The following is a 57,671-nucleotide window of genomic DNA, read 5'->3' as shown; positions in this document are numbered from 1 at the left end:
TCCGACCCTACGTTAATCATTTTGGCGGCCGGATGTAACCCGTGCCCCGACGCCCGTCGAGGGGTGAGCCACCGGCTTCAGTCCGGCGCGCCGTCAGGCCGTCGCTCGTCCGGATCCCCGATGTCCTCGGCCATGAGCTCCTCCAGCGAAACAACCCGCGATCGCGCCTTCTCCATGTAGGCCTCATTGTCGAACACGTCGGTATCGGCGTCCCAGACCTCGAACAATTGCTGCAGGCTTTCTTCGTCATGACGGGCGAAGGCTTCGCTTTTGCGACGGGCCCGATCCGGGCTTTCACCCAAGACTTCCAGCGACCGGCGTGCTGCATCGAGCGAGGACCCGAACATTTCGCGGATCGCGAGGTCGGCGCCGGCGGCGCGCAACTGGTAGACATGCTCCCGACTGGCTGCCCGGGCGATCACATAGACCTGGCTGTAGCGTTGCTTGACGTGATGGACCAGCTCGACCGCCCGCTCACGATTGTCGGTACAGACAACGAGGAGTTTGGCGCGGGCGATCCCTGCCGCCTCGAGCAGGCCGGGCCGCATCGCATTGCCGTAATAGACCTGGATGCCGAACTTGCGCAGGCCATCGATATGTTCGGCGGAATTGTCCAGGACCACCGGTTTGTAGCCATCCATGACCAGCATGCGCTGGATGATCTGTCCGAACCGCCCCATCCCGGCGATAATCACCGGAGCCTCCTCCTCGATCATGTCCTCCTCGCGCTCGGGCGAGGCCGAGCGACGCACGCGCGGCGAGACCCAGCGTTCAAAGACGATCATGATCAGCGGCGTCGCCATCATCGACAGGGCGACGACCAGCCCGGCAATGCCGGCGATCTCCGGCGGTATCACATCAACCCCGCTGGCGAAGGCCAGGAGGACAAATCCGAACTCGCCGCTCTGCGCCAGCGAGAAGGTGAACAGCCATCGCGCCCGCCCCTCCATCCGGAAGGCAAAGGCCAGCCCCAGCAAGATCAGCCCCTTTACCCCGATCAAGGCCAGGGTCAGTCCGATGATCAGGCCGGGGTGAGCGCCCAGCAGCTCGAACTCCATGCCGGCGCCGACGGTTATGAAGAACACGCCCAGCAGGAGCCCCTTGAACGGGTCCAGATCGCTGACCAGCTCGTGCCGGTATTCGCTCTCGGCCAGCAGCACGCCGGCGAGGAATGTGCCCAGGGCCGGAGACAGGCCGACGGCGCTCATCAGGACCGCGATGCCGATCACGAGAAACAGGGCGGCTGACAGGAACAGCTCGTGCTGTCCGGTACGCGCGATGATGCGGAAGGCCGGGCGGGTCAGGTATCGTCCACCCAGGACGATCCCGCCAACCACACCCAGCGTGACCAGACCCTGCCCCCAGGCCGGCAGATGCGAGAAGGGTGTGCTGTCCGCACTGCCGTGGCCGGCTATGTCGGTCGCACTGCCGGCCAGATCGGGCAGCGCCAGAAAGGGCATCAGCGCCAGCATCGGGATCACCGCGATGTCCTGGAACAGGAGAACCGAGAAGGCGGACTGGCCGCCATCGGTCCGCAGCCAGCCCTTCTCACCCAGCGTCTGCAGGACGATAGCGGTTGATGAGAGCGCGAAGATCAGTCCCAGCGCGATGGCCAGCCGCCAGTCGAGACCGATCACCAGGCAAAAAGCCGCGACCGCCGCCGTGGTCACGGCGACCTGCAGACCGCCCAACCCGAACAACCGCACCCGCAGGTTCCAGAGCACGCGTGGTTGCAGTTCCAGCCCGACCAGGAACAGCATCATCACCACGCCGAACTCGGCGAAATGCTGCACGCTTTCCGGATTGGAACCGACCAGTTCCAGCAGGGGCGCGATCGCGACCCCGGCCAGCAAATAGCCCAGCACCGAGCCGAGGCCGAGCCGGTGGGCGATCGGGACGACAATCAGACCGGCACCCAGATAGATCGCAGCCTGCAAGAGTAGTGAGTCCATGGCGCACACCGAATCAGCGCCGGGCCGAATGCCCCGCCGTGATCAGCATAACGCGACAAGCCGGGGCGACCAGCTGCATGTTGCCCTGAAATGCGATCCCCGGACCGGCAATCTCAGCAGTCGAGCACACCCGCGAAGGCCGGTTGCAGTTCAGCTTGGCGCCCTGTCATGCCATTGGCAATCGCGCATCGCGTGGCGTCGTCTATCCGCCGGTCCCCCGCCAGCGCCTCGGCAATCGCGACCGGACTTTCCAGGCGCTCGAAAACCGCCACGCCGCCATCGGCAGGCGTATCAAAACGCAAGGCCGCCCCGGCCTCGTTCCAACGCGGCCAGTCCGCGCCGTTGCCAGCCGCGCCACCCGGCTGACCGGTCGCGGCAAATGTCGCCCAGTACGCGCCCATGGCATCGGCAATGGCGGCACGACCGGCTGCATTGCGATCGTTGAACAGCACTCGATCGAATGAGCCAAACAACTCGAAATGATTGAACACGAACGGGATCTCCATCGCATGGGCGGCGCCCAGCAATTCGCCGGTATTGGTCACCAGCACCGAGCCACCCTCGTCCCAGTCAAAACGGTAGCTCCAAAGATCCGTGCGGCCATGAGCCACCAGACGGTCCAGCAACGCGTCCACCGCATTGTAGCGCCACATCCGGCTGGGGTATTCGACAACCGCCTCATACGTGTCACGGTCGCGCAGCCAGACCAGTGGGCCCAGTCGCCGGGTCAGGCGCGGGTCAAACACCGTATAGAGCTTCATCTCGTCGCGATTGGTGCCGGTGATCAGCGGGACCGGGGCGAAGCCGTCCGGGTCCTCGGCGGCAGCGAGGATGCCGCCTTCGCGCAAGGTCACCCCGTCCTCGATCATGCGGGGCATGGAAGTCAGCTCGCCGTCTTCGTCGCGATAGGGTGCATAGACCTCGGCCAGCGAGACGGCACGCAGGGCCTCCCCGGTCGCATCCGGGCCGGCAATTGACGCGCCGGCGGCCAGGCCGGCGACCGCGTCGAGACCGCCGCCATTCTCGGCGATATCCAGCGGCACCGACGCCGTCCCGCCGCTCTGCATGATGGCGCCCTGGAACAGTCCGCGCGCCTGCGGCATCGCCATCAGGCCGGCGATATTGTAGGCGCCGGCGCTCTCACCGAACACTGTTACCCGGCCGGCATCACCGCCAAAGGCCTCGATATTGCCGCTGACCCATTGCAGCGCCGCCACCAGGTCGAGCAGCGCGAAGTTTCCGGCTGCATCGTCCGGGATCTCCGCATCGGCCCGCAGCGCCGGATGGGCGAAAAAGCCGAGCGGTCCGAGCCGGTATTGCACCGCCACGATGATGACGCCCCGCTCATTGGCCAGGTTGGAGCCGTCATATTCCGAGGACGAGCCCCAGGTATTGGCGCCGCCATGGATCCACATCATCACCGGCAGCTCATCGTCCGGCGACGCATCACGCGGCGCATAGATGTCCAGCGTCAGGCAATCCTCGGCACCGATCAGGACGCCCGTGTCATAGTCCTCGCCTGCACTGAGGGAATTGGTCACCTGCGGACAGACAGCGCCGGCCTCCAGCGCCTCAAACCGTGCCTCGAAGGCCAGCGGCGGACGCGGCGCGCGCCAGCGCAACGCCCCCTCGGGCGGCGCGGCATAGGGCACCGCCATCCAGGCCGACGCGCCGTGTTCCGATTCGAAGCCAACCAGCTCGCCCTGGGCGATCGTACGGACGAGATCCCCGGCCGGCACAGGCACAAAGGCAACCTCCTCGCCGGACGAACACGCCGATACCGCCAAGGCGGCCAATCCCAATGCCAGATATCCAAGACGCATGCAGCCCTCCCCGTTTATGGCCGAGAGGCTGGGGCGGTATGGCCGGCAGGTCAAGCCGATCACGGCCAGGCCCCGGTTTTCCAGTAGGCGGGATGCCAGTGCTCCGGCGCAAGCCACGCCTATCCCCGCCGTGCACCACCCTCCTTCTCCCTTGGGAGGAGGTGCGCGTAGCGCGGATGAGGGGGAACTCTTGCTGGCACCGGGACTTCCCCCTCACCCTGCCCCTCTCCCAGGGGAGAGGGAAAGCGTCTGGCAGCAAAAAACTTATCCTCCCCCTATCCGGGCCCGGGGACATTGCCCTCGGTTTTCGGGATGGGAGGCGCGAGCTCAGTCACGTGCGCCCGGAAACGAGCGGAGCCGAAGGCGTGTGCCGAGGCGTCGGCCGCTTCGCACCCACACCGTCGTCATCCCACGGGGAGCGCGCAGCGCTCATCCGGGGGACCTGCGCTTCACCGTCGAGCGGGTGGACGAGGCCCCTCGGACAAGCCGTGTGATGACGGAGGTGAAGTGTCGAAGGGGGGGAGGCTGAAAAGCAGGGCGACGCGCGTATTTTTGCGGAATTCCGGAAAGCCGCGCGATGCATAACTCTCACTCTGGCGCTATGTGCACCGAGCCACCACTCTCTTGAAAATATGAAATAAAAAGAGTGGTGAGCCGACAGGGGCTCGAACCCTGGACCTACTGATTAAAAGTCAGTTGCTCTACCAGCTGAGCTATCGGCTCCCCGAACGAGGAGCGCGGAACCTATACGGGCGATTCCGGAGGGTCAATCGGGGTTTGACTGCGGATTTCAGCATTTTTGATGAGATTTCGCCGCAATCGCGGATTAAAATGCAGCGCATGAGGGGAAGATTGAGTCTGTTGGCATGTGTCGTCGTGGCGTTGAGCGCGAGCGCATGCAGTTCAACACGACAATCCGCAAGCAGTGCCGGCAGCTTTGCCCGCGAGGAAACGGCCGAGGCGCTGGAAGACGCCGTCGGCCTGCCGCGCGAACGTCCGGGCCGGGTCATGGTCGATGAAGGCGAAGAGACCGTGCCGACGCCCTATGGCGGTGAAGGCTCGCCGCGCCGCTGTTCGACGGTCGCCCAGGACATTGCCCGCCTGACGGTCGTGCTGGGGCCGGACATCGAGGAAGAGCGTCGCCTCGCCGAGGAAAACGCGCATGATCACGAAACCTGGATGGGGCAAGGGGCGCATATCGTCTCCCAGGCGCCGGATGCGGCGGCGGATGGCGCGCGGGGCCTTTATCATTCGACCATTGTCGGATTGAACCCTGTGCGCCCGGTGGTGCGCTTCCTGGGCCGCGCCGGCCGCATTGAACGGGAGGCTCGAGAGCAACAGGAAATGGCCCAGCGTCGACGCGCCTATCTGCGCGGTCTGTATGACGGTTTCGGCTGTCCACCGGCGCAGATGCGGCGGGCCTTTGAAGCCTATGGCCTGGTCGAGGACGATCACGACCACTAGGTTCACCTTGCAAAATTGTCATGCAAGACGCGGGAAGAAAATCCCCACGCCCTGCGTTGTCCTCCTCAATGGCGACGATCCCTGTCGTCATTCCCGGCCCTGTCGGCCGGATGTTGGACAAACAAGGAGGTCTTCATGACACGCCTTTTCGAACTGACCCGAGTTTTCGCCGTGACTGCGGCAACCGGCGGCAGCCTCGCGCTTGTCGGTGCCGCCAGCCTGGCACAACAGGCCCAACCCGCGCCTGACGACGTGATTGAAGTGGAGGGGCAGGCCAACGCGCCCCAGCGTTCAAGCTTCATCCAGGACAATGACCTGTTCCGGGCGGCCGTGGAGGCGTGGGACAATTCCGACCTCGACCGTGCGCCCTATACCGATGACCACCACTGGGTCGGCCTGCGTGTGCACACCAAGGATGGTGGCCGCCTGGGCGAGATCGAACGGGTCCGCCTGACCGCCGAGGGCGATGTCGAGGCCATTGTGGTCGAGGCTGGCGGCTGGATGGATATCGGTGGCCACGAGGTCCAGATCGATGCCTCGCAGGTCTCCTTTGCGCCGGACGGTCGTCGCCCGGTCGCGGTGATCGACTATACCCGCGCCGAGTATGAAGCCTTGCCGCGCTTCAACGAGGATGCGGCCAGCGAGTTCCCGCTGTCGGACACGGATTATGGTGACAACGAGAATATCCAGGAGCTCGACGACGGCCCGTCCGGCTCCAACCGGTAAGGGCGCCCCTGCCCCGAACGGGCTTCAGGCCGCTTATCCCCAACTGAAGCCCCTTCAGCCCCCGGGTCCCCCAACCCGGGGGCACCTTTATGGGCGGGAGTCCGGTCAACATCCCGGAGCACGCAGCGGCGCCATGCGCGCCACACCGCCCCATTCATCGCTGGCCGGGAGACAGCCTCAATGAACGGTCAAAGCGTCTTGTAAAAGAAGGTCGTCGAGCAAGGGCTGCCATCCGGAAACAGCGCATAGTCCGGCACCGCTCCGACCTCGACCCAGCCGCGCTTGCGATAGAGCGCCTCGGCCGGCGAACCGGTCACGGTGTCGAGGACGAGCGTGCGCAGCCCGGTCTCACGGGCATGACGCTCCAGCGCCGCCATCAGCGCGTCAGCCACGCCGCGCCGCCGGGCATCTGGTGAGACCATCAGCTTGGCCACATCGCCGCGATGGGGCTGGTTGTCGGGCAGGCCGGTGACGAGTTGGACAGTGCCCAGTAGCGCACCGGTATCATCGTCGCGGGCGGCCCAGAGTGTGCGGTCGCCGGCTTCAACCTTGTCGGCAATGCCGGTCCAGAAGCCCCGGGCGGCACTGTCGTCAAGCGAAGCCATGAAGCCGATCGAGGCGCCAGCCTGAACGCAGTCGATGAGAAGGTGGGAGAAGTCAGCTGACTGCGAGCTCACATCACTGGCCGCGAGCTTCGCCACCTTCGTCATGGTTCCCCGCCATCACTGGCTGGCAGGTCCGGGAAATCGAACGCGAGCTCTACAACCTGCTGCGCGACCCGCCTGTTTGCGGGCGGCCCGGCCTCATCACACGCCCAGTAGGACAGCCTCCCGTTCAACTCAAAGCGTGCATTCCGGTGCAGGTTGTTGGACGCGAGAACCGGAATCTCAGATCCGGGCTCGACCCTGCGAAAAGGCCACATCGAGGTCGGACAGGTTACCAGCCCGAAATCGAGGCTGTCGCAAGGGTCCATGTAGGAGACCGGCGCCCCTGTCGGATAGAAGAAGCGCAGCTCGCGACTTTCGCCCCACCCCGGCCTTTCAAAACAAACCGCACCGGTCGATGTGTTCCGGACCCAGGCAATGGCGATATCAACGCGCTGGTCCGGCAGCATGCGGTGACGGATCGTTTCCGTCTCCACCCTGAACTCCAAAACCACCTCGGGCTGCGGAATGCTCGTTCCGGCATCGCCGTTGCAACCGGCGATCAGGCCACACAGGATAAGGCTAGTTGTTCGCCTTGGCACGTTGTGCTTCCCCCTGCTCCCACTTGCCCCGGAACTCCCGCCGGAACGCCTCAAACTCCCCCGCCGCGATGGCCACGCGCATGCGCGCCGTCAGGTGCTGGAAGTAGGCGATATTATGCCAGGAGAGCAGCATGGCCGAGAGATATTCTCCGGCCCGGAAGAGATGGTGGAGATAGGCCTTCGAATAATCCCGGCTGGCCGGGCAATCGATGTCCGGATTGAGCGGGCTGTCATCCTCGGCGAACTCGGCGCGCTTGATATTGATCGGGCCATGATCCGACCAGGCCTGGCCATGGCGCCCCGAACGGGTCGGCAGGACGCAGTCGAACATGTCCACACCGCGGGCGACGGCTTCCACCAGATCAATCGGCTTGCCAACACCCATCAGATAACGTGGCCGCGCGGTGGGCAGGTGCGGCGTCGTGAAATCGAGCACATCGCACATCTTCTCGAAGCCCTCACCGACCGCCAGGCCGCCAATGGCATAGCCGTCATAACCGGTCTCGATCAGGCGCTCGGCGCTCTCGCGGCGCAGGTTTTCGAACACCGAACCCTGGACGATGCCGAACAGGGCCTGGCTGTCGCGGGTCCCGAAGGCGACCTTGGAGCGCTGCCCCCAGCGGATGGAGAGCTCCATGCTGGTGCGCGCTTCCTTTTCGGAACAGCCAAAGGGCGTGCATTCATCCAGCTGCATGGAGATGTCGGCACCCAAGAGATCGGCCTGGATCTCGATCGAGCGCTCCGGGGTGAGATTGTGCTCGGACCCGTCGATATGGGAGCGGAACGTCACCCCCTCCTCGGTCATCTTGCGCAGCTTGGACAGGGACCAGACCTGGAAGCCGCCACTATCGGTCAGCATCGGGCCCTGCCAGGTCGAAAACTTGTGCAGCCCTCCAAGGCGTTTCACCCGCTCGGCACCGGGGCGCAGCATCAAGTGATAGGTATTGCCAAGAATGATGTCGGCGCCGGTCGCCTTGACCTGGTCCATGTAGAGCGCCTTGACCGTCGCCGCCGTGCCGACCGGCATGAAGGCCGGCGTGCGGATATCGCCGCGTGTGGTCTTGAGGACGCCGGTACGGGCGGCGCCGTCGGTGGCGTGGATCTGGTAGGGAAAAACGGTCATGGGCGGGGCTTCTAGCCCGGTTGTTGCGGCAGCGAAAGCCGCTTCATTCATGCGAGCCTCGGGCAGGGCCGATTATGTGCTAGGCTGGTCCGGTATCTATTTGGGAGAGATAGATGAGCATCCTACTTGTCGCCGCGAGCCTTGTTCTCGCCGAGCCGTCCGCCTTGCAGGCCTCAGGTCAAACAACCGTCCAGCAACGCCAGATCCCGGTTCAGACCCCGGGCCAGACCCACATCGACCCGCCGGACATGCGGCAGGCCGCCGTCATGACCGAGGCCGAAGCCTTCCCCGGCGTGGATTGGCTGGCTGGCCAGCCGAACACGGCCTTTCCCGGTGTGGACTGGAGCGAAATGCAGGTCAGCCGCGTGGGCCACACCGCCTTTCCCGGCGTTGACTGGCGGCCTGTCGGCCATTGCCAGGCGAGCGATGGCGCGGTCCGCACGGTCGAGCGTTATGTACCGGGCCGGGGCCGGCAAGCCTTTGAGCGGATCACCGTCGTGGGAGAGGATGGTCTGGCCAGCGCCGGCGAAAATTCCGTCACAGCGGCGCCTTCCGGCAACCGGTCATTTGTCGGAGAGAACGGTCAGGCGGACCCCCGCACCATCCAGAACGCGCGCCCAGCCCTGAGTCGCCGCACAATGACGGCACAGAGCCAGACGGCCTATCCGGATTGTACAGGCTAGCGCTTGGTGCGCTCCAGAAGGCAGGCATCGCCATAGGAGTAGAAGCGATACTCCGCAGCGATGGCATGCGCATAGGCGCGCTGCATGACGTCGAGGCCCGACAGGGCGCTGACCAGCATGAAGAGCGTCGATTTGGGCAGGTGGAAATTGGTCATCAACATGTCGGTGATGGCAAAGCTTGATCCCGGCGTGATGAAGATATCGGTGTCGCGGCTGCCAGCCTTGATGACGCCCGGCCCTGAGGCCAGGCTCTCAATCGTGCGCAGCGCCGTGGTCCCGACCGGGATGACCCGGCGTCCCTCGGCCTTGGCGGCATTGATCGCGTCGGCCGCCTCCGTTGACACCGTGCACCATTCCGAATGCATCTGGTGATCATCGGTATCGTCAGACTTGACCGGCAGGAAGGTGCCCGCCCCGACATGCAGGGTGACGCGGGTTTGCTCGACACCGCGCGCGTCGAGCGCGGCCATCAGCTCCGGCGTGAAATGGAGACCGGCTGTCGGCGCGGCGACCGATCCTTCATGGGTGGCAAACAGGGTCTGGTAGTCGGCCTCGTCCTGCTCGTCGACACCGCGCTTGCGAGCGATATAGGGCGGCAGCGGCATCTCGCCGGCCACTGCGATGGCCGCATCCAGCGCCGCGCCGGAGGCGTTGAAGACCAGACGGACATCGCCGCCTTCCGACTTGCCGGTCACTCCAGCCTCGAGGGTCTCGCCAAAGGCAATCGCGTCACCCATGCGCAGCCGCTTGGCCGGGCGCACGAAGGCCCGCCAGGCGGAGGCATCGATCCGCTTGTGCAGATTGACCTCGACCTCAACCGGACCACCGCCGCCCACCGCCCGCGCCGGACGGATGCCCTTCAGCGCAGCGGGGATCACACGGGTGTCGTTGAACACCATCAGGTCGCCGGGCTGCAACAGGTCCGGCAGGTCACGCACACCGCGATCCGCGAACACGCCATTGGAGGCGACATGAAGCATCCGCGCCGCATCACGCGGGCGGGCGGGTCGCAGGGCGATCCGCTCCTCGGGGAGGTGGAAGTCAAAGTCGGAAACACGCATGGCTGCGGGGTCTATATTCGGACACACTGCTTCGCAATCTTTGGCGTGTAGAAAGCCTGACAATCAAATTGGAAGTCTCGCTCTTGCGCCACACGATTACCGCCTTCCTCGCCTCATGCGCCGTGCTGGGCCTGGCCGCCTTCATCACGCTCGCGCCACTCTGGCGGGGCTTTGACGCCTGGCGCCATATCTGGCCGCTGGTCGCGATTTTCGTCGTGGCGGTGACCCTGTTCTCGCTGCGTAACCGGCATCGCTGGCTTCCGATTGTCCTGGGAGCGGGTTGCGTGCTGGTGCTGCTTCCGGCCGGACCGGAGGCTTGGCGCCGTTTGAGCCTGTCAGCACCGGGTGAGAATGCAGATAGCGTCACCGACCTCACCATGGTCACCCATAACCTTTGGGGGCTCAACACCAATCCGGTCGAGGCGCCTGCTGTCCTGGCGGCGCTGGCCCCGGACATCCTCGCACTGCAGGAAGCGACACGGCATGCCGAGCCAGTGGTCGACCAGCTGGAAGCCGCTTTCCCGCATGTCGCCCGGTGTCGCTCGGTGCGTGTGCTCAGCCGGCTGCCCATGCTGGACAGTGGCTGCGTGCGACATCCGCAGGAGATCTCGTTCGAGAATGCGGTGCCGTGTGACTGGGAGCTGCCGCCAGCGGTCTGGGCCCGCATCGAACTGCCCGACAGCCGCCAGGCGATGATCGTTTCGGTCCATCTGACCTGGCCCTTCCCCACCGCCGCGCAGGACTGCCAGCGCCGCAATCTGGCCCGCGCCCTGGCCCGGGAAGCGCAGGACACGCTGATCGTGATGGGGGATTTCAATGCCGCCGCGCCTTCGCGCGCCCTGGCCCGGATCGAACGGGATCTGGCCCTGGAACGCCGCTCCATTGCCCTGCCGAGCTGGCCGTCGGAAGGCCTGTTCAGCACCGATCCATCGGCCGGCTTCCTGGTCCCGCCCATGCTGGTGGGCATCGACCACATCTTCGCCGGGGAGGCCTGGGAGACAGAATCAATCAAGGCCGGACCCAATACCGGCTCGGATCATCGCCCCCTGGTCGCGCGGCTGCGATTGCGCGCGCCCGTGGATCAGTCGTGAGACCAGTTGTCCGGGTCATCCGATGAATTCGGCGACAGACCCAGCGCTTCACCGGCCGGGTTCACGCCCAGACCGAGAACCGTCCTGTTGGCGTAGGCGAAATAGGCCGTGACCTGGTTGATCTCGAGAATTTCGCCATCCTCGAAACCGGCCTCTCTCAGGGCCATCACATGCATCTGGGTCAGCTTGTCCGGCGCACAGGTCAAGAGCTCGGCATAACGCAGTCCGGCCAGCTCGCGCCCCGAAAACGCCCGCTCCGGGATGCCCGCGTCGATGGCATCGCGGATCTCGGTCGACCGCGCATCGTCATTCAACAGGCGCTTGAGCCCGGCGAAATGGTGTTCGACACAATAGGCGCACTTGTTCAGCGACGAGACCCAGGTGCCGATGGCTTCCAGATAAGTCTTGTCGAGCGCATTGCCGTAATGGTGCAGCACCGCCTTGTAGAGGGCCATGTGACCTTCCAGCGTGTGCGGTCGCAGCGAATGGGCGGCGAGGATATTGTCGATCTGACCGGTCTTGCCGGCGACCCGGTCATAGATAGCCGAAAGGCGGCCATCGGCCGCCTTTCGATCAAGTGTCTTGATCCAGCTCAAGGCCTCAAGCCTCGACGACCGTCGCCTTGACGATCGTGCCCGGATTGGCCGGCGGCTCGCCCTTGGGCAGGGCGTCGACATGGTCCATGCCGGAGATGACTTCACCCCAGACCGTGTACTGGTTGTTGAGGTAGGGCACGTCGTCCAGGCAGATGAAGAACTGGCTGGAGGCGCTGTCCGGATCGGAGGCACGCGCCATCGACATGGTGCCGCGGACATGCTTCTCGGCGGAGAACTCGGCCGGGATGTGCTGGCCGGAGCCGCCCATGCCATTGCCGTTCGGGCAGCCGCCCTGGGCCACGAAGCCATCAATCACCCGGTGGAAGGTCAGGCCGTCATAGAAGCCTTCCTTGACCAGCTCGGTGATGCGAGCGACGTGCTTGGGTGCCAGATCCGGACGCAGCCTGATGGTGACGTCGCCGCCTTCAAGCGTGAATACGAGTTGTTCTTCAGCCATGGGTCTTCCTATTCCACAATTCGTGTCGGCACGGTGATATCGCAAATGTCCGGCAGATTGCCAGACGGGCTGCGCAGCGTGTCCAGATAGGCGGCAAAGGCCGCACTGTCAGTATCGGCGACCTGGACAGTCACCTGCTGCCCGGCCGGCAGTTCGTCACCGGTGCGCATGGACCGGATATTGTCCGGCCGGAAACCGGGGTCTTCCATGGCGGAGCCCACCGCCAGGGCGTCGACGGCTGCCTGACCGACGCGCACCCGGCCCCAGGCCGTGTATTGCGCATTGAGGTGTTCAGCATTGCCGCGGGTGATGAAGAACTGGCTGCGTGAGGAGTTGGGATCGCTGGTGCGGGCCGCCGCAGCGGCACCGGCGCAATGGAGCAGCCAGGACTGGACCTGGCCATCACCGGTGATCGCCGCGAGGGCCGAAGTCTGGGTTCCGGCATGGAAACCGTCCCAGAAACCCGCCTTGGCCATTTGCGGCAAAGCGCGCGGATTGATCACGCGGTCCATCAGCTCGGTGACGACCGGTTCACCGGAGCGACGCACGGTAAACTCGGCTTCCAGGCCTTCCACATCAGCGGCATGACCGGGATTGGTACGGGAACCGCCGCCCTGCGCCATGAAGCCGTCGATCACCCGGTGCCAGACCAGGAAATCATAGAAGCGCTCGTGCACCAGCCGACGCATCCGGGCGACATGGTTGGGCGCGAATTCCGGCGCCATCTCGACAATGACCATGCCGTGGTCGGTTTCGATATAGAGCAGGTCTTCCTGGTCCGCGGTCCGCCAGGCATCGTCCGGCAGGTCCCATTGGGGGACCGCCGTTTCGGTCTGGACAGAAGCCGTCGAGGCCAGGGGCGCGGCCGCGCTCTGCTCGTTGTCCACAATCTCGGCTTCGCGGGCGCAGGCACCGGCGGTCAGGGCCAGGGCGAGTGTGGCGGTAAGGGTGAAACGCATGATCACGCAAGACGCTCCTTCAATCGGCGTTCAATATTGGGCGTCACGAAGGCGGAGATATTGCCGCCCAGCTTGGCAATTTCCTTGACCAGGCGCGACGCGATCGCCTGGTGACGGGGGTCAGCCATCAGGAATACGGTCTCAATGTCATCATTGAGCTGCTGGTTCATGGCGACCATCTGGAATTCATACTCGAAATCGGACACGGCCCGAAGCCCGCGCACAATCGACTGGGCGCCGATTTCCTCGGCGAAATGCATCAGCAGGCCATCGAACGGGCGCACCTCGATCTGCGCGCCATCGGCAAACGGGGCGACTTCCTCACGCACCATGTCGACGCGCTCGTCGAGACTGAAAAGCGGCTTCTTGCCCTCATTGATCGCGACACCGATGACCAGGTGATCGACCAGTTTCACGGCCCGGCCGATAATGTCGATATGCCCGTTGGTCAGGGGATCAAATGTGCCCGGATAGAGCGCAGTACGGGTCATGGCCAATCTCTCCCGGGCTTGGCGCCCCAAAGGCACCTCCCCGGTGCCGGGCTCCTGTCTGGCAGAAGGGCGAGGCGAGATCAACAATCCCGCCTCGCCGGTCGCACTATTCGGACGGGCTGTCGCCGGCTTCCGGAGCCGGACCTGCATCGACGACCGTCTCGCCGTCGCCGTCTTCGTCGGCCTCATCTCCGGCGTCCTGGATACGAACCACCGCGACGACATTCTCGCCTTCATTGAGGCGGATCAGGCGCACACCGCGAGACGAGCGGCTGGCGATGCGGACGGTATCGACCGGGAAGCGGATCAGCTGACCGCCATCTGTGACAGCCATGATCTGGTCGGCATCCTCGACCGGGAAACTGGCCGAGAGCGGGATGTCGCGCTTGATGTCGGTCGCCGCGACGCCATTATTGCCGCGCCCCATCACCCGGAAATCATAGGCCGATGAGCGTTTGCCCATGCCATCGGATGCGACCGTGAGGAGGAATTCCTCCGCCGCGCCCAGCTCGGCCAGGCGCTCGGTTGACAGGGCGGCTTCATCATCACCGTCTTCGTCGGCATCATTGGGTGCGACATCGACCTCTTCATCATCCCCCAGCGCGCGGCGCATGGCCGTGGCGTGCTTGAGATAGGTGCGCGCTTCCGGCGAGGTGACGTCGATATGGCGCAGGATCGCCATCGAGATCAGCTCGTCGCCCTCGGCCAGGCGGATGCCGCGCACGCCAACCGAATTACGGCCGGCAAAGACGCGGACATCGGTGGCCGGGAAGCGGATGGCGCGGCCCTTGTGGGTGGTCAGGAAGACGTCGTCCTGCTCGGTACACAGCACGACATTGACGATCTGGTCGTCTTCTTCCTCCAGCTTCATCGCAATCTTGCCATTGCGATTGACCTGGACGAAGTCGGACAGCCTGTTGCGGCGGACGGTGCCCTTGTTGGTCGCGAACATGACATTCATGTCGGCCCAGGTGCTTTCGTCTTCCGGCAAGGCCATGATCGAGGTGATCGTCTCGCCCTGCTCCAGCGGCAGGAGGTTGATCAGCGCCTTGCCGCGCGTGTTCGGGGCGCCCAGCGGCAGACGCCAGGTCTTGGTCTTGTAGACCATGCCGCGATTGGAGAAGAACAAGAGCGGTGCGTGGGTCGAGGCCACGAACAGCGTGGCGATGAAATCCTCGTCCTTGGTCGCCATGCCCGAGCGGCCCTTGCCGCCGCGGCGCTGGGCGCGATAGTCCGACAGCGCCGTGCGCTTGGCATAGCCGCCATGGGTGACGGTGACGACCATCTCGTCGCGCGGGATCAGATCCTCGTCCTCGAAGTCCAGCTCGGCATCGACGAATTCGGACCGCCGCGGCGTGGCGTAATTCTCGCGAACCTCACTCAGCTCGTCGCGGATGATGTCGAGCACGCGCTGGCGCGAGCGCAGCAGGTCCAGGAGATCGGCGATCTGTTCGGCCAGCGTTGCCGCTTCATTGCCCAGCTCTTCGCGGCCCAGACCGGTCAGCCGGTTGAGGCGCAGCTCCAGGATCGCCCTCGCCTGCTCTTCGGTCAGGCGCAGCGTCTTGTCGTCGCGCAGCATGGAGCGCGGATCGGCGACCAGCTCGACCAGCGGCGCCACATCCACGGCCGGCCAGTCACGCGCCATCAACTGCTCACGCGCGGTGGCCGGATTGGGGGCCTTGCGGATGAGGGCGATGACCTCGTCGATATTGGCCACAGCCAGCGCCAGACCGACGATGACATGCGCCCGGTCGCGCGCCTTGTTGAGCTCGAACTTGGCCCGGCGGGCCACGACTTCCTCGCGGAAGCGCAGGAATTCCTTGAGGATGTCCAGCGCGCCCAGCAATTGCGGACGACCACCGACGAGCGACAGCATATTGGCACCGAAACTCGTCTGCATCGGCGACCAGCGGAACAGCTGGTTGAGGATGACATCGGCATTGGCGTCGCGCTTCAGCTCGATCACCACGCGCATGCCATTGCGGTCACTTTCATCGCGCAGGTCGGCAATGCCCTCGATCTTCTTGTCGCGGACCAGGTCGGCGATCTTCTCGATCATCGAGGCCTTGTTCACCTGGTAGGGGATCTCGTGGACGATGATCGCCATGCGGTCCTTGCGCACTTCCTCGATCGAGGTGCGTGAGCGCATCACGATCGAGCCACGCCCGGTCAGCACCGCATTGCGGGCGCCGGTGCGCCCCAGGATCAGGCCACCGGTCGGGAAGTCAGGCCCCGGGATATAGTCCAGCAGCTCGGCTTCGGTCAGCGAGGGGTTTTCCAAAAGCGCCAGCGTACCATCAATCACCTCGCCCAGATTGTGCGGCGGGACATTGGTCGCCATGCCGACGGCGATACCGCCGGCGCCATTGACCAGCAGGTTGGGATAGCGCGCCGGCAGAACCACCGGCTCCCGGCGCTCGGCCGAGTAATTGTCGACGAAATTGACCGTGTCCTTGTCGATATCGGCCAGCAGGGACTGCGCCACCTTCTGCATCCGCGCCTCGGTGTAACGATAGGCGGCTGGCGGATCGCCATCGACCGAGCCGAAATTGCCCTGCCCGTCGATCAGCGGCACCCGCATCGACCAGGACTGGGCCAGGCGCACCAGCGAGTCATAGACCGCCTGGTCACCATGCGGGTGATAGCGACCCATAACGTCACCGACGGCAGTCGCACATTTGCGGTAGGACTTTTCGTGCGTCTGCCCGTTCTCGTGCATGGTGTAGAGGATGCGGCGGTGCACCGGCTTCAGCCCGTCGCGCGCATCGGGAATGGCCCGCGACACGATCACGCTCATCGCATAATCGAGATAGGACGACTTCATCTCGTCTTCGATGGCGATATTGCCAATCCCGTCCGGCAGGGCCGGCGGCTGACCGCCCGTATTGTCTGCCCCGTTTCCGGAACCGTCCTCGGGTGTCGTCGGCGTGTCGTCGTGATCGCTCAAGGCGGCCCTCTTTTCATTCTGACGTAGCGCCGGTCACGATTGCCCCGACCGTCGCGCCACGAAAATCGCCGCCCCTCACCCAGCCTCGCGCGCGGGCGCGAATCAGACATGTGAATCAGGCGGCTTTCCTGTGACTGAGTCTTAACAATCGCGAGGGGGGAGAGCAAATGCGGGGGGCGGTTGGGAGGCTTGGTGCAGGAGGGGGCACTAAATGCCCGCAACGATGCCGGGCTGCATCCGATCCAACCAAACCGTACTACTATCGAAGCAACCGCCCCGCCGGCTGGACGCTTTTCAGTGCCTGCTCCTGAGTCGCCGCGGTCATATCTCTCCCCGGCTGAGACGATATTGGCGTGGATGCAAACACAGAAATAAGGTAGATTAGTTACTCTCGGTGCCGGTCGATCATGCCAATTTCCTCCGGCTTGAACAGGGAGGGAGCTATGTCGGGATTATTCGGACTCCTCGCAGGCACGGGCCTGCTGCTCGCAGCGCAGAACGGAGGCGAGCCGCTGATCTGCCCGGCGCCCAGCGCGTTCGATCTGCATCCGACCGGCTATCAGCTCGAGTTCGGGTCAGCTATGTCGGCCACCTCGGGAGACAGGCGCTATGTTGCCGCCGGCCGCCCGCTCGATCGTCGGACCCGGTTGCACCCATCCATACCTGGCACAGAGGCTGGCGAAACGGCGGGCGTGGAGACCGACGCCGGGCTTTATAGCGTCGTCATAAACCAGTCTCGCCCGCTGGAGACGGAGGTCTTCCTGCGCGTCCTCTACGGCCCGTCCCACCCGCTCGGCGGCGATATTATCTGCGTATACAGTGATGGTGTCGCGTCGGTGAATCTGGTGCTGGATCGACAATGTCAGGACGCCGCGCCGGGCCAGTGGCGAACCAGCCTCGGCCCATATGTTGAGCTGGAATGCGACGAGTCGCGTACGGACTGCGTCTTCAGCTGTCAGGACTGACGCCAAGCAGATCGTCCACTCCCGGGATCAAGCGATCTTTGTCCTCTTCCTTCCCGCGCGCGCCAAAAAACGTGATCGCCCCGCGGCCGTCCACCCCGGCGCCGTCGCGCAAAGCCGTCCATAGATCGCTTGTCAGCCAGCAGGCCGTATCGGGTTCTTCAGCTCAAGGGTGAAACCGCGGAGCGGCGGCTGCGCCGCCCTTGACCTGAAGAACCCGATACGGCGAACTCCCGGGAAGCGGTTTATGGCTGGGTGTGCGGCCGGGCGCGGGAATGGAGTGGAAGCGGTTCCACCGCCCTTCCTTCTCCCTTGGGAAAAGGTGGCCGGAGGCCGGATGAGGGGGAATTCTCCTGCCCCCACCGGGATACACCCCTCACCCTGGCCCTCTCCCGGGGGAGAGGGAAAGTGTCCCCTACTCCGTCCCGTCCGGGACCGTCCAGGCCGCCTCGATCGGGCCTGTCGTCAGGATCTCGAATTCGCGTTCGATGGTCCGCGGCCAGAACGCGCTGGCGACCAAGGCGGTTGCGAGGGCACCGGCGAGGAAGCCGCCGATGAAGGGGCGCTTCACGAACCGCAGGACGGCCTGAAACTGGTCCTGGCCGCGTGTCAAAAATGACGGTGCGGGCAAGGCCCCCGCAGCCTCGACCGGGTCGCTCAAACTGTAGCCCACTCGCGGCAGGGTGCGGATCAGGCTGGCATCGCCCAACAGGCGCCGCAGGCGGGAAATGGCCTGGTTGAGCGCTTCATCACTGCCATCCTCCTCCCACACCATCTCCAGGAATTCATCGCGGGTGACCGGGCTGATGCCGCGCCTCGCGAGCAGGTGCAGCACACCGGCCAGGCGCGGTTCGAGGCGATGGGTCTCGCCCGCGCGCACCAGCTCCAGGGCCAGCAGGTCACAATGGGCATCGCCCAGCCGGAAACGGGTGGCAGCAAGATCAGCGGAATGCGAAGAATGGGTCATGTCAGCCTATCCAACAGGTTTTGGTCAGGACACCGACCGACCGGCACCCTAGCCAGACAAGGCTAACATGAGCAAGGAGAGCCAAAACCATGAAAGCTTTGTCATTCCTCAGATGCGGCGCGGTCCGCATTGCCAGTGCGTTGGGCCTGGCGCTGGCTGTCGGCACGGTAGCCGCTGCACAGACCGCCGACACCGGTTCAGATCACGCCGCCGCCAGCGCCCGCCTGTCCGACGCTTTCGACGCGCTTGAGGCCGCCGGCTTTACCGGCGTTATCGGCCTCTCGCGGGATGGCGAGACCGTCTTCCTGCGCGGCGCCGGCATGGCCGATGCGCAGACCGGTCGCCCCTATGGCCCGGACACCCAGGTCGATATCGGCTCGATCACCAAGAGCTATACCGGCATGCTGGCCGCCCAGCTGATCAGCGACGGCACGCTGTCGGCCGAGCTGCGCCTGGCCGATGTGTTCGACGATGTGCCCGCCGACAAGGCCGACATCACCCTGCACCAGATGCTGACCCATGCGGCCGGTTTCCCCGGCGGGGTCGGCGATGATCTGGCTGACGAGGATTTCGACACCTTCCTGGCCAATGCCTTTGCCGCCCCGCTGATGTTCGAGCCGGGTACGGGCTATGCCTACTCCAATGTCGGCTATTCGCTGGCGACGGCGATCATGGAGCGCGCCACAGGGCAGGATTACGAGTCATTGCTGCGCGAACGCCTGGCCATGGCGGGGATCCATCACACCGGTTACCAGACCGCCTTCGATGGCGATCGGTCGGTGCATCTTGAGGACGGGCGCGACGTCGCCGACGCCTCCTGGGGCGGGCATCCGCCGAACTGGAACCTGATCGGCAATGGCGGGCTGGTCTCGACCGCGCCGGACATGCTGGCCTGGCGTCAGGCCTGGTCAGCCGGTGAGCTGATCTCGCCGGCGGCGCGCGATCTCGGCCAGACGCCCTTCCAGGATGAAGGCGGCGGTGCCTCGCACTATGGCTATGGCCTGGTGGTTGAGGATGATCCCGCGCTGGGCCGGATCTACTGGCACAATGGCGGCAATCCGCACTTCAACGCGCATTGGCGCGAGCTCGCCGATCATGGCCTGATCTTGTTTGTTGCCACCGACCAGCGCCGCCTCAATGCCGACCGGGTGGTCGACGTGTTGACCGCGGCCTGGTTCGACCAGCCCTGGCGCATCGATCCGGCACCCGCTGCGTCGCGACAGGCTGTGACGCTGCCGGAGACCGAGGCCGGTCAACTGGTCGCCGGGTTCATGGCCGCACTGGCCGGCGATGCTGACCGGCGCCGGGCCTTTATCGAGGCACGGTTCACGGCTGACATGCTCGCCTTTGCGCCCATGGACCAGCATCTCGCCATGTTTGAGCAGATCGCGGCCGATCTGGGCGGCCAACCGGTGACCGGCTACGAGGAAACGCCCAGCCAGGTCCGCTTCACCGTCTGGGCCCAGGCGATGGGCGGCGGCGTGCCGATCGTGATCGATACCGCAGCCGGAGAGGTGTTGCACATTGCCGGCTTGCAGATCGGGTGAGTGTCAGGACCCGGCCGCCCGGCAGCGGCCGGGTCCATCAGACGACGATCACTCGACGCGGTAGTTCACGAACTCATCACGCGTGACGCGGCCATCCCCGTTGGCGTCGATCATGTTGAAGACGGCCGTCACGCTGAGCGAGGCGGACTCTTCGGCATTGGCGATGACGCGTTCGAGATAGTCCGGCGAGGCGACGCCCTGCTGGGCCTCCATGCCCAGCTCGGCCAGCGCCGTCTGGACCGATCCGGTCACCTCGGCCCGCAGCTCCGGACCAAGCTGCCCGTCGGCGGTCAGGCCCGCCTCGACGAACAGCTCGGCGAGGTCGAAATCATTGCTGCCATCGCGGTCGACCGAGGCGAAGCTGGCTGCGGGGTCGTGGTCGTCAGCCTCGACTGGCGTGGTGGTCTGCAAACCCGAAACGACAGCAACAGCGGTTACGAGAGCGAGAAAACTTGCAGGCATGGTGTACTCCTTCACATTGATTGGGGGGAGCACCCGGCGGCGATGGCGCGAAGCGGGGTAGGTTTCGACATAGGCGCGAAGCACTTCGCTGGCAGTTACGCCGTGCGACTGACACGCTTCCATGAAGTCCTGCTTGGTGCGGTGACCAATCCGGATTTCCAGGGACTCGCTCTGTTTTTCACGCCGTTTCATGTCATTTCCGACCCGCAAGACGGGCCGACCCTTGTTTCACACTGGCATCCGAGTGCGACCTGATCGGGCCACACACTGCCTGCCAAGAAGAACCGATTTGCCGTCCAGACGCACGCATTTTAACGTCCGGACATTGATTTCATTGGTGAAATTTTGGTCATGTGGGGTGCGAAAAGGCCGATCTGTCAATATACCGTCATCCCCCGGTGACCGCGCAGCGGGCATCCGGGGGACCTCAGCCAACCGGTTGGCGGGATAGTCGAGGTCCCCCGGATCACGACAGGTCGTGACCGTGGGATGAGGGTGGCTGTGGGCATTTTGCGGTGATGGTGGCTTCATCCCGCGACGCTATCGATGCCTTCGCTCGCGTATCCGCCGTCACAAATCCTTGCCTTGTCCCGGCGGGCCTGCCTCACTAGGCCACGAGCGCAGACCCACACCGCCGATCGGGGGCTTTCATGACGTTACGTATTTTCGCCATCGCCATGCTGTCGGGCCTTGTGGCCGCTTGCAGCCATTTGCGTGCACCGTCCGCCGAACCGGTTGCGGCTGACGGTCCGCCCGTGGTCATCATGATCGGCCTCGACGGATTGCGCTTTGACGCCATCGACCGGTACGACGCGCCGACCCTGCGCGCCCTCGCCGCGCGCGGCACCCGTCCGGAACGCATGCACTCGGTCATGCCGACCAAGACCTTCGTCAATTTCTACACCCTGGCGACCGGTCTTTACCCGGAGCATCACGGGATGGTCTCCAACTCGCCCTATGACCGGCGCCTCGATGAAACCTTCTCGGCCTCCGGCGGCAGCCCGCAGGATCCACGTTGGTGGGGCGGCGAGCCGATCTGGATCACCGCCGAGCAACAGGGCCTGCGCTCGCACATCATGTTCTGGCTCGGCTCGGAAGTGGAAATCCAGGGGACACGGCCAACGGTCTGGCATCCGTATGAGCACAACAAACCCTATGAAGAACGCATCGATGAAGTGCTGGCCTGGTTTGACGCCCCGCTGGCCGAGCAGCCGCGCTTCGCCGCCGTCTACATGGACCATGTCGACACGGTGCTGCACACCCATGGCGTCGACACCGCGCAGGAAGCCGCGGCCATTGCCCGGGTCGACGCGCTCGTCGGCGACCTGGTTGCCGGGCTGGAGGCGCGGGGCGTGATGGACCGCGTCACCCTGCTGATCGTCTCAGACCATGGCATGGTTGATGTCTCGACCGAGCGGACCATCACCATCGACACGCTCGCCGATCTGGACGGGCTGCATATTGACGAGTTCGCCAGCCGCTACAGCCCCGGTCCGGAATCCTTCATCATGGGTTATGGCGACGAGGCCACGGTCGAGCGCATCCATGCCGAGCTTCAGGGCGCCCATCCGCACCTGACCGCCTATCGGCGCCAGGACATGCCGGAGCACTGGCGTTTCGATCACCCCGATCGCGGCCCGGATCTCTTCGTCCTGGCCGATCCCGGCTGGCTGATCATCACCACCGAGACCGATCCCGAAAACCCCTATTTCACCAGTCTGCGGGCCACGCACGGCTATGACAATTTCGACGAAACCATGGGTGCGACCTTCATCGGCGTCGGCCCGATCTTCCCGCAAGGCGGCCAACCGGCCGCTTTCGAGAACGTCAATGTCTACGGCCTGATCGCCTGCGCTCTCGACCTCGAGCCGGCGGCGACCGATGGTAGCGCGGCAGAGGTGGAGCGGATCACGGGCGGACGCTGCCCGGCGGAGTAAGGCAGGATCGCAATGACGCAAATTGATCGACGTTTCGTTGTCGGCGCCCTATTGGCGACCGCCGCGAGCGGACCTGCCTTTGGTGCGCGCTGTCGCATTGCCCGCGCCAGCCTGGACGCCGGTTGGTGGCCCCGGCCCGGGTTGCCCGCCCGCATCCAGGAAATCTATCCGACCGTTCTCGATGGACGCATCTTTGTCGCTGGAGGACTGGAGGCCCGAGACGGACCCGATGTCGACGCGATCAGCGACCAGCTTTTCGTGATGCGCCGCCAGACCGAAGTTGCTATTGGCGATACGGAAGCGATCCGAATTGCCTGTGATTTCGATTGGGAAAGCCGAGCCCCCCTGCCCGAACCGCGCCACCATCCCAATCTCGTCGGCCATGACGGCTTTGTTTACGCAATCGGCGGTTTTCGGGCCGGCAATGGCGGCATCTGGGAGATGATCCCGAACACCACACGCTATGAGCTCGGCAGTGATGAATGGGTCGAGATGGCGCCCATGCCCGTGCCCTATGCCGAGACCTGCGCGGTGTCTCTGGGCGGCTTGATCCATGTCGCCACGGGGCGCCAGCCGGATGCCGCGGCCAATGCCAACTGGCCCGATCATGGCGATCGCGGCGATCATCTCGCCTATGACGCCAGCCGCGACAGCTGGACCCGCCGCGCCCCCAACCCCAATCCGCGCAACTCGGCAGCCGGGGCGGTGTTGAACGGGCAGTTTCACATTGTCGGCGGCCGCCGGGTCGGTGGCGGCAATTCGGACCAGCACGAGGCCTATGATCCCGTTGCCGATACCTGGCAGAGCCGGGCTCCCCTGCCCCAGGCTCAGGGGGGCCTAGCGGCAGCGGTGTCGGGCGGCAAGCTTGTCGCCTTCGGCGGCGAGTATTTCGACAATGGCGGCGGTGTCTATCCACAGGTCTGGATCTATGATCCGGAATTGGACCATTGGCAGGCGGGCCCGGACATGCCCACCCCGCGCCATGGTCTGGGCGGTGTCAGCCTTGGCGATGAAATCTACGCCATTGGCGGGGCATCGAGCGCCAGCGGCCGCAACACGACCAACCTCGTCCAGCGTCTGAGGCTCGCCGAATAGTTCGAACCGGTCAGCCCAGCTTGGTGATCATCAGCCAGACGATGGCCAGCAGCGCCGCAAAAGCGGGCCAGCCGAGCACGAACCAGATCCGCATCAGGCGATGAACATCATCGGGTATGTCGGGACCGGTAGCTTCGGCGAGGCGGCGCTTGACCCGCATCTGTATCCACACGACCGGCAGCCAGCAGGCGCCGATGAAGAGATAGAGCGCGACACTTGCGACCAGCCAGGGCGCGGTCAGCGACCATCCCGCGAGATGGGCGAGCGCGAGGCCGGAGAGCGGTTGCAGGACCACCGCGCTCGCCGTGAACACCCAGTCAGCGAGTACGACATGACGCGCGACCAACGCAAACCCGGCCCGGTCGCCGCTGCGCCAGGCCATCAGCATGAAAAACGCTATCGCCGCACCGGAGCCGAACAGGACGGCCGCGCCGAGGATGTGGACCAGGCGGAAAAGCGGATAGAGCTCCATCAACGCTCATCCTCGGTCGCGGCGATCATCAGCGCCAGCGCCATCATCGGGAAGACTTTCAGGATCGGACCCAGCGCATCGGCCCACAATTCGGGCAAGGTGATGCTCAGCGTGGCGATGTAAGCGAACGTGCCCGCGATCATGATCGTCGCCAGCCAGCGCACCCGCCACTTGGCCAGCATGCCCAGGCCCAGGGCGATATCGAACAGGGAGCCGAACCACAGCACCGGCGGCTGGGCGGCGTCGGAGAACCCACCTTCTGCCAGCACCGAATAGGCATGACCCCTGGCAATCGTCAGCGCCAGGACGCCGGTCAGCAGCCAATAAAGACCCAGCACCCAGCGCGCCAGCGGTCGGGCCAGGCCCAACCGCGCATGCCAGCGATCCTGCAGCCCGGCCGGATTGGCGCCGAGCCAATCGGTAAAGCCGCGCGGCTTGGCGCCTGTGGCAGCCAGCCATTCGGACGGGTCCCCCTCGACGTCGAAATCCAGCTGCTTGAGCGAATTGGTGCGCATCGAGGTGCGCACACCCATCCAACCCATCAGGTCCCCGAACGCAAAGGCCGGGCGTGCCAGCCAGCGCGGCACCGACCAGATGCGCGTGTCGCCAAAGCCCAGCCAGCGCCGATAGCCGCGCACGGTATCGGCCAGCGATACCCGTTCCGGCCCGGCGAGGTCGAAACTGGTGCGGGCTGGTGCATCCGGTTCGATCAAGTCGGCGACCGCCTGGCAGAGGTCATCCATCCCAATGGGTCGGAAAACCTGCCCGCCGCCGACGACCGGCGTCACGAAAGGCACACCGCACAGGCTGCGCACAAGCGCGGTGCCGCCATAGACATTGCGGGCCACCACCAGCGAAGGCCGCAGGACAAGCCAGTCCAGATCGCAGGCTTTCAGGGCCGCCTCCCCGGCGAGTTTGTCGCGGGCATAGGCAGACCCGGCAGCCTCGTCGACGCCGACCGCCGAGATGTGAATGACCCGCCTCACCCCGGCCTGCTCGCAGGCCTTGAACAGCGCGGCAGCGCCATCGACATGGGCCTTGCGGCTGCTATCGCCGAGCCCGTCCTGGAGCACGCCCACACAATTGATCACGGCATCAATGTCCGTGAGGCGCGGCAGCCAGTCATCGGCCGTGTCGCGGCGAAAGTCGCAGACGACCCAGTCGAGGTCAGGAGCCCGCTTTCGCGCCGCTTCAACGCCACGGGCTGCGGCGCGGACCGGATGCCCCGCTGCATCCAGATGGGCGGCGATGTGCGAACCGATAAATCCGCTCGCCCCGGCAATCAATACGCGCATGAAACACCCCTTCCGACCCGCCCTGCCGGCACTTTAACCAGACCGGCGCCGACCGGAAGAGGGTTGTCAGTCCGGATGCCTACCCACGGCGATAGTGGGAGGTCGCGTTTTCGAGGTGGAAGCTCATCCCGGTGACCTCGCCGAGGGCATTGCGATGGAATTCCAGCTCGGCAATCCCGACCGTCTGACTGAAACCGGGCATGACAAAACGGGTGGGCGTCAGGGCAATCAGGGGCTCGAACCGATCACCACCAGCCCGACCCGCCATCAAGCGACTGTCATCATCGAGACGGAATTCCAGCGCCGACTCGAAAATCCAGCCGACCATCTGCTGGCGCAAATCAATCGGGAAGCTTGGATCGACGCTGTAGGTGCCCACAAAACCCGCCAGATCAGACGCAGTCGGCTGCCTTTCCGGAAGGATGACCGGGCGGTTGAGGTTCCAGCCCATTGTGTCTGCAACCCCATTGCGGACCTCGTTGATCAACGCGCGGCCTTGGGCGCCGTTGGTCAGAATGACCAGACCGTCACCGGTCACCAGATGCCCTTCGATCCAGGTCTGGTAGGAATCGTTGGCGCCGCCATGATGGAAGATGAAACTGTCACCGGTGCCGGTCAGGCGCGGACCAAGGCCATGTTCGCCGGGGGCGATGCGGGTCATCATGGCGCGCGCCATGTCAGGTGACAGATAGCCGGGCTCGCCACGATACCCGCCGATCAATTGCGCAACCAGTCGGCCAAGATCGGCGGCACTGGTCCACAGGCCGGACGCCGCCATTTCCGGCATAGCCTCATAGCCGCGCGGCAGGGCCGTCGGCTGACCTGACCGGTCATGGGCACGCGCGATATTGCCCACCGTTTCGGGAAGCGGGTTGGCGAAGGTCGAGCGGTCCATGCCAAGCGGCGTAAACAGCTCGGCCTCGGCCAGCGCTTCAAAGCCGAGGCCCGACCGGTCGGACAGGTAGAGTTGGGCCAGGGTAAAACCACCCCCGGAATAGGCATAGCGGGACCCGGGCTCAAACCGGCGTTCCAGCGCATCATTTTGCGCCGGGCCGGTGCCGTCGAGGGTTTCAGTGACGCTGGGAAGCGCGGCACCGGGTTGGTAGTCCTCGAAGCCATGCAGGTTGAATCCCGCCGTGTGGGACAGGATGGCGCGCAGGCTGACCTGTGAGCCGAAGGGGTCACGACTGTCGGGCAGCGACCAAGTGGACAGGCCGGACAGCACGTCCGCATCCAGATCCAACCGGCCATCGGCGGCGAGGTGCAGGGCCAGAGCCGAGGTGGCGATCTTGCTGACCGAACCGGCCGAGAACAACGTATTGGGGGTCACCGGGTCCGGGCTGCCGACCTGCAGGACACCATGGCCTTGCAGGTAGACAATCTCGCCATCCTCGATGATGGCAATCGCCAGGCCGGGCACGCCGTAATGGTCCATCCGCTCGGCCAGCGTCCAGCTGACCGGCTGGCCTCCAGCCTGCAGGCGGGGGCGCAGGGCTTCGGCAAAACCGGCCGGCTGTACCTGGGCCATTGCCGGCGGCAGGGTCAGGCTGGCCACGGCCAGGCACAAGCCCAGCGGTCCCGCCCGACGGGCGATCCATTCAAACACCATGGTTTTCTCCAGTAAGATCAGGGGCGACAGGGTTGCCGAGACCGCCTACTCGCTCGGCGGACGGTGTTCGGCACCACGCGCTTCCAGCCAGGCCACGACATGGCCCTGTCCGGTCCGGCGCGCTTCGCTCAGCGGTGAGCGGTAGATCTCGCGTCCGCGGCGATCCCGTGCACGCACCGTCAGCGACAGATCGGCACCGGCTTCAGCGAGGCGTTCCATAACGTCGAGGTGACCTCGCTGGGCTGCATTCACCAGCGGCGTTTCATCGTGAAAGACATAGGCATCCGGGTCGGCGCCGGCCGCCAGCAGCAGGTCGACTGTGTCGACATGACCGCGTCCCGAAGCCGCGATCAGGGCGTTGCCATCACCGCGCTGTTCCGCATCGACATTGGCTCCCGCTGCCAGCAATTGTTGCACCAGATCGTCCCGGCCACGGACCGCCGCAGCAATCATCGGATTGCCGTCACCATCGATCCCCAGATCCGGGTTGGCTCCCGCTTGCAGCAGCGTCGCGACAGTCTCGGCATCGCCGCCACGTACAGCAGCAATCAAGGCCGTGCCATCGCCCCGATAGCGGATATCCGGATTGGCGCCACCAGCCAGCAACTCCCCGACCCGACCCGCCTGACCGCGGCGCGACGCCTGATAGAGGCGACCGTCCAGGTCAAGGGCGTCATCGAGATCACGCGCCGATGACGGACGATCGTCACGCCCGTCCATGGCGCCGGCTTCACCGAATTGCGGGGTCAGGACAAGGGCTGTCGCCGACAGGGCGGGGAGGAGGAGAACAAGACGCATGGGACTATCCTTTCGGGTGAGGTCAGAGGTGGCGGCCAGCCGGCCGACGCGGTGGGCCAGGCTGGAGCGTGAGGGGGCGGCCGCGAGGACCAGTGAGGCATGTCGGGTGCGGTCGCTGGCGGCATCAATCAGTGCCAGGGCCAGGTCTCGTGACTGTCCGGTGATCCGGGCCGCTTCGCGGTCGCAAAGGGTTTCGCGATTGCGCTCGAGCAGCGCCATCAAGGGCAGCAGCGGCAGGACCCACCACAGGCAGACCTGCAGGACGCGCAAGGCCAGCACGGTCCAGGCGTCGCCGCGGCGGGCATGCGCGATCTCGTGTTCGAGCACCGGTCGCGCGGCATGATCAAAGGTGAAACCGAGCGGCAGCAGGATTTGTGGTCGCCGATAGCCGGCCAGCAGAGGCGTCGCCACCGCATCGCTGACCGCCAGCGGCAGGTCGGCAGACAGCCGCATGCCCGGCGGACAGGCCACAGTGCGCGCCGCCGATCGCATGCGGACCAGCGCGACCAGATCGCGGGCAAGGCGGACGGTCATGACGGCAGATCCCGCCAGCCAGACCCATAGCAGGACAGGGCCAAGCACCGCCCAGACGTCAGTTGAAACGGCTTCGGGCATGGTGACCGCGGCGACAGGACCGGCAGTGCTCGTGGGCCGGGCCGCTTCCTGTGAGATCTCAGCGGTCATGGCTTGCGGCTGGCCGGAGGCAGCTGCCGGGTCGGCTGCGGACATATCCGGCGCGGCCCGCAAGGCGAGGAGAAAGACCAGCGGGATGACGATCAGCGCCGCCAGGGCCAGGTCGTGGCGTTCGCGCACGAAACGGGCCGGCAGCAGGCGGTCGACTGCCACCACAATACCCGCCAGGCCGGTCGCGGCGATCAGGGCGGCGGCGGCCGCGAGGAGGAGCGGGTCGGTTGCCATCACCTTGCCTCCCCATCCGGATTTTTCTCGCCCGCACCATCCGGACCGGACTGTTCCAGCACGGCTGCGCGCAGGTCTTCAATGTCTTGCAGGCTCAGTTTCTCTGCTCGCACGAGATGCTGCGCGAGGCTTTGGGCGGAACCGCCGAACAGGGTGCGCACCATTGATCCCAAAGCCTGATTGCGGGCCCCGTCGCGGGTCAGCACGGGCGAGTAGATATGGGCCCGACCGGCCTTGCGAAAATCGACATGTCCCTTGTCGGCCATGATCCCGATCGTTGTGAGCACGGTGGTATAGGCGAGGCCGAACTCGGCATGCAGTGCATCGGTGATCTCGCGCACGCTGGCTTCGCCGCGCGTCCACAGCACCTCCATGATGCGCTGCTCGGCTTCGGTCAGTTGGGGGGAGGCAGGGCGGGCCATCTACGAATTCCTTAGTTGATGACCACAGACCTCCCACATGGCGCCTGCTTCATCAACTAACAAATTAGTAAGTCAGGACGAAATCCGACACCGGACGGCCATCAGGTCCAGTGTCGGAGGCTTGCAGGTTGCGCTATTCGGCCGATGTGGCGGCCGCAACAGCCGCCTGCATCATGTCGAGATTGTTCTGCAGATTGACCGAGACACGCTCGCGTACCGAAGGCCACCGGCTTTCCACCATCAGCCACTCATCCCCGGTCAGGGTCTGACCGTTCACGGCGGCGAAATAGGCGTTGGTTCCAAACGAACAGGCCCACCAGGGCGATGCCTGGCTGGCAAATGCGCCATCGGTCTCGATGACATGTTCGATCGCCGCAATCGTCAGCTCGGGCCGCGAGGCAATCACCTGGACCACGGTCTCGCCGGCATAGGCCGAAGCCTCGTTGATGACATCAAGGGCCGATGAATCAAGGCAACGCGCGGCGTCATACATGGTCCGCGACCGGCCCAGAAAATAGGCCTGGACGGCGAACTCGGGGTCGGACTCCGCAGTCAGGCGTGCCAACTCGAACAGGAAGAAGGGCGGGTTGAGATCGCGCGAAGACCACAGCGTCTGGGCCACCTCGAGCACACTGTCACCTGTCCCTGACTGGAGCTGATTGAGCAGGCCCAGAACATCGCCCCATGCCATTTCACCGACGACGAAATGGGCTTCGCCCTCCTCGCCACCCAGCGGCACAATCACGATTTCCGGCGACCGGGCGTTGGCGTCGGCGGATGCGTCCTGGGCACCCGCGATGCCGACCGCCAGAGAGGCGGTCAGCAGCCCGGAAGCGATCAGACGGGTCAGGCTAGAACGGGATTTCATCATCGAGATCGGCATTGCGGAAGTCTTCCTTCGGTCCGTCCATGGAACGCTGCCCGCCACCGGAGCCACCGCCCATTTCATTCTGGCCACCGCCGCCATAGCCGCCGCCGGAGCCGCCTTCATTGCGGCCGTCCAGCATGGTCAGCTCACCACGGAAGCGCTGCAGCACGACTTCGGTCGAGTATTTCTCCTGACCGTTCTGGTCGGTCCATTTGCGGGTCTGGAGCTGGCCCTCGATATAAACCTTGGAGCCCTTCTTGAGATAGTTCTCGGCAACCTTCGCAAGATTGTCATTGAAGATCACGACGCGGTGCCATTCGGTCTTCTCGCGGCGCTCGCCGGAGGACTTGTCGCGCCAGTTTTCAGACGTCGCGACCGACAGATTGACGACCGGGTCGCCATTGTTCATGCGGCGGATTTCAGGATCACGTCCCAGATTGCCGACCAGAATTACCTTGTTGACGCTTCCCGCCATCGCCCGTTCTCCATCCTTGCGTCCGCGCCTCTCCGGGCGGGTCGCCTAGTGTTCACATTCTGTTCCGCAGGTCAATCCGAGCCCGCGAGTCGGGGTGATTTGAGAGGAGGCAAGGCGCAGAGTCCAGCCGGACGACTCAGGGCGTTCGCAGCCGTCGCCCCCGGCCTCCTGCCACCGTGCTGTCAGTTGTTTCCCGCCCGGCGCTGGACCCGGCGGGATCGGCGTCCTATTTCCTACCGATCACGTCGTGCACTGGACAGGCCGCACGATGTTCCCCTAACGTTCCGATCCGGTTGCGATTCCCAACCGACAGGCGCGACCGAACGGAGACTGGCTAAGGCATGGCGCTCGACACAATCCGCGTGCAAGGCGCGCGCGAACACAATCTGAAGAATGTTTCCGTGGACCTGCCGCGCGACAAGCTGATCGTGTTCACCGGCCTGTCCGGCTCCGGCAAGTCCTCGCTCGCCTTTGACACCATCTATGCCGAGGGCCAGCGGCGCTATGTCGAGAGCCTGTCAGCCTATGCCCGGCAGTTTCTTGAACTGATGTCGAAGCCGGACATGGACTCGATCGAAGGCCTGTCGCCAGCCATCTCGATCGAGCAGAAGACAACCTCGAAGAACCCGCGCTCCACTGTCGGCACGGTCACCGAGATCTACGACTATATGCGGCTGTTGTGGGCCCGGGTTGGCGTGCCCTACTCGCCCGCCACCGGCCTGCCGATCGAGAGCCAGACCGTCAGCCAGATGGTCGACCGGCTGACCGCTCTGGAAGACGGATCGCGGCTTTACCTGCTGGCCCCCGTCGTTCGCGGCCGCAAGGGTGAGTATCGCAAGGAATTCGCCGAATGGCTGAAGGCCGGCTTCCAGCGGGTCAAGGTCGATGGCGAGTTCTACACGCTGGAAGACGCTCCCGCGCTCGACAAGAAATTCAAGCATGACATCGACGTGGTGGTGGACCGGATCGTCATCAAGCCAGAGATGGAAAGCCGCCTCGCCGACAGTCTGGAGACGGCCCTGCGCTTGGCCGATGGCCTCGCCGTCGCCGAATTCGCCGACCGCCAGGACGACAAGGGCAAGCCGGAACGGATGATCTTCTCGGAGAAGTTCGCCTGCCCGGTCTCCGGCTTCACTATTTCGGAAATCGAGCCGCGGCTGTTCTCCTTCAACAACCCGTTCGGCGCCTGCCCGAAATGCGACGGCCTCGGCCAGTCACTGAAGTTCGACGAGGACCTCGTCGTACCGGACCGCGACAAGCCCCTGTCCGATGGCGCGATTGCGCCGTGGAGCCGGGCGACCTCGAAGCTCTACCAGCAGACCCTGCAGGCGCTGGCCGGCCATTTCGGCGGCGACATGTTCCAGTCCTGGCGCGCCCTGCCCGAGCCCTTCCGCAAGATCGTGCTGTTCGGCACCAAGGAGAAGGTCACCTTCGTCTATGAGGACGGTCTGCGGAAGTTCGAGACCCAGAAGCCCTTCGAGGGCGTCATCCCCAATCTCGAGCGGCGCTGGCGCGAGACCGACAGTAGCTGGGTGCGCGAGGACCTTGCGCGCTTCCAGTCGGCCCAGCCGTGCGAGACCTGCGGCGGACGCCGCCTGAAGCCGGAGGCGCTCAGCGTCAAGATTGACGGCCAGGACATCACCGACGCCTCGAAACTCTCCATCCGCCATGCCCGCGACTGGTTTGGCGCAGTCGAAGCCACCCTGACGCCGAAACAGCAACAGATCGCCGAGCGCATCCTCAAGGAAATCCGGGAACGCCTGAAATTCCTCGTCGATGTCGGTCTGGACTATCTCACCCTCGACCGGGCATCGGGCACGCTGTCGGGCGGCGAAAGCCAGCGCATACGTCTGGCCAGCCAGATCGGCTCGGGCCTGACCGGCGTGCTCTATGTGCTGGACGAACCCTCGATCGGCCTGCACCAGCGCGACAACACACGCCTGCTGGAAAGCCTGCGCGGACTGCGTGACCTGGGCAATACGGTGATCATTGTCGAGCATGACGAGGAAGCCATTCTCACGGCCGACTATGTTGTCGATCTGGGGCCTGCTGCCGGCGTTCATGGCGGCGAGGTGGTCGCCTCCGGTACGCCGGCCGAAGTGATCGCCAATCCGGCCAGCCTGACCGGTCAGTATCTTCGCGGCACGCGCCGGATCGAGGTGCCGACCAAACGCCGAAAGATCGACAGGAAGCGGATGGTGAAAGTGGTCGGCGCGACCGGCAATAATCTCAAGACCGTCGACGCGGAATTCCCGCTAGGCGTGATGTCCTGCGTGACGGGTGTGTCGGGCGGCGGCAAGTCGACCCTGACCATCGAGACTTTCTACAAGGCCGCCGCGCGCAAGCTGCAAAAGGCCCAGCAGGTCCCCGCCCCGCACGACCGGATCGAGGGGCTGGACCGGCTCGACAAGGTGATCGATATCGACCAGTCGCCGATCGGCCGCACGCCACGCTCCAATCCGGCCACCTATACTGGCGCCTTTACCCCTATCCGCGAATGGTTTTCCCAACTGCCCGAAGCCAAGACGCGCGGCTACAAGCCGGGCCGCTTCTCCTTCAATGTGAAGGGCGGACGCTGTGAGGCCTGCCAGGGCGATGGCGTGGTGAAAATCGAGATGCACTTCCTGCCCGACGTCTACGTGCCTTGCGATGTCTGCCATGGCAAACGCTTCAATCGCGAGACGCTGGAAGTCCAGTTCAAGGGCAAGTCGATCGCCGACGTGCTCGACATGACGGTCGAGGAAGGCGCCGACTTCTTCAAGGCCGTGCCCGCCGTGCGCGACAAGATGGAGACGCTGAAACGGGTCGGTCTGGGCTATGTCAAGATCGGCCAGCCGGCGACCCAGCTCTCCGGCGGTGAGGCCCAGCGGGTCAAGCTTTCCAAGGAGCTCTCCAAACGCGCTACCGGCAAAACGCTCTACATCCTCGACGAGCCGACAACGGGCCTGCATTTCGAAGACGTCCGCAAGCTGCTCGAAGTCCTGCACGAGCTGGTCGAGGCCGGCAATACAGTCGTGGTCATCGAGCACAATCTCGACGTCATCAAGACCGCCGACTGGCTCATCGATCTGGGTCCCGAAGGGGGAGACGGCGGCGGCGAAGTGGTCGCCGTCGGCACACCGGAAGACGTCGCCAAGGTCGAGCGCAGCTGGACCGGGCGCTATCTCGCGCCGATGCTGGAGCGGGCCAAGGAATTGCGGAAGAAGGCGGGCTGAGGCCTACCCTTCGGTGGCCTCCCGTTCGACCTGTTCAATCGCCCGGGTCCAATCGTCGTCACGACCGCTGATTGCCAGCGCCGAATAGGCGGCGACGCTGTAGCTCATTAGTGTCACCGGCAACTGCACGGCCAGGCTGACAAACAGGGCCGGCGCCAGTGTGGTCAGGGCCGGGCGCTCGCCGCCCGGCATCATGTCATTCATGGCCTGTGCCAAAGACAGGCTCGGCACCAGACTCCCGATCGTCATGGCAACAAGCCCGAGGACGACGCTGGCCACCACGATCACCAACCAGGCCAGGAAGACCGAGACGACCTTGCCGTCCATGGCCCGCCATGTGTCAACGACCGCAAATCTGTGTGTCATCGCGCTCAGCGCGGCCGCCGGGGTCAAGCGGATTGATATGTAAATTGCGACAATGCCCAGCGCCGGGACCGCGACGAATGCCAGCGCGATAAGCGCCGGCACCAGCTGGGCCAGCAGGAAACCAACCAACAGGACCATCGCCATCGCCGCCCACATCGCAAGCACGATCGCCACCAGCACGAAGATGGCCCACATCTCCTCGCGCCCGAGACGGAACGGAAAGACACCATTGCCGCGCCCTGTTGTCAGGAGACGCATCCAGGCCGCGAACGGCAGGGCCCAGCTGAGGAGCCCGATCGGGATTACCAGGGCGAGGCTGGAAAAATAGTCGCCGAGCATGGCGGACTGATCGGCGCTGCCGAGGTCGGGGACAGGCTGGATCGACACTTGAACGAGGCCGATGACACACAGCCACACAAAGCTCCAGCCGGTCAGGTTCCAGGTTTCCGCTGGCCGCAGCTTGCCGACCGTCAGGAACAGGGCGACGGCGTTCATTGGATTGATCGTGTTCATGCTTTCCCCGAAAACTGGTTGATTGTCGGCTTGGTCCTGCCAGCGCGGTGCACCGGTGTCAGGCCGGATCGGCAGACGTCTCATCCGCCGCCTCAACCCCATGATCCGCCGCCTTGCCCTTGAAGGCCCAGTAGAGCGTACCGGCCAGCAGGACGACGGTCGTCACGGCGCTGGCTTCCGGGCCGAACACGCCGCCGGTCAGCCACCAGGCGGCGTCGGGGGCGTCGGCGAGATCGATCAGGATCGGGCTGACCGGGCTGTCATGGCCGCTGACCGGCAGGCCGAAGCCCGACGCCAGCAGCCAGTTCCACGCCGCATGCCAACCGCACACGCCCCACAGGGAGCCTTCCTTGATCGCGTAGAGCGACAACATCACCCCGACCAGCAGGATGTTGGCGAGGCCGAAAGCCAGTTCTGCCGACATCGCGATATTGGCCCCGTGCAGGAGCGAGAAGATCGCCGAATTGACCACCACACCCCAGACAATGCCATGGCGCGAGGTGATGACCCCCATCAACCAGCCGCGCATGAGGACCTCTTCGGTCGAACCCTGCACAATGAAACCGAGCAGGACCCAGGCTGCTGGGATCAGCACCGCCAGGGCGACCGAGCCGCCAGCCTCGACCTGATAGCCGCCCAGCAGCCAGATACCGCCGACGACAACCGCGAGAAAGGCCAGTCCCAGACCGTAGCCGCGCAGGAAACGTCCGACGAAATTTGCGTTGAGGCCGATCGCAGCGAGCGGTCGACGCTCGAACAGGATGACCCAGAGAAAGACCAGGATGGCGCCCGGCGCGAATGTGCCGATCAGCGTGTAGGTGAGGCCCTGCCAGGTGTCATCCGAGGTCCCGTCCATCGAGACATAGCCGAGGAAGACGCCGGCAATCGCACCGATTATCGCCCCGAGAATGAGGAGGATGACGGCCATCGGGATGGCCGCCGCTGTCCAGGTCCGGCGCGCCCGCGGCCCGCGTGTCGAATAGATCTCCCGTCCGGCCATGCCTGTCCCCTGCTGCCCGAAGCTGCGTTGTTCGACCGGAGGTTAGGCAGAAGGCGACCGGGCTTGCAAGTCAGCACGGCCGCCGTTTGCCGTCACGCCAAGGCGAGTCATCCCTCGGTTGGCGACGCGCCCATCGGATGGTCGGCGGCCAGCTTCGGTGAATCACCCGGCTCGCCCTCGCCGCCGCTGCGGACGCGGACCGCATTGTAGGCACCGATCGAGTGCCAGACGGCTTCCAGCATCACCTGGATGGCGTAGAGCAGGACAAAGCCGACGACGAGGCCGATCACGGTTCCGGGTTGACTGAGGCTGGCCTGAAGACTGGCCAGTGCGGTGTCCGGGTCAATGTGACCGCCATGATCGGCGAGCTCCACGAGATCGATGAAGGCCGGAAAAACCGCAGCGAACAGGGCCAGCTGGACGACAAAACCGATCGTGCCGCCGATTACCATCATGATGACATAGGCGACGACATAGCTGACCAGCATGTGCCAGAACACGCCCTTGCTCGCGTCCCAGCTCTCGAAGAAGCGCATGCGACCATCCAGCACAGTCAGCGCCGGTGCCGACGCCAGCCGGACTGCCAGCACCAGCAGGCCCACCAGGACGACGAGAAAGGCCAGTCCCGCGATCAGGACACCACCAAAGCCGACGGCTGCAGAGTCGCCTCCACCATGGGCAAGCATGACAGCGCCGAAACCGAGGAAGCCGATCACCGTCGCAGCACCGAAATAGGCGACACTGGCGACAACCAGATACATCAGATTGACGCCGATCAACCGGATCTCGTCGCCTCCCAGGCGGATCGGGACCACAGGCTTGACTTCACCCTTGGTCAAGAAGCGCAACCAGGCTGCCTGGAACATGACCGCGAACAGGATGGACAGCGGGATGATCAGGAAGCCATAGGTCAGGAAGGGCATCACGATGTCGAAGACATAGCGCAATTCCTCGGCCTCGCTGAGACCGCCCAGTGAGTCAGCCTTGATCAGCTCGAACAGATTCAGGTAGGCCGGGCCCATCATCATGACCGACATGGCAACAAGCGCCGTGGCACATATCGCCTGGAAGGCGAACAGCCATAACGCGCTGCCCGGTTTCTCGCCGAAGCGGATGAAGAACCAGAAAATGCCCTTGCCGATATCGAAGCTCTGAGTCGCCATGATGTGTCCCCTGCCCTGTGTGGTTGAGGCTCACATCATGCGCGTCTGGAGGCCATGCGCCAGCGGGAACGAGGGCGAGATCGTCCCGCTATGCGTTGTCGGGCACCCGCAGCGTGTGAAAATGGGCGTAAAGTCCGGCCACGACCGGCAGATTGACGATCGCGAACAGGCCGGTCAGACGCAGGTATTCCGGAATCCGGACGAAGCCACCGGCGGTCAGCAGGTCATCGCCAAGCGCCACCGGAACCATCAGCAGGCGGTCACCCAGCAGGGCGCTGACCAGTTCATAAAGCGCGATTTCAACAGCCACCAACGGGGCAAGGGCGACCAGCATGGTCGTCAGGATGCGCCAGGCCTGTCCCTCGCTCAGCGACCAGACCGACAGGACCCGAACCGAGCGTTGGGCGAAACTGGCCGGAAAGGACAGGCACAGCCGCGCCACCAGCCAACCGACCAGCAACAGCGCCAACCCATTGACCACCCAGACGGCGGTCCAGTCGGCGGTTGTGAGATATTGCATCGCCATCGGCAGGTCGATGCCGGTCGCCTCGGCGTCAATGCCGGCCCGTTCGACCGCTCCGGCGGCGACCGTCCCGAACACGACAATCGCAAACATGGCAGCCAGCAGAGCGACGATCAGGACCAGGGCCGCGTTCAACATGGCGACCACGAACAGCCGCCACTCATCCGCCGATAGCCGCAAACCCCATTGGCCGTCATATTCATCACGCACGGCGAGACGGAAGGTCATCGCCGAAAAGGCCAGACTGCCAACGGTCAATGCGATCAGGGCGACGGCATCCAGGGTCAGCCAGAAACCGGTCAGCTCAGCCGACTGGGCCATCTGGCCCAGCCACAGCTTGATGGCGTAGGCGAGCGTGAAGGGCAGACCGGCGAGCACGAAACGCTGCCAGTTGGCGACCAGCAGACGATAGGCCGCAGACACGCTGGGCAGGACGGCAATGGGCTGGCTCGACATGACGGCTCCAATTGGTTCGCCGCCAGAGATACCGCCCTGCCCGAAAGGATCAAGCGCGACGCACGGTCGCGTCAGCGCTGCATGCGAAAGTCAAAGCGGGTTTCGACGCCCTCGCGCCGCACCGGTTCACCGTCGCGCGTGGCCGGTTCATAGGTCCATCGCTCCACAGCCTCGATGGCGGCCTCCTCGAAGACGCCCGGCGGGAAAGCCCCCGTGACCTCAATGGCGTCAGCCCGCCCCTCCTCGGTCACGGCGAAGGTCAAATAGACCACACCATCAAGATCGGCATAGGCTGCACCCATTGGGTAGTCGGGCGGGTTGCGTCGCACCGGGACCGCATCGCAGCACGCGTCCTCGGCCTCCGCCTCAGCCTCATCTTCACTCTCCGCATACCGTTGGTCGGCGGCGCCGTCGCTGTACAGATCGGAATGGAAGCGATTGGCTGCGAGGCGCTCATCCAGGCGTGCAAAAGCAGCCTCCTGCACGGCTTCATCATCATCGTAGAGATTGCCTTGGGCCGAGACCAGCGCGGCCCAGATGGTGCGGCGATCCGGATGGTCCGGCGCGGTATCACTGACGACATCGATCGCCATGTGGAGGGAATAGCTTGCGTCCTCGAATTCATGGTCGAGCGTTCGGGCAATGCCCGAGTAGAAATGCGCCAGCCCGTAGCTTGAGTGTGGCTCCTGCAGCGTGCGTTCAAACTCGGCAACCGACCGCAGCGCCGCCTCACCCGCTTCATCAATCCGTCCGCGTCCCATCAGCAGCGCGGCGCGGGTCAGGAATGCATCGCCCGCAAACTCCGACGCCTCGCCCAAATCAGCCCCTATCTCTTCAAGAGCATCAATTGCGTTGCGCGAGCAGGAATAAGCGTCAATACGATCCTGATTGGAAAGCGCGGCCAGCGACGCATTGTGCCAACGCCAGGCCCGCTCCACAGGGTCAGCGTCAGCCCTGTCCGAGAGCCGTGCGGAAATTCGCCAGGCAGTTTTGGACGTTTCAAAATCCTCGTGTAATGAGGCGGCGAAGCCATAGTTTTCCGCCAGGGTCGCCAGCGTTGCGCGGTCAATATCAGCCTCATCGCCTGCCTCATAGGCGCGGGCCGCCGCTTCCAGCAAGGCGTCCGCATCGCCGGCATCCAACGCGGCCTGGTAATCCCGATAAGCCTGGGTCACATCAGGCGGCAAACCTTGGGCACCAGCTGTTGCCGTGACCAATATCGCCAAAACCGCAACCCACACCTGCCTCATAACGCAACCCCCCGTTGATCATCAGCTTTATCCGGGCAAGCACAGGCGTCAAGCCCGCCGCCCTGCCCGCCACCGCTTGACTCCCCCGCCCCCCGGTTCGATATGCCGCGCATGACAGATCAAGCAATGAAACCCGTTCACGTCATCGGCGGCGGCATGGCCGGCTCCGAGGCGACCTGGCAGCTCGTCTCCAAGGGCGTGCCCGTCATCCTGCACGAGATGCGCGGCGTGAAAGGCACCGATGCCCACCACACCGACGGGCTGGCCGAACTGGTGTGCTCGAACTCCTTCCGCTCGGATGATCACCGCACCAATGCGGTTGGCCTCCTGCACGAAGAGATGCGCCGCCTCGACTCGATCATCCTGCGCCAGGGTGATGCCGCCCGCCTGCCCGCCGGCGGGGCGCTGGCCGTCGATCGGGATGTGTTTTCGCAGGCGGTCACCAAGGAGCTGTCCGAGCATCCGCTGGTCACCATCAGTCGTGAGGAAATCCCGTCCCTGCCGCCGGAGGACTGGGACAGCGTGATCATCGCCACCGGCCCTTTGACCTCGGAAAGCCTGTCCGAGGCCATCCTGAAGGAAACCGGCGAAGGTGAACTGGCCTTCTTCGATGCCATTGCCCCCGTCGTCTATCGCGACAGCGTCAATACCGAGAAGGCCTGGTTCCAGTCACGCTATGACAAGGGTGACACCGATGCCGAGCGCAAGGCCTATCTCAACTGCCCGATGGACAAGGACCAGTATGAGGCCTTCATCGATGCGCTGATCGCGTCGGAAAAGACCGAGTTCAAGGAATGGGAGGCCAACACCCCCTATTTCGACGGTTGCCTGCCCATCGAAGTCATGGCCGAACGCGGCCGCGAGACATTGCGTCACGGACCGATGAAGCCGGTCGGCCTGACCAATCCGCACAATCCGACCGTGAAACCCTGGGCCATCGTCCAGCTGCGTCAGGACAATGCGCTGGGAACGCTGTTCAATCTCGTCGGCTTCCAGACCAAGATGAAATACGGCGCCCAGGGTGAAGTCCTGCGCATGATCCCGGGGCTGGAGGAGGCGCGCTTTGCCCGCCTCGGCGGTATCCACCGCAACACCTTCCTCAATTCACCGAAACTTCTGGACGCGCAATTGCGCCTGAAGAGCCAGCCGCGCCTGCGTTTCGCCGGTCAGCTGATCGGTGTCGAGGGCTATGTCGAAAGCGCGGCGATGGGCCTTCTGGCCGGTCGCTACGCCGCCGCTGAGCGCCTGGGCACCCGCCTGACCCCGCCACCGGCGACCACGGCGCTCGGCGCCCTGATCGGTCATGTCACCGGCGGTCATCTGGATGGCGGCAAGGGCTCGTTCCAGCCGATGAATGTCAATTTCGGCCTGTTCCCGCCGATCGAGCAGCCGACCGTCGACGCTGAGGGCAATCGCATCAAGGGCAAGGCCAAGACCCCGGCCCGCAAGGCCGCCATGTCCGAGCGGGCGCTGGCGGACCTGGCACGCTGGCAGGCCGGCTGAACGACACGCCAGCGTTGATTAGCGGGCGGTCTCCCGGCTAACCTCCTGCGAGGCTGACATCGAGTCGGCAAGGTATTTGGGGGACAATCATGTTTTCACGCGTCATCGCCGCTTTCGCGGCTGCCGTTTCCGTGGCCACCGGCAGCCTGGCCCAGACCCAGGCGCCGCCTGCGGTCGAAGCCTTCAGCCGTCACCCCCAGATCGCCGTACCGGTGATTTCACCCGATGGTCGCCGCATTGCCATGCTGTCGCAGGCCGGCGGCCAGCAGATCGTATCAGTGCTGTCGCGCGATGGTGAACCGCCAGCCGGGGCCAACGTGTCGGATGTACGCGTCAGCCGGTTGTTCTGGGCCAGCGACCGGATGTTGATCATCGTGGCGTCTGTCGCACGCGATAACGGCCAATGGGGTGCCGATGATTACACGACCATGTACGCGCTCGACCTCGAGCGTCCTGATCGCCTGAGGGACCTGCCGGGGATTGCACTTGGCGTCGTGCCTGAAACCGGTGACCTGGTCATTGGCGGCCGCCGGGACGGTGGTTCCGGGCTTGCAGCCATGAACCCCGCGACCGGACTGGAACGCACCATTGCGCGATCAGACGGACGCTATTTCGGCTACGCCCTCGATGCGAGCGGCACGCCGGTCGCGCGGCTCCGGTACAATGTTATCACCAGCGAGTACGGGCTGGAAACACGCAGCGGCGAGTACTGGACGACCGTACAGGAACGCACCGAACCACAGCTCACGACCTCCATGTGGGGTGTCATGGCGGGTTCGCCGGGCGAGCTGGTCTTCACCGACCGGCCCAATGAAGGCGGCCGTCGCCTTTACTCGGTTTCGCTTGAAACCGGGGAGCCGGTTCGCGTGCTCTTCCAGGACGACGAGTTCGACCTCACCACACCCTTGTTCGACTACTACACCAACACCGTACTCGGCGCCCGCATCGATCGCGAAATGCCGACCTATGTGTGGTTTGACGACGGGATGACGAATATTCAGGTGTCTCTCGAAGCCGCCATTCCCGATGCCTATGTCTCGATTTTCTCATGGTCGCGCGACCGGACCCAGTTCACGGTCGCGGCCTATCGCGAGAACCGGCCCACCGAGTATTTCCTGTTTGACGCGACCGTGATGTCGCTGGCCTCCCTGGGCAATGCCTTCCCGGAACTGGCCAACAGCGTCCTGCCCCAACGCCTGTCCATTCGCTATCGTGCCAGCGACGGGACTTCGATCCCGGCCTATCTGACCCTGCCGGACGGAGACGGACCGCATCCGCTTGTTGTCCTGCCGCACGGTGGCCCGGCCGCCCGTGACACCGGCGGGTTCGACTATCTCGCCCACTTCCTCGCCAGCCGCGGTTACCTGGTCCTGCAACCCAATTATCGCGGATCGAGCGGCTATGGTGTCACCTGGGAACAGGCCGGCTGGGGCGAGTGGGGCCGCGGCGTGATGCAGTCCGACCTCACGGATGGCATGAATGCCATGGTCCGCGCCGGCTATGCCGCCGAGGGCCGGGCCTGCATTGTCGGAGCCAGCTATGGTGGGTATGCAGCCCTCGCCGCTGCCACGTTCACGCCGGATGCCTTCCAGTGTGCCGCAGCCATCGCACCGGTTACCGATCTCTGGGAGATTGCGCGCAATGCCGACCTCTGGGGCGGCTATCAATCGCCTTACTCCCGCTTGCTGGCCTCGCGCCTGACGGGAACCGAAGAGCTGCCGGACCGTGACCAGGCTGCCCATATTTCACCGGCCGACCACGCCGATGCGGTGCAGATCCCGGTCCTGCTGATTCACGGCCGTGAAGACAGCGTGGTGGATGACGAACATTCCGACATCATGAACCGCGCCCTCGAACGTGCCGGCAAGGATGTCACCTACATCCACGAGCGCGAGCTCGACCATTGGCTCACCGGCCCGAGCATGCGTGAACTGGTCCTGCGCAATGTGGAAGCCTTCCTCGCCGAGCATCTCGGCGAGTAGTCGTGCAGATCCCCGGTCAGGGTCTGTCTACCAGGGCAGGTCCTGACCGGAGACGTGGTAGAAGCGGCCGCTCATCACCGGATTGCCGTAGGCACGAGCGATGAGGTCGAGCTGACCCGATACCGATTCCTGCACCGTCAGCTGCCCATTGGGGCCACCCATGTCGGTTTTCACCCAGCCGGGATGAAGGGTCAGCACGACGATGCCGCGATCCTTAAGGTCGATGCTCAGCGATTTGCCGATCGCATTGAGCGCCGCCTTCGAAGACCGGTAGCCGTAGCCGCCGCCGCTGCCATTGTCGCGGATCGAGCCCATGCGGGATGATTGCAGGGCAACCACCTTCATTTCCGACGCCGCCACCTGATCGACAAAGGCCTCGACCAGGGCCAGGGGCGCGATCGAGTTGACCTTGAATTCCTCCAGCATCGCCGCTCCCGCCGCGCCGCCGAACTTGCGGGTTTCGGGCGCCATCATGCCGGCATTGGCGAACAAAAGATCGACCGGACCGGTGACCGCCTTGGCCAGAGCCTCCGCGCTGGCCGGATCGGCCGCGTCATAGGCGTGCAGGTCCAGCTTGCCGTCACCGACGGGAAGCGCGGCCAGCGCGTTCGCCGCCTCCGGTGCGCGCACGGCGGCGCTGACATGCCAGCCGCGCTCGAGCAATTGCCGGGCATGTTCCAGCCCCAGTCCTCGATTGGCTCCGGTGATCAGCGCGTGGTGCATGGGTGTTCTCCTTGATTGCGACCATGTTGAACGCGAGCGGGCCCCCGAAGCAAGACCCTGCCGCTGTCTAGCGACCGGTCAGGGCCAGCCAGGTCAATCGCAGCCGACGACCGAGCGGATTGAGGTCCGGTGCGATCTGGTAGGGGCTGTCCGGCAATCGGTCGAGATAGGTGCCCGCCAAACAGCAATATCCGATCGCCGGGACGGCGTCAGCCGGCAGCGGACCGGCGCTCTTGATGACCTCGCAGGCTGCCCGGGCGGCCTTGATGACAGGCTGTCGCGCGGCCTCGACCTTCTCGCGTCCCAGCCCTTGGGCCAGCATGGCCGGGGTGGCATCCTGCCGCGCCAGCTCGTCAGCCCCGACCGGCGCCCGGCCGATCCGCGCCCGCTGCGGGAAGGTCCGCAGCAACCCGGTCAGCCCCCAGGCGCGTCCGGCGGCCACCGCCAGCTCTGGCGAAACACTGTCACTGGCGTCAACGAGGCGCAGAGCCAGACGCAGCAGCACTCCGGCGGTCGCATCCACATGGGCGAGCACATCATCCAGATCGGCGAAGGGCCGGGCCGAAATGTCGTCGAAGCGGGCCTCGATCAGCGGCATCAGGTCAGCCGGATCGATCCGGTCGCCCAGTCGGGCCAGCCCCTCGGTCACCTCATGGCGCCGCACCTTGGGCGGGCTGGCGCCCAGATCGGTCACGGCGTCGCGCCACCAGGTCAGCTTCATTTCGCCGATCAGGCTTTCCGACGGCGACAGGGCGACGCGGGCCAACTCGTGATTGAGGCCGTACAGCGCCTGCAGCCCGGCCCGCTGGTCTGGCTGCGCGAACATCGCGCACAGATAGCGATCCGGGTCGGCATTGCGCAGCAGGCTGTCGATTTCTGCCCCCATCATGCGTCTCCCCGGTGGACATCGCCGCCACGCGCACCATATGTCCGGGCATGAAAACGGCCCACCGGGCCATCATCCTTCCCGTCTACGTCACTGTAAGAGGTTCCCATGGCTTTCACCCTGCCCGATCTGCCCTATGCCAAGGATGCACTGGCCCCCCATATCTCCTCCCAGACGCTCGATTTCCACCACGGGAAACACCACAACGCCTATGTCGGCAAGCTGAACGGGCTGGTCGAGGGTACCGATATGGCTGCCCTGTCGCTGGAAGACGTGATCCGCCGCACGGCTGGCGATGCAGGCAAGGCCGGTGTGTTCAACAATGCCGCCCAGATCTGGAACCACACATTCTACTGGCAGTCCATGCGTCCCAATGGCGGCGGCGCGCCGTCCGGCGACCTCGCGGCGATGATCGACCGTGACTTCGGATCCTTGGACGCCTTCAAGACGGCCTTCGCCGATGCCGGCGCAACGCAGTTCGGCTCCGGCTGGGCCTGGCTGGTTGTGGCCGGTGGCAAGCTGGAAGTGCGCAAGACGCTGAACGCCGAGACGCCGCTGACCGAAGACGGGGTCACCCCGCTCCTGACGATGGATGTCTGGGAGCACGCCTATTATCTCGATTTCCAGAATCGTCGTCCCGACTACATCACCACCTTCCTCGACAAGCTGGTGAACTGGGAATTTGCCGCCGAAAACCTCGCCGCAGCCCGATAAGGCCTCGTCAGAACGCCTGTTGCGCCCTAACCTTCCCCTCGGTCGATAAACACATATCCCGAAGGGAAGGTTAGATGGTGTTCAAACAAGCCATGACAGCGCTTGCGCTGGTCGCGACAGCCATGCTGTCCGTCACCGCGCCGCTTGCTGCGCAGGACATCCAGACAGTCGAGAACCCCGCAGCCCTGGGCTTCGACCCGGCCATGCTGTCGGCGCTCGATGCCCGCCTCGACGCCCTGGCCGCAGACGGGGCGAGACCCGGCTATGCGGCAATCATTGCCCGCGGCGACCGCATCGCCTTCGTGTCGGAAGCCGGCCAGGCCGACCTCGCCCATCACACCCCGTTCACGGTCGACACGCCGGTTCGGATCGCCTCGATGACCAAACCGGTCACGGCGATGGCTATCATGATGCTCGTCGAGCGCGGTGAAATCTCCCTCGATGACCCGGTCAGCGATTACATCCCCGCCTTCGCTGACATGCGCGTCGCGGTCTCGCCCATGGCCAATGAGGCCGGTGATATCGAGACCCGCCCGTCCGAAACGATCATGACCATCGAGCATCTGCTCACCCATACCGCCGGCCTTGGCTATATCTTCGAGAGCGAAAGCGATCTCGGGCGGCTGTATCTGGAAAACTCCCTCTATTCCGGTGACGGTGATCTCGCCGCCCGTATCGACCGCCTGGCGGCTTTGCCGCTCTACAATGATCCCGGTGATCGCTGGCAGTATTCCTACGGGCTGGATGTGGCGGGCCGGGTGATCGAGGTCGTCAGCGGCACACCGCTCAACACATTTCTGGACTCCGAGATTTTCACGCCGCTGGGCATGACCTCAACCGGGTTCTTTTTCACCGATGTCGACTTTGACGAGGCTGCCCTGGCCCCGCTCTATGTCCATGACGAAACGGGCAACATGGTCGATTTCGAGTTCGGCAGTCCTGACTGGCCGTCCGGAGGCGGCGGTCTTGTCTCGACGGCGTCGGACTATATCCGTTTCGCCATGCTGCTCGCCAATGGCGGCGCTCTGGGCGATGTCCAGCTGATCAGGCCCGAGACCTTCGCCGTTCTGTCCCGTCCGCACACCACAGCCGAGCAGACCGGCGACTGGGGCGCACGTGGGTTCGCGCTTGGCATGGACGTTGTCCTGCCGCCGGCCGAGGGGCAGGAACCGGCCGGCGTACCGGGCGATCTCAGCTGGGGTGGATTTTTCGACACCGATTTCTTCGTCAGCCCGGCCACGGGTACGGCAGCGGTGATCATGACCCAGATCCAGCCGTCCGAGCACCGGCCCGAGCCACGCACCCTGCGCATCTTCCGGCCCATGGTCTATGGCAGTTTCGCCTTCGATTGAGACGGAAATTTTTTCAGGGCCGATGCGACGGAATGGGCCGCCCCACGGCGTTACAGACAGGCAACGGGCCGCAATCCCTCCCTACCTCGCGGGCCCGGATGCTCACGTACCCCCCGAACGTGAACAGGGCCCGCCGGCTATCGGCGGGCCCTGAACGTTTCAGGTCAACACTGGCGGCCTTGTGCTAGCCAAAGACCGTCTGCGCCATGGCCATCGCGATCAGCATCGGGAAGGACAGGAGCGTGTTGGTACGCGAGAACAGCATCGCCGTGCGGGCCGCTTTCGGCTTGGCCTCGGCCTCGGCCTCGACCATGCCCAGGGCGATCTTCTGGTTGGGCCAGATCACGAACCAGACATTGGCCGCCATGATGATGGCCATCCACATGCCGATGCCGATGAAAATGTGATAGGGCACGGAGAACGATGTGGTCGCACCGAGGGTCAGCGCAGACACCATGTACTGGTTGAGATGCGCCACAGCGAGACCGGTAACGACAGTCGCCACGGCCCCCCACCTGAACCAGAACAGCGCAGCCGGCGCGATCACCTTGCCGATGGCCGGTTTCTGATCATCCGGAATTTTGGGCATGTTCGGGATTTGCACGAAGTTGAAGTACCAGAGCAATCCGATCCACATGATGCCCGATACAACATGAGTCCAGCGGGCCAGGCCCTGCCAGAAATCGAAATTGAGTCCGATCCAGCCAAGCCCCACGAATACCGCCAGGAACAATGCCGAAAGTACGAAAGACACGATCACCGTCGTGCGTAGATTGCTGAGAATTGCAGCCATTATAATCCCTCCCCAATGTCAGAATCAGTCTGTCATCGGGGAGAAATTACGGCGTATTCGCGTCTCAGGATAGTGCGGCCGGGTTTGCACCCGGCCGGACCTGATCAGCTCTCATTGCTTTCGCGCTGGACATTGGTGAACAGCAGGATCGGCGCGGCGACGAAGATTGACGAGAAGGTACCGATCATCACGCCCCAGATCATGGCAAAGGCAAAGCCCTTCAGGGCCGTGCCACCGATCAGGTAGAGCGAGATCAGCGCCACCAGTGTGGTCACCGAGGTCAGGATGGTCCGTGACAGCGTGTCATTGATCGACAGGTCGAGAACTTCCTGCAAGGGCTTGCGCTTGTACTTGCGGAGATTTTCCCGGATCCGGTCATAGACCACCACGGTGTCGTTCATCGAGTATCCGACAATGGTCAGGATCGCGGCAACGGTGGCGAGGTCGAACGTCATCTGCGTCAGCGAGAACATGCCGACCGTGGCGATAACGTCATGGGTCAGGGCGATGATGGCTCCGACCGAATACTGCCATTCAAAGCGGAACCAGATGTAGACCAGCATCAGGAAGAGGGCGACGCCGATGGCCGTGAAACCAGTGACGATCAACTCGCCCGACACGGCGCCGCCGATCACTGTCGTGCCGCGCATCTGGATATCCGGGAAGGTCGTTGTCAGTGCGGCTTCCAGCGATTGTCGGGCCGTATTCTGTGCCGCTTCGCCCTCCAGCCCTTCGCCTTCCTGCAGCGGCAGGGAGATGAGGTAGGTGGTTCGCTCGGTACCAACCGGTCCGGCCCCCTGGACGCGCGCCTCTCCGAGGTCGAGAGCGTTCGCGGTGGCCCGCAAATCCTCGATCGAGGTGGAATTTGTCGCTGCGACTTCGGTCTGGATACCACCGCGGAAATCAATGCCGAAATTGATGCCGACAGTGGCGAACTCGAACATCGAGAACACGATGAAGAAGCCCGAGATCGCGAGCGCGATCCAGCGGCCACGGATGAAGGGGATCTTGCCGGAGGTCGGCAGGTATTTGACGAGTGCGAGGGTCATGTCGGTTTCCTCCCCTTAAAGCGGCAGCTTTTTGGGCTTGAACGCCCGCAGCCAGAGAACCGCCAGCAGGCGGGAGACGACGAAGGCCGTGAAGACCGAGGTGATGATGCCGATCCCCAGCGTCACCGCAAAACCCCGCACCGGACCGGCACCGAGCATGTAGAGCACGGCAGCGGCGATGAAGGTGGTGATGTTGGCGTCGAGAATGGCCGCAAGGGCGCGCTCGTAACCGGCCTGGATCGCCTGAACCGGGGTGCGGTTGTTTTTGACCTCTTCCCGTATCCGCTCATAAATCAGCACGTTGGCGTCCACCGCCATGCCGATCGTCAGGATGATACCGGCGATCCCCGGCAGGGTCAGCGTCATGCCAAGTCCGGACAATCCGCCCAGGATGAGGACGACATTGACCAGAAGGGCTGTGGTCGAGAACAGGCCGAAGACGCCATACATGGCAACCATGAAGATGATGACCAGCGCGAAGCCGATCATGATCGCCATCTTGCCGCTCTCCACCTGGTCCTGACCGAGCGTACCGGTGACAACCCGCTGCTCGACCGGTGTCAACGAGGCCGGCAAGGCACCGGCATTGAGCAGGATCACAAGCTGGTTGGCGGTTTCATAGGTATAGCCGCCGCCAATCACGCCGGACCCTGACAGGATCGGCTCATTGATTGACGGAGCGGTGATGATCTCATTGTCCAACACGATGGCAAAGCGACGGCCGCGATTGGTTCGGGTCAGTTCGCCAAAGATCAGGGCACCTTGGGTGTCCAGCCGGAACCCGACCACCGGGCCGGTATAATTCGGATGGGAGGTGACATTGGCGCTGTTGAGATTTTCACCGGTCAGACGCTGGCGCGTTTCGACGGCCAACCACTGCGTACCGCCCGAATCGGCCATCGGGAAAACAGACACGCCGGGTGGGGTGCGGGCCTGGCCATTGGGGCCCGGGTCGACATCCTCGTCGACCATGTGGAAGCTCATGGCGGCCTGTGTGCCGACCAGATCGATGATCACCTGCGGATCATCGGCACCGGGCACCTGGACCAGAACCCGGCGATCGCCCGAGCGGGCAATGGTCGGATCGGTGGTGCCCAGCCCGTCAAGGCGGCGCCGGATCACCGTGATCGACTGTTCCAGTGTCCGGTTGCGGATCGCCTCGTATTGCTGCGAGGTCACCGAAATCCGGATCGCGGACGGATCTGACGGATCCGCGCTGATGTCATACATGTCGGCGAGGCCGACCTGGCCGATACCGGTGGTGACCGGTGCATTGAGCTCCCGGATCCGCTCGAGCGCCGCGTCGCGTTCTTCCGGCCGGACCATCAGAACAACGACCTCATCGCCGATCACGGCCACCGAACGGGCCAGCACCGGCGGTGCTTCGCGCAGCGTGGTGCGGATGTCGGAGGCCAGCGTTTCCAGCTGGGCGTCTCGAACCTCATCCATGTCGACTTCGAAGACGATGTGCGAACCGCCCTGCAGGTCGAGGCCCAGATTGATCGTCCCGGCCGGGATAAAACGCCAGATGCCCTTGGGCGTCGCCGTACCATCCACGTCATTGATCGTATACCGGTCTTCTTCCGGTACGAAGTTGGGGATGGTGTACATCACGCCAAGTAGCGTGATGAGGAATATGGAAAGCAGTTTCCAACGCCCGAAATGCAGCATGTCAGCGCGGCCTCTTGGTCAGGGACGATCAGGGATGACGGTCAATCGGCTCAGCCGATTTCCTTGTCGTCCTTCTTGGCGTCTTTCTTGGTGTCCGACTTGGCATCATTAGCCGGCTTGGGCGCGGTGCGGCCCTTCACGTCGGCAATGGTCGAGCGGACGATCCGAACCTTCACGCCTTCACCCACGTCGAGGGTGACTTCCTCGTCGGAAACCTTGGAAATCTTGCCGATCATGCCGCCCTGGGTGACGACTTCGTCACCACGCTTGAGGCCGCCAATCAGTTCCTTGTGCTCTTTCATCCGCTTTTGCTGCGGACGGATGAGCAGGAAATAGAAGACCAGTCCCATGAGGACGAGCATCGGGATCGGGGATTGAAGAAATTCTTGCATGAAGAAGCGCGCTCCGCGGCTGCTGGGCGCGTAACGCAACAGGATTGCGCCAACGCCCGGAAATTCGAATGCGCGGGACTATATCGGCACGGGCCTTGGTTGCAACAAGGGTCGGCTGTTGGATCGGGCTGTATCTGTGTGCGCAAAGGCACACCCGGCTGGCTTGCGGTCAGCGCAGGTAGGACATCGGATCGACCGGATTGACACCGGAGCGGATCTCGAAATGGACCTGCGGGCGGTCAACCGTGCCGGTCGCGCCGGCCTGGGCGATGACCTGGCCGCGGCTGACCTGGTCGCCTTCGCGCACCAGAAGCCGGGAATTGTGGGCATAGGCCGTCACGAACCCGCCCGAGTGCCGGACCAGCACCAGCTGGCCATAGCCGGCAAGCTCGCTACCGGCATAAACGACCTGGCCGGGGGCTGACGCGCGCACATCGGCACCGGCCGCTGTTTCGATATTGATGCCGTCATTGCGCTCGCCATTGGGCCTGCGGCCGAAACTGGCGAGAACCGTGCCGCGTACCGGCCAGTCAAAGCTTGGTGCCCCGGCCTCGGCCGGCGGCGGTGTGTAACGGGTGGAGTTTGATGCGGTTGTCGGGGCCCGCGAGGAGCCTCCTGACGAGGTGCTGGCAACGCGGGCGCCATTGGGCAGCCGCAGCTGTTGGCCGACCTCGATCTCGAACGGTGCGCCAATACCATTATGGCTGGCAAGCTGCTGGAAAGGCACACCATAACGCAAACCGATCCGGTACAGGTTCTCGCCGCGCTGGACCACATGCACCGGCGGACGCGGCATCGAGATCGTCTGCCCGACACGCAGGGTATAGGGTGCATTGAGACCATTGGTACGAGCCAGGTCCGACATCCCGACGCCGCAGCGCTCGGCAATTTCAGACAGCGTGTCATTGGTCCGAACCGTATAGCCGGAGCCACAATTCATCGTGCCGCCTCGCGGTGCCCGCGAGGACGAGGATGATGCCGCGGGATTCGATCCATTGCCGAAGCTGCGGTAGTCGACCCGGGCCGGCTCACGCGGGTTGGTCGCACAGGCCGCAAGGCTCGCACTCACCACCGCAACGAGGCAGATAAGGGACGTAACACGCATTTCAGGCACGACCTCCGACAGGACATTCACCGTCATGAAGCCAGATAAGGTTTAACCGGCGGTTATCCACACGCCGCCCGGCTCCGTCCTGGTGCAGATTTAATGTTCCCGGTCACCACCTGGCCGGTTCAGTGCGCCTTCGGCCCCAGTTGCGCCAGACACCAGGCGTGTGCCTGGGCAATCCCGGCCATGGTGGCAAAGCGCACGTCCCATTCGGCAACAAGCGTCCGGATCATCTCCTGGCGCTGGGCATTTTCGTGGCCGGCGGGCGGCAGATAGGCAAAGGGACGGCCACCAAGCTCTGACAGAAAGTCCTCCCAGACGTCCCGTGAGAAGCTGGCACTGGCCGGCACTTCCGCCGCCGACGCATCGATGATCACCGCGCGCAAGCGCCCGGCGCGGATTTGCGCCGCGACCCGCTCGGTGAAAGCGGCATGGTCGGTTCGGGTGACCAGCCCGGTCAGTGTGAGCTGTGCCACGCCATCCGCGTCCAGCTCGTCATAAGTAATGCCCATGCGTTCACCCTAACATGGTTCGACGCAGAAAGCCCTTACAAAGCGCGAGCTTCACCCTTCACCAGCGGCACGAAACGCACATCCATCAAATCCGTTTCGGTAATGGAGTCGCCGTCGCGATCATAGCGCACCAGCACCTGCCGGTTATCCCGGTCGACCGGGGCCACGGCGATGCCGCCATCCTTGAGCTGTTGGAGAATGACGTCCGGACGGGTCGGTGCGGAGGCGGTGAGAATGATCCGGTCAAACGGTGCCTGTTCGGGCCAGCCCAGCGTGCCGTCACCGATCCGGGTCACGATATTGGTCAACCGCATCGCCTCGAAACGGGCTTCGGCCTCACGCGACAGGGTGCGGTAGCGCTCGACCGAATAGACCCGTCGCGCCAGTCGCGCGAGGACAGCCGCCTGGTAGCCCGAGCCGGTTCCGATCTCGAGCACCTTGCAACGATCATCCAGTTTCAGCGCCTGGGTCATCAGGGCCACGATCAGCGGCTGCGAGATCGTCTGGCCGCAATCGATCGGCAGCGCCCGGTCATCATAAGCCTGGTCACCGAAGCGTTGCGGCACGAACAGGTGACGCGGCGTGCGCTCGAGTGCGCCCATGACCTTGGCATCGGTCACGCCGCCGCCACGCAGGCTCATCACGAGCTGGATCATGCGGGGATCTGGCAATTGCATCCGCGACAGCCCTCCGGGCGTGGTCTGTGATCAGGACTTGGGCGGGACACCGCCAAGCATGCTTTTCAGATTGCCCAGCGTCTCGCCATGAGTGAGGTCCATGTGCAAGGGCGTGACAGAGATCTTGCCGTCATAGATCGCCCGCAGGTCGACGCCGTCCGGCGGATTGGACAACAGGCCCTTGAAGGCGAGCCAATAATAATCCATGCCGCGCGGGTCAACGCGATGCTCGGCATGCAGGATGTGCTGGTCACGCCGGCCCTGGCGGGTCACCTCGACCTCGTCCACATCATCGGGCTTGCGATCCGGAAAATTGATGTTGATGAGCACGTCGTCCGGCCATTTCAGATCAAACAGGCGACGCAGGATCGGCGCCCCGTACAGCTCGGCGGTCTCCCACTGGATCGGATCATCCTTGCCGAAGCCATAGGCCTGCGACAACGCCACCGAGGGGATGCCCAGCTGCATGCCCTGCATGGCGCCGGCGACCGTGCCGGAGAAGGTCACATCCTCGGCGATGTTCTGGCCGCGATTGACGCCGGACAGGACGAGATCGGGCTGTTTGCCCGGGATCAGGTCCTGGATGCCCATCAGCACGCAATCGGTCGGCGTGCCGGAGACCGACATGCGTCGCTCGTCGAAATGGCGCACCCGCAACGGGTCATGCAGCGACAGGGACCGCCCGGCTCCGGACTGTTCCTCGGCCGGGGCCACAATCCAGATATCATCGGACAGTTGACGGGCGATCTTTTCGAGCACTTTGAGCCCGTGGGCACGTATGCCGTCATCATTGGTCAGGAGTATGCGGGGGTTTTCAGGGATCATGATCAACCGGTCGATTTCTGGCTTTTGCTTCGGCCTGCTTTCTAAACCAATTCTGCCCGCCCGCCAGTCCCCGAACGCGGTCCGGTCCGGCACCCCACATGCATCAGGCGGCCCTTGGGGAGGACCGCCTGCGCACTCGTCAAGCCATGTTGATGCGGCGTTGCCTACCAGCCTTCAGGTGTTTCGGGCATGGGAAGGGTCTGCAAGGCATCATCATGGGGCAGGCCGAACGCATCCAGACCGGGCAAGTCCAATGCATCAGCCTGACCCAGCGTGGGTTGCACGCCATCGAGTTCCAATGCGGGTGCATCAACCTCCGACAGGCTGGCGAACTGCGCCGTCCCGCGGAAATTGGTGAGATCGAAGACCCGGTCGAAACTGAAGTCCGAGACATCAGCCGCCGTGATCACAGCCAGGCCATCCTCATGCGACAGCGCGACCAGCCCGTCAGTCGATCCGGCCCCCTCGTCCGTCAGTGTGTCGGCGACGGGCACCTTGGCGAGATCGATCGCGCCACCCTTCGAGAAGACTTGAGCCTCCATGGCGCCGCCATCATCACGGCCTTCAACCTCGATCACAGCCGTGGCGGCGGTGCTGGGCCCGCTGACCTCGACCGAGAAACTGTCGAGTGTCGATGCGCCGACCTGGTTGTCGGTGAAATCGAGGCCGTCAAAGGTGAAGCTGACCTGGCGCGGCCCATCAGCGGTTTCAACCGTACCCGACCAGCTGATCACGGCGTCGATGATTGTGTCGGAAAAGTCCAGCCACTGCCCGTCATCGGACAGGGCGCCCGAATAACCGGAAACGTCGAATTCTGCCGGATCGATCACACTCGCCACGCCATCGACGTAGGACGACGCGCTGACACCATAGTTCGCGTTATTGCCATTGAAGTGGAAGACCACCCCATTGGCCGGAACCGCGAAGGGTTCGGCCGAATTGCCGCTTCCGCGGGCTTCCTGGATAATCTGGCCAGTGTCGAAATCAACCACGAACCAACGCCCGGCATTGCCGATCGTCGGAATACTGTCTGACCCACCCGTGATGACCGTGTCGGCGTGGGCGACACCATAATTCACCGTCAGCGCTTCCAGTTCACCGGCCTCAAGGTCGCCGAACTGGGCCGGATCGATCACCATCTCACCGGTCAGTGCATCAACGGAGAACGCGACCGCGCGACCGGACGCTGTCGTGACCACGACACCGGTGACCGCCATGGCGTCGCCTTCCGGATCGCTGGCATTGGCAAACAGGTCGACACTCAATGGGGCGGCATCTTCATGCGTCGTCACCGCGAGGTCGGCACTCACCACAGGCAGGTCATTGACCCCCGTGATGGTAATGGTGACCGGGGCGGTCACGCTGGCATGCCCGTCCGAGACCTCGACCTCATAAGTCAGCGTGATGCTCTCATCGGTGGAAAGGTAAGCAAACAGCGACGCGTCCGAGGCGAAGGACCAGTCGACCGAGGCGGTCGGGCCGGTGCCATCAAAACTCAACAGGCCAAGGACATCGGCTTCCGTCAGCCCTCCGACATCGCCAGCAAGGCTGACGCTGAGCGTGGTCCCGGTATGCTCATCGCTGGCATCCGGGTCCCAGATCCCGATCACGCCACTCGCTTCCAATGGTTGCCCGTTGCCCTCTTCTACAGTCGCGTCCAGCGAGGAGTTCCACGGCTCGAAATAGGGCGCATCATTCTGCCCGATGATCGTGAAATTGAACTCGCGCGGCAGCACCCCGCCATCACTGTCTTCGAGGTTGAAGCTGATGGTCAGCGTTTCGGTTTCACCCTCGGCCAGATCTTCATACTGGCCATAGGGGAAGGAGACCGTACCGGCCTCATAGTCCACATTGGCCACAACAACGCGGTCGGGATTGTCGGTATGGGCCGTGACATCGGTGACGATCACCGTGTCGCTGTCGACGTCCTGGACGCTGGCGAGAAGATTGACCCACAGGGGCTCGCTTTCACCGAACGAGATCGTGAAGTCGACAAAGCTGGGCAGGTCGTTCGACCCTTCAATCGTGATCGAGACCGTCGTCTGGCCACCTTCGCGGCCATCGGTTACCTCGACATCATAGGTCAGGGTGACGCTCTCGCCTTCCTGCAGGTAGTCGAACAATCCGCTGTCGGCATTGAAGGTCCAGCCCAGCGCGCCGCCCGAGGCGTAATCATCCAGGCGCAGCAGACCATAAAGGTCATAGATGTTGAAGTCGCCGACCGTGCCCGTCTGGGTAACATTATTGATGTAGCCATAGTGCTGGTCGCTGGCGTCGACATCGTCGAACACGATCGAGCCGGCGGTGGTCAGGACCGGCGCATCATTCTCATCGACCGTCCCCTCGAGCGAGGAGTTCCATGGCTCAATATAAGGCGCATCGTTCTCGCCGACGATGGTGAAGCTTAGCTCACGGGCCACCACACCGCCATCACCATCATCCAGGTTGAAGCTGATGGTCAGGATCTCGGTTTCGCCCGCGGCCAGGTCTTCATACTGGCCGTAAGGGAAGCTCACCGTGCCATCGACATAATTCACATTGGCCGTGACAACACGGTCCGGGTTGTTGGTCGAGGCGACCACATCGGTGACGATCACCGTGTCGCTGTCGACATCCTGGACACTGGACAGAAGATTGACCCACAGCGGCTCGCTCTCGCCCAGTGACAGGGTGAAGTCGACGAAGGTGGGAAGGTCGTTCGACCCTTCAATCGTGATCGAGACCGTCGTCTGGCCACCTTCGCGGCCATCGGTTACCTCGACATCATAGGTCAGGGTGACGCTCTCGCCTTCCTGCAGATAGTCGAACAGGCCGCTGTCGGCATTGAAGGTCCAGCCCAGCGCGCCGCCCGAGGCGTAATCATCCAGGCGCAGCAGGCCATAAAGATTGCCCGGGTTGAGTTCCCCGGTCTCGCCGGTCAGCGCGACATTGTTGATATAGCCATAATGCTGATCGCTGGCGTCGACATCGTCGAACACGATCGAGCCGGCGGTGGTCAGGACCGGCGCATCATTCTCGTCGATCGTGCCTTCGAGTGTGGAGTTCCACGGCTCGATGTAAGGTGCGTCGTTGGACCCGATCACCGTGAAGTGCATTTCAGCCGGCACGACGCCACCATCGCCGTCATCAATCGTGTAGCTGATGGTCAGGATCTCACTCTCGCCCTCGGCGAGGTCCTCATACTGGCCATAGGGGAAACGCACCGTCCCCTCTTCCAGATTGACATCAAGTGCGACGACCCGGTCCGGATTGTCGGTATAGGCAACCACATCCGAAATCGTCACCGCATCACTGTCGACGTCCTGGACGCCAGACAGAAGGTTGACCCACAGCGAGGTGCTTTCATCGATCTGGTGGCCGAAGTCGATGAAGGTCGGCAGGTCATTGGAACCCTCGATGGTAATCGAGACCGTCGTCTGGCCACCCGCGCGGCCATCGGTTACCTCGACATCATAGGTCAGGGTGACGCTCTCGCCTTCCTGCAGGTAGTCGAACAATCCGCTGTCGGCATTGAAGGTCCAGCCCAGCGCGCCGCCCGAGGCGTAATCATCCAGGCGCAGCAGACCATAAAGGTCATAGATGTTGAAGTCGCCGACCGTGCCCGTCTGGGTAACATTATTGATGTAGCCATAGTGCTGGTCGCTGGCGTCGACATCGTCGAACACGATCGAGCCGGCGGTGGTCAGGACCGGCGCATCATTCTCATCGACCGTCCCCTCGAGCGAGGAGTTCCATGGCTCAATATAAGGCGCATCGTTCTCGCCGACGATGGTGAAGCTTAGCTCACGGGCCACCACACCGCCATCACCATCATCCAGGTTGAAGCTGATGGTCAGGATCTCGGTTTCGCCCGCGGCCAGGTCTTCATACTGGCCATAGGGGAAGCTCACCGTGCCATCGACATAATTCACATTGGCGGTGACCACACGGTCCGGGTTGTTGGTCGAGGCGACCACATCGGTCACGATCACCGTGTCGCTGTCGACATCCTGGACACTGGACAGAAGATTAACCCACAAGGGCTCGCTCTCGCCCAGTGACAGGGTGAAGTCGACGAAGGTCGGAAGGTCATTCGTGCCCTCAACCACGAAGGTCGCCGTGTTGGTCGTCAGACCACCATTATTGTCACCCACCACATAGGTGATGGTGACCGTCTCGGTCTCACCCGCCTGAAGGTCGGTGAACTGGTTCAGGTCCAGACGGACCGCGTCATAATTGTTCGGATCAAGCCCCCAGCTGATCGTCCGGTCCGGATTGGACGACGACACAGACTGGATCTCGTCGATGCCGATCACGTCATTGGTGTCGATATCGCTCGCCGTCGACATCAGGTCGACCGAGATAAAGCCACCGTCTTCGCTCTGGGTACCCAGATCGATCGGCACCACGTTCGGCGCATCGTTCTCGCCAACGATGGTGAAGCTCAGCTCACGGGCCACCACACCGCCATCACCATCATCCAGGTTGAAGCTGATGGTCAGGATCTCGGTTTCGCCCGCGGCCAGGTCTTCATACTGGCCATAGGGGAAGCTCACCGTGCCATCGACATAAT

At 64.1% G+C, this 57,671-nt stretch carries 49 protein-coding genes and 1 tRNA gene; 13 read left to right on the top strand and 37 right to left on the bottom strand.

Going from position 1 to position 57,671, the window contains the following annotated elements:
* Positions 1 to 77: 77 nt before the first annotated feature.
* From VOI18_RS14295 to VOI18_RS14285, 3 genes are all read right to left on the bottom strand, one after another.
* The gene (locus tag VOI18_RS14295; RefSeq protein ID WP_323763095.1) at positions 78 to 1,952 is read right to left on the bottom strand and encodes a monovalent cation:proton antiporter-2 (CPA2) family protein; all 1,875 of its coding nucleotides are present in this window, start codon (positions 1,950 to 1,952) and stop codon (positions 78 to 80) included.
* Between the two features lie 113 nt (positions 1,953 to 2,065).
* Positions 2,066 to 3,775, bottom strand: coding sequence for a carboxylesterase/lipase family protein (locus VOI18_RS14290; RefSeq protein WP_323763094.1), 1,710 nt, complete (start codon positions 3,773 to 3,775; stop codon positions 2,066 to 2,068).
* Positions 3,776 to 4,422: 647 nt separating this feature from the next.
* Positions 4,423 to 4,498: transfer RNA gene (locus VOI18_RS14285), tRNA-Lys, on the bottom strand.
* 129 nt (positions 4,499 to 4,627) lie between these two features.
* On the opposite strand from VOI18_RS14285, the gene VOI18_RS14280 reads away from it, so the two are divergent.
* Both VOI18_RS14280 and VOI18_RS14275 read left to right on the top strand, forming a co-directional pair.
* On the top strand, positions 4,628 to 5,239 hold the full coding sequence (locus VOI18_RS14280) for a hypothetical protein (protein ID WP_323763093.1): 612 nt from the start codon (positions 4,628 to 4,630) through the stop codon (positions 5,237 to 5,239).
* Between the two features lie 135 nt (positions 5,240 to 5,374).
* Positions 5,375 to 5,965, top strand: a complete 591-nt coding sequence (locus VOI18_RS14275) for a PRC-barrel domain-containing protein (protein WP_323763092.1) — start codon at positions 5,375 to 5,377, stop codon at positions 5,963 to 5,965.
* A 188-nt stretch (positions 5,966 to 6,153) separates the two neighbouring features.
* Here VOI18_RS14275 and VOI18_RS14270 read toward each other — a convergent pair whose 3' ends face one another.
* The 3 genes from VOI18_RS14270 to tgt form a co-directional block, all read right to left on the bottom strand.
* Positions 6,154 to 6,675: a GNAT family N-acetyltransferase gene (locus VOI18_RS14270; protein ID WP_323763091.1), complete on the bottom strand. Its 522-nt coding sequence runs from the start codon at positions 6,673 to 6,675 to the stop codon at positions 6,154 to 6,156.
* Complete coding sequence (locus tag VOI18_RS14265; protein ID WP_323763090.1) at positions 6,672 to 7,106, bottom strand: hypothetical protein; 435 nt, start codon at positions 7,104 to 7,106, stop codon at positions 6,672 to 6,674. The genes VOI18_RS14270 and VOI18_RS14265 overlap by 4 nt, the downstream gene beginning before the upstream one ends.
* An 85-nt stretch (positions 7,107 to 7,191) precedes the next feature.
* Positions 7,192 to 8,334: a tRNA guanosine(34) transglycosylase Tgt gene (gene tgt, locus VOI18_RS14260; protein WP_323763089.1), complete on the bottom strand. Its 1,143-nt coding sequence runs from the start codon at positions 8,332 to 8,334 to the stop codon at positions 7,192 to 7,194.
* A 113-nt stretch (positions 8,335 to 8,447) separates the two neighbouring features.
* Here tgt and VOI18_RS14255 point away from each other — a divergent pair, with 113 nt between their 5' ends.
* The gene (locus tag VOI18_RS14255) at positions 8,448 to 9,017 is read left to right on the top strand and encodes a hypothetical protein (RefSeq protein ID WP_323763088.1); all 570 of its coding nucleotides are present in this window, start codon (positions 8,448 to 8,450) and stop codon (positions 9,015 to 9,017) included.
* Here the strand turns inward: VOI18_RS14255 and queA are convergent.
* Positions 9,014 to 10,078, bottom strand: coding sequence for a tRNA preQ1(34) S-adenosylmethionine ribosyltransferase-isomerase QueA (gene queA / locus VOI18_RS14250; RefSeq protein ID WP_323763087.1), 1,065 nt, complete (start codon positions 10,076 to 10,078; stop codon positions 9,014 to 9,016). The two genes, VOI18_RS14255 and queA, sit on opposite strands and share 4 nt — an antisense overlap.
* An 83-nt stretch (positions 10,079 to 10,161) precedes the next feature.
* On the opposite strand from queA, the gene VOI18_RS14245 reads away from it, so the two are divergent.
* A complete protein-coding gene (locus tag VOI18_RS14245; RefSeq protein ID WP_323763086.1) occupies positions 10,162 to 11,169 on the top strand; it encodes an endonuclease/exonuclease/phosphatase family protein in 1,008 nt (335 codons plus the stop codon).
* Here the strand turns inward: VOI18_RS14245 and VOI18_RS14240 are convergent.
* From VOI18_RS14240 to gyrA, 5 genes are all read right to left on the bottom strand, one after another.
* Positions 11,160 to 11,765, bottom strand: a complete 606-nt coding sequence (locus VOI18_RS14240; RefSeq protein ID WP_323763085.1) for a peroxidase-related enzyme — start codon at positions 11,763 to 11,765, stop codon at positions 11,160 to 11,162. The genes VOI18_RS14245 and VOI18_RS14240 overlap by 10 nt on opposite strands.
* 4 nt (positions 11,766 to 11,769) lie before the next feature.
* Positions 11,770 to 12,222, bottom strand: a complete 453-nt coding sequence (locus tag VOI18_RS14235; RefSeq protein ID WP_323763084.1) for a peptidylprolyl isomerase — start codon at positions 12,220 to 12,222, stop codon at positions 11,770 to 11,772.
* Positions 12,223 to 12,230: 8 nt separating this feature from the next.
* The gene (locus VOI18_RS14230; protein WP_323763122.1) at positions 12,231 to 13,181 is read right to left on the bottom strand and encodes a peptidylprolyl isomerase; all 951 of its coding nucleotides are present in this window, start codon (positions 13,179 to 13,181) and stop codon (positions 12,231 to 12,233) included.
* 2 nt (positions 13,182 to 13,183) lie between these two features.
* Positions 13,184 to 13,672, bottom strand: a complete 489-nt coding sequence (gene coaD / locus VOI18_RS14225; RefSeq protein WP_323763083.1) for a pantetheine-phosphate adenylyltransferase — start codon at positions 13,670 to 13,672, stop codon at positions 13,184 to 13,186.
* Positions 13,673 to 13,778: 106 nt separating this feature from the next.
* Positions 13,779 to 16,535: a DNA gyrase subunit A gene (gene gyrA / locus VOI18_RS14220; protein WP_416374892.1), complete on the bottom strand. Its 2,757-nt coding sequence runs from the start codon at positions 16,533 to 16,535 to the stop codon at positions 13,779 to 13,781.
* A gap of 527 nt (positions 16,536 to 17,062) precedes the next feature.
* Between gyrA and VOI18_RS14215 the strand changes: the two genes are divergently transcribed.
* A complete protein-coding gene (locus tag VOI18_RS14215) occupies positions 17,063 to 17,584 on the top strand; it encodes a hypothetical protein (protein WP_323763081.1) in 522 nt (173 codons plus the stop codon).
* Between the two features lie 412 nt (positions 17,585 to 17,996).
* On the opposite strand, the gene VOI18_RS14210 is transcribed toward VOI18_RS14215, so the two are convergent.
* Complete coding sequence (locus VOI18_RS14210; RefSeq protein WP_323763080.1) at positions 17,997 to 18,548, bottom strand: winged helix-turn-helix domain-containing protein; 552 nt, start codon at positions 18,546 to 18,548, stop codon at positions 17,997 to 17,999.
* 89 nt (positions 18,549 to 18,637) lie between these two features.
* Between VOI18_RS14210 and VOI18_RS14205 the strand changes: the two genes are divergently transcribed.
* Complete coding sequence (locus tag VOI18_RS14205) at positions 18,638 to 20,095, top strand: serine hydrolase domain-containing protein (protein ID WP_323763079.1); 1,458 nt, start codon at positions 18,638 to 18,640, stop codon at positions 20,093 to 20,095.
* 48 nt (positions 20,096 to 20,143) lie between these two features.
* Here the strand turns inward: VOI18_RS14205 and VOI18_RS14200 are convergent, their stop codons facing one another.
* Positions 20,144 to 20,749: an EF-hand domain-containing protein gene (locus VOI18_RS14200; RefSeq protein ID WP_323763078.1), complete on the bottom strand. Its 606-nt coding sequence runs from the start codon at positions 20,747 to 20,749 to the stop codon at positions 20,144 to 20,146.
* Positions 20,750 to 21,207: 458 nt separating this feature from the next.
* Between VOI18_RS14200 and VOI18_RS14195 the strand changes: the two genes are divergently transcribed.
* On the top strand, positions 21,208 to 22,494 hold the full coding sequence (locus VOI18_RS14195) for a nucleotide pyrophosphatase/phosphodiesterase family protein (protein ID WP_323763077.1): 1,287 nt from the start codon (positions 21,208 to 21,210) through the stop codon (positions 22,492 to 22,494).
* 12 nt (positions 22,495 to 22,506) lie between these two features.
* On the top strand, positions 22,507 to 23,589 hold the full coding sequence (locus VOI18_RS14190; protein ID WP_323763076.1) for a kelch repeat-containing protein: 1,083 nt from the start codon (positions 22,507 to 22,509) through the stop codon (positions 23,587 to 23,589).
* A 10-nt stretch (positions 23,590 to 23,599) separates the two neighbouring features.
* On the opposite strand, the gene VOI18_RS14185 is transcribed toward VOI18_RS14190, so the two are convergent.
* The 7 genes from VOI18_RS14185 to ssb form a co-directional block, all read right to left on the bottom strand.
* Complete coding sequence (locus tag VOI18_RS14185; RefSeq protein WP_323763075.1) at positions 23,600 to 24,061, bottom strand: DUF2269 domain-containing protein; 462 nt, start codon at positions 24,059 to 24,061, stop codon at positions 23,600 to 23,602.
* Positions 24,061 to 25,356 (bottom strand): NAD(P)H-binding protein, encoded by a 1,296-nt coding sequence (locus tag VOI18_RS14180; protein WP_323763074.1) that lies wholly within the window; start codon positions 25,354 to 25,356, stop codon positions 24,061 to 24,063. Before VOI18_RS14180 ends, VOI18_RS14185 begins: the two co-directional genes overlap by 1 nt.
* 79 nt (positions 25,357 to 25,435) lie before the next feature.
* The gene (locus VOI18_RS14175) at positions 25,436 to 26,965 is read right to left on the bottom strand and encodes a serine hydrolase domain-containing protein (RefSeq protein WP_323763073.1); all 1,530 of its coding nucleotides are present in this window, start codon (positions 26,963 to 26,965) and stop codon (positions 25,436 to 25,438) included.
* Positions 26,966 to 27,010: 45 nt separating this feature from the next.
* Entirely contained in the window at positions 27,011 to 28,681 is a 1,671-nt protein-coding gene (locus VOI18_RS14170) for an ankyrin repeat domain-containing protein (RefSeq protein WP_323763072.1), read from the bottom strand.
* A complete protein-coding gene (locus VOI18_RS14165) occupies positions 28,681 to 29,103 on the bottom strand; it encodes a BlaI/MecI/CopY family transcriptional regulator (protein WP_323763071.1) in 423 nt (140 codons plus the stop codon). The genes VOI18_RS14170 and VOI18_RS14165 overlap by 1 nt, the downstream gene beginning before the upstream one ends.
* A gap of 133 nt (positions 29,104 to 29,236) precedes the next feature.
* Entirely contained in the window at positions 29,237 to 29,986 is a 750-nt protein-coding gene (locus tag VOI18_RS14160) for a hypothetical protein (RefSeq protein ID WP_323763070.1), read from the bottom strand.
* Positions 29,955 to 30,446, bottom strand: a complete 492-nt coding sequence (gene ssb / locus VOI18_RS14155; protein WP_323763069.1) for a single-stranded DNA-binding protein — start codon at positions 30,444 to 30,446, stop codon at positions 29,955 to 29,957. The genes VOI18_RS14160 and ssb overlap by 32 nt, the downstream gene beginning before the upstream one ends.
* A gap of 341 nt (positions 30,447 to 30,787) precedes the next feature.
* On the opposite strand from ssb, the gene uvrA reads away from it, so the two are divergent.
* On the top strand, positions 30,788 to 33,661 hold the full coding sequence (uvrA, locus tag VOI18_RS14150) for an excinuclease ABC subunit UvrA (RefSeq protein ID WP_323763068.1): 2,874 nt from the start codon (positions 30,788 to 30,790) through the stop codon (positions 33,659 to 33,661).
* 3 nt (positions 33,662 to 33,664) lie between these two features.
* Here uvrA and VOI18_RS14145 read toward each other — a convergent pair whose 3' ends face one another.
* From VOI18_RS14145 to VOI18_RS14125, 5 genes are all read right to left on the bottom strand, one after another.
* On the bottom strand, positions 33,665 to 34,624 hold the full coding sequence (locus VOI18_RS14145; protein ID WP_323763067.1) for a hypothetical protein: 960 nt from the start codon (positions 34,622 to 34,624) through the stop codon (positions 33,665 to 33,667).
* The gene (locus tag VOI18_RS14140; protein ID WP_323763066.1) at positions 34,599 to 35,540 is read right to left on the bottom strand and encodes a type II CAAX endopeptidase family protein; all 942 of its coding nucleotides are present in this window, start codon (positions 35,538 to 35,540) and stop codon (positions 34,599 to 34,601) included. Before VOI18_RS14140 ends, VOI18_RS14145 begins: the two co-directional genes overlap by 26 nt.
* A 107-nt stretch (positions 35,541 to 35,647) precedes the next feature.
* A complete protein-coding gene (locus tag VOI18_RS14135) occupies positions 35,648 to 36,703 on the bottom strand; it encodes a hypothetical protein (RefSeq protein WP_323763065.1) in 1,056 nt (351 codons plus the stop codon).
* Positions 36,704 to 36,791: 88 nt separating this feature from the next.
* Positions 36,792 to 37,682: a hypothetical protein gene (locus tag VOI18_RS14130; RefSeq protein WP_323763064.1), complete on the bottom strand. Its 891-nt coding sequence runs from the start codon at positions 37,680 to 37,682 to the stop codon at positions 36,792 to 36,794.
* A 71-nt stretch (positions 37,683 to 37,753) separates the two neighbouring features.
* A complete protein-coding gene (locus VOI18_RS14125; RefSeq protein ID WP_323763063.1) occupies positions 37,754 to 38,857 on the bottom strand; it encodes an energy transducer TonB in 1,104 nt (367 codons plus the stop codon).
* A gap of 177 nt (positions 38,858 to 39,034) precedes the next feature.
* On the opposite strand from VOI18_RS14125, the gene trmFO reads away from it, so the two are divergent.
* Complete coding sequence (gene trmFO / locus VOI18_RS14120; RefSeq protein WP_416374891.1) at positions 39,035 to 40,435, top strand: methylenetetrahydrofolate--tRNA-(uracil(54)-C(5))-methyltransferase (FADH(2)-oxidizing) TrmFO; 1,401 nt, start codon at positions 39,035 to 39,037, stop codon at positions 40,433 to 40,435.
* Between the two features lie 89 nt (positions 40,436 to 40,524).
* The gene (locus VOI18_RS14115; RefSeq protein WP_323763061.1) at positions 40,525 to 42,417 is read left to right on the top strand and encodes an alpha/beta hydrolase family protein; all 1,893 of its coding nucleotides are present in this window, start codon (positions 40,525 to 40,527) and stop codon (positions 42,415 to 42,417) included.
* Between the two features lie 27 nt (positions 42,418 to 42,444).
* Here VOI18_RS14115 and VOI18_RS14110 read toward each other — a convergent pair whose 3' ends face one another.
* Together VOI18_RS14110 and VOI18_RS14105 are read right to left on the bottom strand one after the other, a co-directional pair.
* The gene (locus tag VOI18_RS14110; RefSeq protein WP_323763060.1) at positions 42,445 to 43,140 is read right to left on the bottom strand and encodes an SDR family oxidoreductase; all 696 of its coding nucleotides are present in this window, start codon (positions 43,138 to 43,140) and stop codon (positions 42,445 to 42,447) included.
* Positions 43,141 to 43,207: 67 nt separating this feature from the next.
* Positions 43,208 to 44,029, bottom strand: coding sequence for a squalene/phytoene synthase family protein (locus VOI18_RS14105; protein ID WP_323763059.1), 822 nt, complete (start codon positions 44,027 to 44,029; stop codon positions 43,208 to 43,210).
* Between the two features lie 105 nt (positions 44,030 to 44,134).
* Here VOI18_RS14105 and VOI18_RS14100 point away from each other — a divergent pair, with 105 nt between their 5' ends.
* Positions 44,135 to 44,740 (top strand): superoxide dismutase, encoded by a 606-nt coding sequence (locus VOI18_RS14100; RefSeq protein ID WP_323763058.1) that lies wholly within the window; start codon positions 44,135 to 44,137, stop codon positions 44,738 to 44,740.
* Positions 44,741 to 44,814: 74 nt separating this feature from the next.
* On the top strand, positions 44,815 to 46,092 hold the full coding sequence (locus VOI18_RS14095) for a serine hydrolase domain-containing protein (RefSeq protein ID WP_323763057.1): 1,278 nt from the start codon (positions 44,815 to 44,817) through the stop codon (positions 46,090 to 46,092).
* Positions 46,093 to 46,276: 184 nt separating this feature from the next.
* Here VOI18_RS14095 and VOI18_RS14090 read toward each other — a convergent pair whose 3' ends face one another.
* The 9 genes from VOI18_RS14090 to VOI18_RS14050 all read right to left on the bottom strand — a co-directional run.
* Positions 46,277 to 46,885 (bottom strand): urate hydroxylase PuuD, encoded by a 609-nt coding sequence (locus VOI18_RS14090; RefSeq protein ID WP_323763056.1) that lies wholly within the window; start codon positions 46,883 to 46,885, stop codon positions 46,277 to 46,279.
* A gap of 104 nt (positions 46,886 to 46,989) precedes the next feature.
* Positions 46,990 to 47,934 (bottom strand): protein translocase subunit SecF, encoded by a 945-nt coding sequence (gene secF, locus VOI18_RS14085; protein ID WP_323763055.1) that lies wholly within the window; start codon positions 47,932 to 47,934, stop codon positions 46,990 to 46,992.
* Between the two features lie 15 nt (positions 47,935 to 47,949).
* Positions 47,950 to 49,605 carry a protein translocase subunit SecD gene (secD, locus tag VOI18_RS14080; RefSeq protein ID WP_323763054.1) on the bottom strand — a complete coding sequence of 552 codons (1,656 nt, stop codon included), beginning with the start codon at positions 49,603 to 49,605 and terminating at the stop codon, positions 47,950 to 47,952.
* A gap of 50 nt (positions 49,606 to 49,655) precedes the next feature.
* Positions 49,656 to 49,997, bottom strand: coding sequence for a preprotein translocase subunit YajC (gene yajC, locus VOI18_RS14075; RefSeq protein ID WP_323763053.1), 342 nt, complete (start codon positions 49,995 to 49,997; stop codon positions 49,656 to 49,658).
* A 169-nt stretch (positions 49,998 to 50,166) separates the two neighbouring features.
* The gene (locus VOI18_RS14070; RefSeq protein WP_323763052.1) at positions 50,167 to 51,102 is read right to left on the bottom strand and encodes a M23 family metallopeptidase; all 936 of its coding nucleotides are present in this window, start codon (positions 51,100 to 51,102) and stop codon (positions 50,167 to 50,169) included.
* A gap of 128 nt (positions 51,103 to 51,230) precedes the next feature.
* Positions 51,231 to 51,617: a hypothetical protein gene (locus VOI18_RS14065; protein WP_323763051.1), complete on the bottom strand. Its 387-nt coding sequence runs from the start codon at positions 51,615 to 51,617 to the stop codon at positions 51,231 to 51,233.
* A 35-nt stretch (positions 51,618 to 51,652) separates the two neighbouring features.
* Complete coding sequence (locus tag VOI18_RS14060; protein ID WP_416374890.1) at positions 51,653 to 52,294, bottom strand: protein-L-isoaspartate(D-aspartate) O-methyltransferase; 642 nt, start codon at positions 52,292 to 52,294, stop codon at positions 51,653 to 51,655.
* Positions 52,295 to 52,324: 30 nt separating this feature from the next.
* Positions 52,325 to 53,119, bottom strand: a complete 795-nt coding sequence (surE, locus tag VOI18_RS14055) for a 5'/3'-nucleotidase SurE (protein ID WP_323763049.1) — start codon at positions 53,117 to 53,119, stop codon at positions 52,325 to 52,327.
* 164 nt (positions 53,120 to 53,283) lie between these two features.
* Positions 53,284 to 57,671 (bottom strand): VCBS domain-containing protein (locus VOI18_RS14050; RefSeq protein ID WP_323763048.1); only part of this gene is annotated, 4,388 nt, incomplete at its 5' end.

Origin of the sequence: Maricaulis sp., assembly GCF_034670125.1 — a bacterium.
In the GTDB taxonomy this organism is placed as follows: domain Bacteria; phylum Pseudomonadota; class Alphaproteobacteria; order Caulobacterales; family Maricaulaceae; genus Maricaulis.
This window is presented reverse-complemented; position numbering and strand designations above follow the sequence as displayed.

What these genes read in the sequence shown, in the direction of transcription:
- VOI18_RS14295 (WP_323763095.1), bottom strand. Translation starts at nt 1,952, where the DNA reads ATGGACTCACTACTCTTGCAGGCTGCGATCTATCTGGGTGCCGGTCTG.
- VOI18_RS14290 (WP_323763094.1), bottom strand. Translation starts at nt 3,775, where the DNA reads ATGCGTCTTGGATATCTGGCATTGGGATTGGCCGCCTTGGCGGTATCG.
- VOI18_RS14275 (WP_323763092.1), top strand. Translation starts at nt 5,375, where the DNA reads ATGACACGCCTTTTCGAACTGACCCGAGTTTTCGCCGTGACTGCGGCA.
- VOI18_RS14270 (WP_323763091.1), bottom strand. Translation starts at nt 6,675, where the DNA reads ATGACGAAGGTGGCGAAGCTCGCGGCCAGTGATGTGAGCTCGCAGTCA.
- tgt (WP_323763089.1), bottom strand. Translation starts at nt 8,334, where the DNA reads ATGACCGTTTTTCCCTACCAGATCCACGCCACCGACGGCGCCGCCCGT.
- VOI18_RS14255 (WP_323763088.1), top strand. Translation starts at nt 8,448, where the DNA reads ATGAGCATCCTACTTGTCGCCGCGAGCCTTGTTCTCGCCGAGCCGTCC.
- queA (WP_323763087.1), bottom strand. Translation starts at nt 10,078, where the DNA reads ATGCGTGTTTCCGACTTTGACTTCCACCTCCCCGAGGAGCGGATCGCC.
- VOI18_RS14235 (WP_323763084.1), bottom strand. Translation starts at nt 12,222, where the DNA reads ATGGCTGAAGAACAACTCGTATTCACGCTTGAAGGCGGCGACGTCACC.
- VOI18_RS14230 (WP_323763122.1), bottom strand. Translation starts at nt 13,181, where the DNA reads ATGCGTTTCACCCTTACCGCCACACTCGCCCTGGCCCTGACCGCCGGT.
- coaD (WP_323763083.1), bottom strand. Translation starts at nt 13,672, where the DNA reads ATGACCCGTACTGCGCTCTATCCGGGCACATTTGATCCCCTGACCAAC.
- VOI18_RS14215 (WP_323763081.1), top strand. Translation starts at nt 17,063, where the DNA reads ATGTCGGGATTATTCGGACTCCTCGCAGGCACGGGCCTGCTGCTCGCA.
- VOI18_RS14210 (WP_323763080.1), bottom strand. Translation starts at nt 18,548, where the DNA reads ATGACCCATTCTTCGCATTCCGCTGATCTTGCTGCCACCCGTTTCCGG.
- VOI18_RS14205 (WP_323763079.1), top strand. Translation starts at nt 18,638, where the DNA reads ATGAAAGCTTTGTCATTCCTCAGATGCGGCGCGGTCCGCATTGCCAGT.
- VOI18_RS14200 (WP_323763078.1), bottom strand. Translation starts at nt 20,749, where the DNA reads ATGAAACGGCGTGAAAAACAGAGCGAGTCCCTGGAAATCCGGATTGGT.
- VOI18_RS14195 (WP_323763077.1), top strand. Translation starts at nt 21,208, where the DNA reads ATGACGTTACGTATTTTCGCCATCGCCATGCTGTCGGGCCTTGTGGCC.
- VOI18_RS14190 (WP_323763076.1), top strand. Translation starts at nt 22,507, where the DNA reads ATGACGCAAATTGATCGACGTTTCGTTGTCGGCGCCCTATTGGCGACC.
- VOI18_RS14185 (WP_323763075.1), bottom strand. Translation starts at nt 24,061, where the DNA reads ATGGAGCTCTATCCGCTTTTCCGCCTGGTCCACATCCTCGGCGCGGCC.
- VOI18_RS14180 (WP_323763074.1), bottom strand. Translation starts at nt 25,356, where the DNA reads ATGCGCGTATTGATTGCCGGGGCGAGCGGATTTATCGGTTCGCACATC.
- VOI18_RS14175 (WP_323763073.1), bottom strand. Translation starts at nt 26,965, where the DNA reads ATGGTGTTTGAATGGATCGCCCGTCGGGCGGGACCGCTGGGCTTGTGC.
- VOI18_RS14170 (WP_323763072.1), bottom strand. Translation starts at nt 28,681, where the DNA reads ATGGCAACCGACCCGCTCCTCCTCGCGGCCGCCGCCGCCCTGATCGCC.
- VOI18_RS14165 (WP_323763071.1), bottom strand. Translation starts at nt 29,103, where the DNA reads ATGGCCCGCCCTGCCTCCCCCCAACTGACCGAAGCCGAGCAGCGCATC.
- VOI18_RS14160 (WP_323763070.1), bottom strand. Translation starts at nt 29,986, where the DNA reads ATGCCGATCTCGATGATGAAATCCCGTTCTAGCCTGACCCGTCTGATC.
- ssb (WP_323763069.1), bottom strand. Translation starts at nt 30,446, where the DNA reads ATGGCGGGAAGCGTCAACAAGGTAATTCTGGTCGGCAATCTGGGACGT.
- uvrA (WP_323763068.1), top strand. Translation starts at nt 30,788, where the DNA reads ATGGCGCTCGACACAATCCGCGTGCAAGGCGCGCGCGAACACAATCTG.
- VOI18_RS14145 (WP_323763067.1), bottom strand. Translation starts at nt 34,624, where the DNA reads ATGAGACGTCTGCCGATCCGGCCTGACACCGGTGCACCGCGCTGGCAG.
- VOI18_RS14140 (WP_323763066.1), bottom strand. Translation starts at nt 35,540, where the DNA reads ATGGCCGGACGGGAGATCTATTCGACACGCGGGCCGCGGGCGCGCCGG.
- VOI18_RS14135 (WP_323763065.1), bottom strand. Translation starts at nt 36,703, where the DNA reads ATGGCGACTCAGAGCTTCGATATCGGCAAGGGCATTTTCTGGTTCTTC.
- VOI18_RS14130 (WP_323763064.1), bottom strand. Translation starts at nt 37,682, where the DNA reads ATGTCGAGCCAGCCCATTGCCGTCCTGCCCAGCGTGTCTGCGGCCTAT.
- trmFO (WP_416374891.1), top strand. Translation starts at nt 39,035, where the DNA reads ATGCCGCGCATGACAGATCAAGCAATGAAACCCGTTCACGTCATCGGC.
- VOI18_RS14115 (WP_323763061.1), top strand. Translation starts at nt 40,525, where the DNA reads ATGTTTTCACGCGTCATCGCCGCTTTCGCGGCTGCCGTTTCCGTGGCC.
- VOI18_RS14110 (WP_323763060.1), bottom strand. Translation starts at nt 43,140, where the DNA reads ATGCACCACGCGCTGATCACCGGAGCCAATCGAGGACTGGGGCTGGAA.
- VOI18_RS14105 (WP_323763059.1), bottom strand. Translation starts at nt 44,029, where the DNA reads ATGATGGGGGCAGAAATCGACAGCCTGCTGCGCAATGCCGACCCGGAT.
- VOI18_RS14100 (WP_323763058.1), top strand. Translation starts at nt 44,135, where the DNA reads ATGGCTTTCACCCTGCCCGATCTGCCCTATGCCAAGGATGCACTGGCC.
- VOI18_RS14095 (WP_323763057.1), top strand. Translation starts at nt 44,815, where the DNA reads ATGGTGTTCAAACAAGCCATGACAGCGCTTGCGCTGGTCGCGACAGCC.
- VOI18_RS14090 (WP_323763056.1), bottom strand. Translation starts at nt 46,885, where the DNA reads ATGGCTGCAATTCTCAGCAATCTACGCACGACGGTGATCGTGTCTTTC.
- secF (WP_323763055.1), bottom strand. Translation starts at nt 47,934, where the DNA reads ATGACCCTCGCACTCGTCAAATACCTGCCGACCTCCGGCAAGATCCCC.
- secD (WP_323763054.1), bottom strand. Translation starts at nt 49,605, where the DNA reads ATGCTGCATTTCGGGCGTTGGAAACTGCTTTCCATATTCCTCATCACG.
- yajC (WP_323763053.1), bottom strand. Translation starts at nt 49,997, where the DNA reads ATGCAAGAATTTCTTCAATCCCCGATCCCGATGCTCGTCCTCATGGGA.
- VOI18_RS14070 (WP_323763052.1), bottom strand. Translation starts at nt 51,102, where the DNA reads ATGCGTGTTACGTCCCTTATCTGCCTCGTTGCGGTGGTGAGTGCGAGC.
- VOI18_RS14065 (WP_323763051.1), bottom strand. Translation starts at nt 51,617, where the DNA reads ATGGGCATTACTTATGACGAGCTGGACGCGGATGGCGTGGCACAGCTC.
- VOI18_RS14060 (WP_416374890.1), bottom strand. Translation starts at nt 52,294, where the DNA reads ATGCAATTGCCAGATCCCCGCATGATCCAGCTCGTGATGAGCCTGCGT.
- surE (WP_323763049.1), bottom strand. Translation starts at nt 53,119, where the DNA reads ATGATCCCTGAAAACCCCCGCATACTCCTGACCAATGATGACGGCATA.